Raw genomic sequence first — 57671 nt, forward strand, 5'->3', positions numbered from 1 at the left:
AATACAGAAGATCGAGACGGCTGTGTAAGTGTCATAGCTGGAGTCCAGGACCAGACAACGTCATTTTATGTGCATAGCGCTGACTGTCCAATCGATAACCCTACTTGTCATACTGATTAGTCCGCACGCTTACTCAACAGGCATTTCACCTCTTCCACTGAGTAAAGAAACCGTATTGGTAACGGCTAACCAACATAACAGCTGTTATTCCGGCTTGTGTTGGTTAATGCATGAGCGACGAAGACTATGCCCACCAAGCCTTGTTGATGCTGGAGCGGATCGATGTTGACTCTCTCGAATAGGAGGCGCACGAGGCTCATCAAAAGGCAGTCGCCGCCGTTGACGAGACGGCCGTGGCCCCGGGCAAGGACGAAACCGAGGACGCGGTCGCCGTCAACACGCCAGAGGAGTGGGCCGACGACAAGGACGAATGGGACGAGAAGGTAGAGGAAGCCTACGAGGCGGCGGTAATCTCGCATTCGAAGGGCACGCTGACGATGAAGACAATCAACGATCGGGAGTACTACTACTTGCAGTGGCGCGACGGCGGGCGGGTCACGAGTCAGTACGTCGCGCCAGTCAGCCCGTGACAAGGCGGTTTTCTCCGGAAACAGTGGTGTGTTGCTGGTTTCACATCGTTGCGAACTCTTCTCCGGCGTCGGGCAGATATTCGATTATACTTTGATGGGCTCCAAATTCACTGATAATCGTCTGGAGAGCATCAACGACAGTCGCAATATTACGGTTAAGTTCATGCTGACGGTACGTGCCACTGTCTTGCCCGCGATGCTCCATCTCAGACAGAGTGAGACTGAGATTTTCGAAATCTGAGAGGAAACTACGCATTCGGCGCGCAGTTCGCGGCTCTTGACCTTGGAACTCGCAGAGCTCTTTGTATCGCTGATAGACGATTCGAGAGCGAGCAGGTGTTTCCCCCTTGCAACAAGCGTCGTCAGCGCATAGAGTGTGAGCTGCTCATGTTCTGTGAGGTCGCGCATAATGTCCATGCTCTGCTGGGCTTCGAGCTGCTCCTAGGCGCGTTCGACATGATCAGTCGTAACCGAATTCGCATTTTCAGTGCGAGCGAGATCGCCGACGACGCCGGTGCGGACGACTTTGAAGCGGTTTGTGCGTGGATCGACCGCAATTCGTAGCCAGCCCGCATCATCGACGCGGGCCGCGAGTACATGGGGACTGACGGCCGATACCACGTCGCCTTTGAGAGACTGATGCCTGTCTAAGCATGGGTTGCGGTTGCTCTTGGTTCTATCCGCCGACGGACCGCGACCCCGCGCCGGGGCTTGTTAGAGGCAGGCCCCACAACGGCGCAAGGGGAGCCGCTCCGACTGACCACTTTGTCGGTGAACTCTAGCTTGGTCGGTTAGCCAGCAAACCGTCGTGGTGTCAGCCGGTGTGTCTGTGCTGGCATACACGGATGGGTACTGGCGGTGATAACTTGAACCCCCCTTGCATCACCGCGAGAATATGCGTGGCAGTCGAGACCTGATTTCTTTATATACCAGAGCGTGGGAATAACTGATCGGTGGGCGTGCGAATTGAACGACCCGTTCAGTCAGTTTAGACCCGGGCCACGACAGATGCCCTTGATGTATTTCAGCAAAATTCGAGGTTATGACTTCTCAGCATCCTGTTTTCCGACCCACCAGCCAAATCCAACCCCGGGCAGCCCAAGCATAATTAGTGGCGCTATGAGGTAAAGCGCCGAAAGTGCGTTTCCTGAGAAAAGTACTGCCACAGAGAGGAGAAAGGTGGCCAACGCTATTACACCGATGTAGTAGTCTCGCTGTTGAAGTGCTATCCCCGTTAGAACTGGAACTCCAGCCGCGAGACCAAATGAGATCGTTCCAGCCCAACTGATGACTGACAGAGTTGGGGCTTCAAGAGCGTTTACACTCAACAGCGTGGCAATTGCTCCAGCCGGAAGTGAAATCACCGTGAGGAGATTTCCTCTCTGATCCCGTCTAAAGATTCCAGTCCCTATCAGTATGCCTCCGATGGCCAATAAGGAATCCCGGGCAAGACCCTCAAAAAGCCCTCCGCTGTCGTCGGCAGACGTTGTTCTGATATAGAACACGCTGTCGTCTTTGAGGATATATCGATCTCCTTGAAGCGTCTCGACAGCTCTGTAGTTATCGTAAGTCGACAGAGTCGTACCGCCTTGTTGAGTCACTTCGTCTACTGCTAACTGAGCAGGCTGAGGAAGCTCTGAATAGTTCATTACTGTTGCACCAGGCGGTGGATCTCCTTCACTAACGACTTCAGAAACCATCGTCCGTTCGCTCACTGGTGAAAGTGTCGCCACAGCAATTCCAATGATGAGCAAGCTCGTCACGACGTAGATCGTAGCCGTGATATCGGAATTCACAACTAATCGTTATCACTAATTGATGAGTACTTTGTCTGTACTGACCGCAGAGTCATGACTGGGGCTGCTATTCCAACATTCCGACGGGGTGGTGTCCAAACCGTACGACAAGCAATACCGTAATCCGCCGTACTGTGCCTCCAGCATTGTTGAAGAGTCGGCTGTCTCCGAACTCAGACAGCTCTACTTCTGTTCTGTCCTAACCGTTGTCGCCCTCCAAGTATACATCCGATAATCTGGATTTGCGGCCACGGTTTCTAGGGCTCTATGATTGATCGACCCCAGCCACCAGCCATTCGGGGGTGAATCTGTCCGACTTTCAGTGTAGAAGCGGACACGGATGCAATAGGACGTATAATTCTCGATCACACCAAACTATGCGAGAACTGTGAAAACACTGTAACGTGCCATAACATATGCGCCACGATATACGCCGAGTAATCAATGCAGCAGATTTGCGAAATACTAAAGACGTTTGATGTCATCGAAGTGATGTGTCCCTCTCAAGAGATACCCTCCTATTCAGTATCTTGATCATGCTGTGGGTAATTAAACTTGAAATCAGTGGAGCCAGTGAAAATCATGTAATCGTCCTTATCTCATTCGTAATCGGGCTGATCGGACTTGCTCGAAGTTTGTTGTCGTCGCTGAGTTCTGACAGTCAGAGTTCTGAGTCCAGCCTGGGCAAGTAATGCTCGATTACTGGTCAGATAATTCAACCAGTTACCGATAAATCGAAATTCGCGAGATAGGTTTATTACACGCTCATATTATCCTACTCTCACCCGAGAGGCGGACAGGAGTGCACAAGAATGCTGGGTTCTCGGGCACAGATATGTAGAATTTCTATTATTATAGAGGGTGGTTCTCACGGATACTTATCAAGCAGTAACCAGCATGCTAATATACCCACGAAAAAACTTTCATACAATGGATATAGGTCGTCGTAATTTCCTTGCAGTGACAGGTGGGATAACTACAACTTTCGTTGCAGGATGTTCTGGATTAGGTTCATCAGCAGAAGATCCGTCGTTTGAAGTTCGTGAATTATTGCAGTCGGACGCAGCGCTTGTCTCAATCGATAACAATGGGAATTCGTTCTCTGCTACGATACAAAATACCGGGAATAGTGGTCAGATTGCTGTAGCATTGTTTTGGCAGATGGAAGAATCAGCAATAGAACCAGAGGGTGTCACATCCGGTACAGATGGATTTCTCAGGGAGCGCATAAATAAGGTGTATTTTGATGCTGATGAAAGGCGAACTGTCGAGCTCACCGCACAACCCCCAGATGATGCGATTGGTTACCAGTTCTTGGCGCAAGCAGCAACATATGGTGCAAATATTCAAAATACCGGAGGGAAGGGTCGAGCCGCAGTAGAATTCACGTATAATGAACCAATGATTGGAATAGAGACTACAGAAGAAGATACATTGTATATTGAATCTGAAGCAACAAAGAACATTGAATTCGATCAAGTAATTGAGACAAACAGCCAGTGGAATATTGAGGTTCAGCCAGTTAACTCAGAATGACGAGTTAACTAGCCTTCTATCCGACTCTCACCCGAGGACCGGACACATTCTGTCGCCCGGCCAGATGTACTACCCATCGCGATAGCCAATAGAACCTGCGATCACAACCAACACTCAAACCGCCTCGGTCGGCAGCCACAGCCCCAGTTTCGATTCCACGTCAGCATCCGTCGTGACATACTCACCATGGAGGTTCTCACCAGTGTAGGAGCAATGACTGGATCATTGACGCGGTCGCGAAGCGTGAGAGCCAGATCCTCTTTGGGCATCGTCCGATTCGGATTTTCGCTAGGCAGTTGGCACAGCACCGTCCGGAGTATGCCAGCGGTCGTGAGTCCGAGACAGTCGACGTGGGCGCTGTCGATGTCCGCCTCCTGCGTGATCCGTTGGAGGGCGTGCCGTGCAAGGACTGTTTTGCCAACACCTTGTGGTCCTTCCCCGTCTCGGTGTTTCAGCGACGGCGAAACGTGATCATCATCGAAAACCGATGGGTCCGTGATCCTGCTTTTGAGGTAAACGTAGCTGTAGCTGACGAGCGACTGGTTCGTAAACTCCCTCTGGACTTCCGGAGTGAGTGCTCGCTAACCAACACGCGGTGGCAGCACCCTCCCGTGTATATCGGTCAGTACTGTAGTATTGGGCATGAAAAGAGTGTGGTTCGCGCTCTGGAGGGCGATTCACAGTGAATAAAAACTATGATGCCACGCAGACAATTTTGAATATGGCTATCTTCCCGCTCACACAGCAAGAGCTCTGGATATTCCGAACCCTCTTTGTGATTCCTGTTTTCGTTGGCATCGGTGGACGTGTGCTTGCCGGAGGCTCGATACTCGAAGTTGTAGTTGGTGGCGGAGTAATGGGAGGGCTCTCTTTCTTCCCGCTGGCATTCATTTACTTTATATACTTGTTTGGAAAATACCGCTCGACCCAACATGCATAACAGCTGTGCTTAGTATGCAGACATACTGACCAGGCGTTTCATCGCTACGACTGCCCAAAGAACCCAGATTGGCAACGACTGGTCAAAGCGTATTTTCCGGATAACCGATTTCGAACAGCCACCTCAAACGGCCCGATCGACGAGTTCGTGCACCCAGTCAGGAGCGTCGAGGTCAACTGCAACACCGTGCTCCCACGCCTCGACGACCTCGTAGCCGCCTGTGCGTTGGATTTCTAGCCGCCAGCGACGTGTATCGTCCTCAGCCTTGGGTTCGACTTCGAACTCCGCAGTGTCGTCGCCGGTTGCACCAAGGTACTGGACGGCGAGTTCAGTCCCATCATGCAGTTCGACCGTCTGGGCCTCTGTTGCGGCCATATACAACCGGATACGGGAGACTGGCTATTAAAACGGGCTTGTACTTCCGGAGTGGAGATTCGCTAACCAACACGCGGTGGTGAGCACGGCATATGTAGGTTAGTCAGAAACCGTTATGATTAGCAACTCCAGCGCGGGTCTTGGTCAGTACAGGGGAGAAAATTAACACGAGTACGCGAACCAGATGTCTTCTGGTTCAACCAGGATTTGAACGTCTTCCCCATCGCGTGAACAGTTGTCCACGTCTGGTTCGTATTCGTGTCTAATCTCATCCCCACCATCTCGCGAGACAATGAGGTGGTCAACGCGATTTTCGACACCCTGTGATTCGTCACCGTGCCCTCCTGGCAACGAATACGTGTGGTCAAGTAACAGGGAGCCATCTGTCGCGTAGACGGCTACAGAAAGGGAGACCTGTTGATTGGTGTGGTTCCGTGGGATGATTTCGACGGTCGTTCCTTCTCCACTCTGCTCTCTGTCAAAGCCGAGGCAACCAGTTAGTATGGGACTACACCCAAGAGCTGTGGAGAGGAGGGCACGACGTTTCACGCATAAAAATTCCAGTTGTGATCTAAAAAAGCCATCTCACTGGCTGGTCGGTTTGCACGCTACTCACAACCGGCCACCGGCGGCCCGAAAGGGGAGACGAGGACTGGATGAACGTAGGGAGTCAGGCCACCTAATAGCGTTCCATCCTGCGTCTGCCTCGGGATCGTATACGCCCGCCGTCGGGAGCCCTCTACCCCTCCGCACCGCCACGAGCGGACCCAGTAACACAGCACACGGACAGAGATACTTTCTTACTCCCCGCTACAAACATAATGCATATGACTAGAGGGTGGGACCGACGGCAGATCCTTACTGGGATGGGCGCATTCGTCGGCAGTGGCGCTCTCGCTGGGTGTGCCGGACTATCGAGTAGTACATCGTCCGAGCAGACACCCGCCGAAACAACGGACTCGATAACTGAGACACCAGCTCCGGAGACAGTCAACCCGGCAAACACAGCATACCAGCAGACACCAACGCCAACGCCAGAACCGACACCAACACCGACGCCGACTGAAACACCGGCTCCAGACCTTTCCGGTAGAGAACACTACTTCAACTGGATACACGGCGACGACGAGCAAATACTCGACGCTGTCCAGGGCGACGGACAGGATGCAGCCAGCATCAGCTTCACCGCCATTGACGACGCACTAGAAGCCGGATTCGAAGATGCCGATAGAGTCCAAGCCATTGCAAACGGACTCCAAGCAGCCAGCCAAGAATACAAAGTAGATGACGAAGGCTACGAGAACAGACACCGACACATCCTCTCCGCGCTCCATCAGACACTTGAACAGAAAGACGGCGACCAATGGAACTTCGAAGTCATCGGCATGCAAGACTTTTCAAAAAGTCCAGCATTTGGGGATAACATAGACTACAGCAAGGTATGGGTGGAAGAAGAGGACGGAGAATACACAAACATCAACGCCGGACTAGGCGAAGTATACAGACACCAAACACACATCAAAGGGAAAAGGGTCGAAGGAGAGGACATCGAGGACAGAATACAACGAGAACTCCAATTCATAAGAGACCCAGACGATGTAACAACAAGATCAGGACACGACTATGAAGCGATGGAAAATGCGATAGAGTATCTCAGAAACAAGGGAGAGGAGGTTACTGATGATGATATCGAGGAGGCTGATGGAGTCTGGTTTAAAAAGCTGAGTAGGAATATCATGGGCGATGGAATCCCGGTACCAAGCTCCGTCGCAGATTGGAAACAGTACCACGAAGGATTAGAAACCGGACCAGACGTATTCCTTGGACTCAACGAAGCCTATCATAACGAGGGGTATGATGGCGACATGGCCCAGTTTACCGTAAACAGTGCAGTAACTGGCAGTGTGTCGGTGGACGACCTCCCAGATGACTATACACTCGACGACGGAGTCCCCGGAAACCCGGAACGATAATGACTGCTGAAGAACCTCTCACGTCCAAAATTAGCGCAGGTGAATATAAAAAAAGTTGGCCTATCACTCATTAGCTGCCGCTGAGCTCTCTCTTAGAATCTCTAACGCCACAATCTGGGTATGGTTTGTCCCACTCTGGATCATCATGACAGGTATATTGATACGTCGCTTCCCATCGTCGGTGAGCGTCTAGGTGGCCCGTGGCCGCGTCGAGTCCCTTGGCCACACTAGCCCACCATCACAGGCATACCAGATGCGTGCACTCGATTTCGTTAGCGTCCAGTCCGACGGCGGGCTGTCCATCCATGTCCAGTACCGCCCGAGAACGGGATGTGAGAGTGTCCGGAGTCGGTAGGCCCCAGTGTCGTCGCGAGTAATTCCGCGGACAAGCCAGCCGAGCTGGTCACGAATCCATTCGAGGTGAGGCCGCCGCATCGAGGACAGCCGCAGCGAAACCCTCCATGTATATCATGTTTGTAGACATATATTTCTATATTCAAAACTCATCCGCTGTAATTTATATTCTTGTGTCTCACACTCAAGTGGTCGATAACACAGTTNTTTCTATATTCAAAACTCATCCGCTGTAATTTATATTCTTGTGTCTCACACTCAAGTGGTCGATAACACAGTTTCCAGCATCGTTTCTATCGATTCAGCTGGTGGGGACACGTTGGAATGGCCTTTCCAGAGCCTGCTCTTGATGCCGATGGCACTGAGTATCGTCGCAATGTGTACGAGCGCCGCTAAAACGCAGTATCGTCGACAGCAATCCCGTCGAAGCGGTCGATCTGTTTCTGGAACGACTGTCGGCAGTCCTCGATATATTCCGGGTCTGGGTCGGGTTCGCTCCGTGTCTGGTGGAGATATTCGAGTTCGATGGTCAGATACTCGTATTCGGAGGCGTCGTGGCCGTCCCACCACGAGGAAAAATGGAGGTCCTTGACGAGGAGCAGTCCATTATCGTCCCGGCCTCGAACTTTGATATGCTTGTCCCGATCAAGTATTTCAACAGGGAGGTCGGCGGTGGAAACGGTATCGCCGATTTCATTTGGTGTGTCAGTCGGCTCTGCACTCAACCGAAGGTCGATCGAATACAGAGCGCTGTGATGGCGCCCCTCCATCGGTAACAGTGTGTAATGAACGTCGCAAAATTCGTATGGGGCAACATCCTCGCTCTTTTTCTCACGCATCTCTGGGTGATAGAAGTTTGCTCGGTACCCATCCGGTATCTCTTCAAACGTCTCCAAGCATGATTTTTCGTTCAAAAGTTCGCGCATAATCGTGGTCAGTGATAGCGTTCCGTTTTCGCTAGCGAGAGACCGAGTTGGTCGGCGACTTCGTCACACTGCTGGCATTCATGTCCGCACTGTTTTGGGGNTTACGGCCATGAAAACGCCACCCCAATCGAGTTCTTCGACGTAGTAGGCCGGTGCCGACAGGACTTGCTCGCGGCCAATCGCCTCCACTGTCTCGGTGCGGAAGAGGTTGTACTCGTACAGCGGTGGCTTGGTCCTCGTAGCAAGGTCTTCGATGGTTTCGTCCTCGCCGATAGCGAGGCCACCGCGACGGCCAAAACCCCACAGGGGCCCAAATATTTGTGCTATCTCTGCTAAGCCGCGTACATACCTCATTCGTCTATTTTTGACGGTATCTAAAGTCTCCTTTTTTGGATCTTCCAGCGAATATATCCATGTGGTTAGAGATAAGTGGTGATATGGTGACGTAGCCAGCAATCCCATCCCAGAATTATCGAATCCTACTTCGATCGTATGATCAATATTTGAATGGCCAGTTGATAAAGAAACGTGACACATTGAAGCAGTAGTCATAATTTCAGCCGCCTCCTCGTTGTCGGCATCAATTGTACTTCTATGATCACCATCACGGTAATGAATCACATGATGTTTTTCGCCATTTGATCCATCGCCTTGGTTATAAAACATACTAAATAGCGTCTCATATGCCTGCTGAGAGGGGGGCTCCTCAAATACAAATCCGAGTTCAATACTGTCGTAATCTTTCATTTTTGATGACCTATCCAGTGATTATTTTGTCGCTTGATTCATCAACGACTTTAATATCAACATTCGAATGATTCGATTCATCCATCTCAGATATATCTTTTTTCATCTGTATAATTTGGGACGCCACTATGTCGTCGTCGCCTATTTTGTTAGCTCGTACTTCCAAGGTATTCCCGTCAAAGGCTACGCTATCGTGCTCTTCCATCACACTGAGCTTCTTATTGAATTGGGATCTGACTTGTTGTTCATCATATCCGAACGAGCCTTTCGATTCGACTATCTTGCCGGACTCCTTGACTTGGATGTCTAACTCTCCAACTCTTTCTTTTCCATCATAGACTTCAATATTCATCCGCTCGATATTCGCGGAACCAATTTCGTCAGCCCGGCGCACTTCGTCAAGCGCACCGCGAACGTTCCCAGAGTCACCTGCTTGGATGAAATCATCCACGGGACCGCTATTCAGACCATCGACACCTTCCAGATTGTCAGCGAGTGTGGCGAATTTCTCGATCTCCTCCAGATCAGCATTCCCACGGTCGTATTGCCGTGCGAAGGCACTCCGTAGTTCTTCAGCACGATTGACATCCAGATCAAGCACCCGCTGGAGTCCATCACCGCCTAACTTGTCAACTAGCTGTCACCAGCGCCGTCAGTCTCAGCGATGAATTGCTTGGCCCGGCGTTGCTGAGTACCGTCGAGGAAGTCGACTTTCCGGACAGCCCGGTCAAGTTGTTTGTAGGAGTCGAAGTGCAGTATCAGAGAGAATACCGCGTTTCTATGCCCGAGGCGACGTTCGTACGGTCGTAGTCGCCTCAGAGAGTTGCAGCAGTGCGGCCCTGCCGTTGACGTTGATTCCGAGCGATTCGAGCGCTTCGCGGCCCGTTTCGCCGGTCGTCCGGATGGCACGAGTGGTCTTCGACATGGATTTGGCACCGTTGTCGTTGATTCACTTCCAGGTATCCGAGTCCATCTCGCGCAACTGCTAAGTCGTCTGCTGGCGGACGGGCAATCAGTCGCGAAATTCGTCAAAAGAGAGGACCTATCAGCTACTTCTCGGTGCCGCCGAGTCTCTCACGCCACTCATCTAACAGCGGTTCGACGTACTCAGAACCAGCATCGGGATCGTACTCACGGATGGTATCAAGATATGTCTGGGCCGCGCCAGCAATGGCCTCGGCGAGCGCTTGCGTCGGCGCGACGGCTTCCGGCTCGGGGAGTTTCGGTGATTGTTCCCCGCGGTAGTCGGGGTTTTCGACGGCCTCTTCGCTGTAGCAGAACGCGAGATTCGTCCGCCCATCGCCGGCTGGTTCGAACACGAGATACATCGCGTCGATGTAATAGTCATAGACATATCTTTCCTGAGTGAGAGCGGCTAATGCACCTTCGAGGAGGCCGATTACATAGGGTTCAATGAAATCTCTAGTATAGGCATCAGAGCTTCCCAGAATATGTGTCTGATCGACTTGCAGCCGTGCGCCCACCGAAATATCTACATTACCCTGTTGAAAGGCATCATGCGCTCGATCGTCGAAGTCAAAGACTAACGAAACCTTAGTCATACCCAATCACCAGCAGGGAAAGACCATTTTTCTACTGACCCACCCGATTTCGGGTAAGCGGTATGAATCGACCCATCATCTTTCACGATCACTTTCGTGCACTCAATACCACAATTATGTCCATTATTAGATGGTTTTAGTGTATATTGTAATCCTATTGCGGATCTATTACCTACGCTCGTCGATAAATGGTGACTCGAACTCATCGGCCGGGTCATTGGGTACAGTCCCTATTCCCGAACCTGGATCCAGTGACAGGTCATACCAGAAGTCGCCACCGTCTTCTTCACACTTCACAATTACTGGTGAAAGGGTCTCATCCAGTTCCGAGAGAAACTCCCCGAGGTACGCTCTGTTTGCCCGGTCAGTATCGGTCAGTTCGGTATCGGACTTCTTTATCCAGATGTCACTCCGGAGTCCGACACTGAAGGTGTACATGTACTCTGACTCTATTGGGCTGTCTTCGCTGGTAGGCCAAAACGAGACGCTGAGTGAGAGTGGATCTGGCGGTGTGAAATTCGATGGATCGGGTTCCCCTTTGTGATACCTTACGCAGTCCTCCTGCTCGATGTACACGTCTTCGTCACCCAATCGAACGCGCAACCGGTTGTGATCGAAGTTGAGACCACTGATAAACCGTGTTCCAGAACCGTCGATCGTCATGGATTCGGCGAAATCCGTCCACGAAATCCCGTCTTCATCTGCCAGTTCGCGCCTCACGGATTTCTCGTTGCCGCCACCAGGGCTGAGAGACTCGATGGGCTGGTTATCAGGATACACATCGAGAGAGTAGGAGAATTCAGTGGGCGTGATGAAATTGCCAAACAACGCAAACAGCTGTTCGCAATGATTTTCCATTTCCACCGCTTGTTCGGCGAAGGTCGACGCCGATGACGGGACATCGAAATGCCAAACAACACCGATCTCCCCTGACACTCGAATCTCCTGATCAGTCATTACCATGATTTGACCGAGACGACGTCGCCGTTTTCGAACACGACTCTGATTTCATTTGCGTTTACCTCATCTGCTTCCGATGCAGCATCCCGCACTGCTTCTTTTGCTGAACTCTTACTGGTCGCCTCGCCTCTCGCTCGCAGTTCCAAGACACTGTTGTCTTCCGTGATTCCGATAACATCTGCCTCTTGCGCGCTACTGTACTTGTCGTTAATATCTTCAATCTTCTCGCCGACCCATTTCTCTGTGAATCCGCTAGCAGTTCTCGTTTTCACTTCCACGAACTCTTTGTTTCCACCGTTAGTGACTTTGAGGTCGTAGGCTCCATTCCCTGGTTCTGGTTCGACACGATTCACGTCGTCGGCGTAGCGAATGGCACTCGCTGCTTCACCACTCTAGCCCCGGACCTGCCGTGGATTATCTGCGACCTCATCCAGCAGTTCACCTGGACGGCCACAAGTTCGTCGCTGTCGATGGCGCTGTCCTCGTAGGCTCTGCGCAGGTGCCACTGAGTTGTCCTGACATTGTCGGGCACCACCACGCGGATGGTGCCGTCGCCACCCCGGATGATGAAGTCGGAGTCACACCTCGCCGATGCCGGGCCAGCGATTCGCCCAGTTTACGTTAGTCAGTCTCAAAAATCTCTATTCGAGATAGGCCATCGACCAGCTCAGTTCCGGGGACAGCGGCATGAGAAGGTTGTTATCGGATAGATACTCGCTGCAACTAACAGATAGACACATAGATATCCGAGCCATCAGTAGATTGCCTCCGGCTCTAACTCGATGTAATCGTCGTCACTACTGTACACCGACAGGTCGTTCCAGAAATCACTGGTCCTGTACTTGTCCCGCTGTACCGACGTAGCCGAGATGGCGTCAGCGATGTCTGCAAAGAAATCAAGGAGATACGCTCTATTCTTTCTGCCACTCTCAGAGTTTCGCAACCAGAGATCACTGTGCATCGCGACTGAGACGGTCAACACGTGGTTTGTAGTCACTGACTGAATATTCTGTGCTGGTCGGTGGGTAACAGTCAGCTCCAGTGGATCTGGGATGGCCATGTCTTGACGACATTTACCATTCCGGTATGGTGTGCAGTCACTCCGCTCAATAGTATAATCTGTACCATCGAAGTGAATTTTGTAACGGTTCCGGCCGAACGGAACACGTGGAATCCAACGTACGTTTGGCCCAGCAACATCGGTGGACTCGATGAACTCTGATACACGGATTCCATCTTCGTTACGCAATTCTTGAATCACGCCCTCACCAGTATCGCCGTCTGGTCTAATTTCTGTATCTTTACCAAGTTTATGTATGCAATAACTTATCTCAATCGGAACAAGAAAATCGCCGAGCGCTTTGTACAATTGGTCACAAAACTGGATCATCTCCTTAGCCTGTTCGGCACAGGTCGTCGCCGATGATGGCACGACAAACTCCCATGTAAGCCCCGCTGCCATCGATACACGAACTTCCGGTCTATTGGTTTCAGTCATGGTTCGACCGTGATAGTGTCACCGTTATCAGCGACCCAACGAATTTCATCTACCTGTGCTGTCACCCTATCACCGAGTACAGTCTCCACGGTAGACTGGGCCGATGATAACTCATCAGCTGGTGACCTCGTCCTAATTTCTAGCACCTGTGGATTCTCGGAGACATCTACATCCGTGTCGCCAAGCGCATTGTTATGCTTCTTGTTCATATCAGATATTTGGGTGTCAATGTACTTATAATTCACATCGTCCTCCGCCCGGTTTTCACTTCGACATATTCGGTCTCTTCACCTTCCGTAACAGCCATATCGTAATCATCATTCTGACCAGGTTCCATCTCAACTTCGGCACCAAGTCTCACAGCGGAGTCACGACCGCCACCGTGCAATGACGCTCCCGATAAGGTACCAGCCAATAAGTGCGTATGCGTCGAGCAAGCCGGTGATATTTCCAGAGGGGGTGTACCCCAGCAGGACCCAGTTAATTCCGATAACCGGAAGTACGGTCGGGACTGTGCCGAGCAATCCGAGATAGAAAACAGGTGTGGCCAGCCCTGCTACCCCGACAAGCAGCACGTACCTGGTTGCAAACACCCGCCGCGTTTCGGCCACTGGTACCACGTCAGGAAGCGTGACCGGAATATCTTTGTGGGCCGCCAGTACACGAACAGCAGCATCGGTGTACCGAGCTGGAGTGTAGAGAATCAGCATCCCGACCACGAAATTCGGTAAGTGAACGAGCGGAACAACGGACCACAATCCGCCGATATCGGACATCCCGTAGGTTGTGAGCGGCCAGATATACTGTCCGAATTGACCCGCAGTCGACGTTACCATCACCGACTGAAGAGTGCCCACAGTCACGATAGTGAGTAGCCCGGTCAACCACGTCGGCCGGGCGACAGCACCGAGGAGTTCCTTAAGCGACACGTGTTCATCGAAGGTCCAAGTGGGATCAGCCGGTGGGTCGGTAGCTAGTAGTGATTCGTGACCTTCTCGCATCCCAACTGCCCAGGTTCGGATCTTCATGACGCCGAGGACAAATCCAGAGATGCCCAGCAACACCATGCTAATCACGCCGAGAGCCAGACTGAAATCGGCAAATGATGGGAGACTGAGACCGACCATATTTTCACTAGTCGCCATGTTGAAAATAACCGCATATAAAATCTGTGGGGCAGTGGAAGCTTGAGTGACCCTGTCTCGTCACGGCGGGCGTAACTGTGGGCGCACTGTTTAGTTCTACATACTCGCCATCATAAATATATGGCCACTCTGTGAACCGCTCTAACTATGATTCAGCATCTATTCAACAAAGCAGTTATTTGTACTCGTGAGTTTCTCTGACCGCTCGGTGGAACTCTACTGTGAGGAGTTCTTCAATGCTGAACTTCAGATGAATTGTGTAACCTCCATAGGGATTGTATCTAACTGGTTCACTGAAGCCAGAGCTCATAATACTCCACTGGACCTCGGAATATGAATAATCAGTCTCGGGGTTCTCGATGATTGTATTTTCCAAGGTCGAATCACTACCACGGTTTCCACTATAGACCTCTGATAAGCCATCGTCATTCCGTCCAGCTCCAATGATATGTCCTGTCTCGTGCATGATCGTTTTTCTGAGTGGCAGTCGATTCGCATCTTCCGCGTCGTCCTGAAAAATAACAATTCCAAAGTCTCGTCCCCACTGGCCATCGCCGTCGCTTGACGCAACTCCACCGACTGCTGTCCAATCTGGAATCGGGCCTAGGCCGTCCCCACCACTGGGTGTCAGATAGAGGTATACTTTATTTTCCGTGTCGTCATGGTAGTTCTCTTGAATCTCGTCTGCATCATCACGAGTCGTTGGTGGATACTCATTGTCGAAATCCGTCCACCAAGACCCAGACGCATGGGTCAGATCGTCATGTGTCAGTTTATCATCTATATGGTATTTTACGTTTACATCGTACATCTTATAATTGTTTCCGGCTCCCTTAACCGCATTAATCATTACAGGGTCAACATCATCGTCGTAGTCAACCTCAACTGAGAGGGTTGGTGATGGGGTAATAGAGGATGAAGTTGGATTGCCAGATTGGCTCTTGTCAACGGTTAGCCAGTGAAGTTCACCGATATGGAGATTTGAATGTTCATCTAATGCATCACCATCGATATCAGTGCCACTTGGTGACGCTGCTTCCCAAGTGTCGTGATACCCGGCCTGCTCAGAGACGATCTCGTCGCCTTCAATCCCATTTCCAGTGTTGAGGTGCTCGCGGTATAGTACCACGTTGTCAGTGTGGCCAACGCCATAGACGCCAATCCAGCCGTCCCAGTATCCGTCGCCGTCCGTATCAGGGTGTCTCGGATCTGTCCCAAAGGACAAATCAGAATCTTCAACGATAGCTGTTGTGCGCCATGTACTCGTCTGTTGGGTCAGCCCCTTGACCTCTTGACCATCTGTTAGGCCGTCATCATCAGAGTCTGGGTCAAGTGGATCAGTCCCTTCGGTGACCTCTCGCTCGTTTCCAAGCCATGTGTCTGTCCGGTCCGAGCCATCAAGAGCTGTGAAGACGAGTTTGTCCTGCGGACTCGAAGCAGAGTCGTCGATCACGAAGTCAAAATCTGCGCTGCCATCGTCAATATCAACCCGGCCATATGTCGACGTGAATCCAATAACCCGCCGTTGACGGGGTGTGAAAGACTCAATGAGTGCTTCGCTTTGTCTAACCCGCGGATCTCCAGACGATGCCTTAGACGGATTTAGACCCAAGTTCTGCTCTCTTCCATCCCATAGTCCGTCATTATCAGTATCCGCGTCAAGTGGACTCGATTTGATGCGTTTAGACTGCGCCTGATTATCCATTGAGGCACCCCGGGGACTGTTCGTACCAGCCACAGCGCCAGGCCCGACCTGAATTGTCCGAGTTTCAAATTCGGTCCCGTCTGACAAGCCATCGTGGTCTGTATCTCGGTCCGAGAGATCACTGTGGAAAGACGTAATCGTCATCCGATCCGCGACACCCAGTGGCCCGTACGAGACTTCTTGAGCATCGTTGACTCCATCCCCATCTGTGTCGGCATCGTAGGGGTCAAGATCTACGAGATGGAATCCGTGAAACATCGCGATTATCTCTTGTCGTTCTATGTAGTCATACAGAGAATCATCATCTGAATCCGCGTACACCCTCGTTCGGAAGCTCGCTTCAACATTATGTGCTTCAACCGAAATTCGAAACTGGTCTCCGGGCAACGACTCTAAGTCGATGCTTCGAGTATTCTTCCCGTTCGTGTCTAATTGTAGTTTTCGAGTCCAGTCACTGTTGACAGCTGATATCTCGGCAGTAAGCGATGGGTTTGTTCCCATTGGTTCTGATTTGTGGTAAAGCTCAAGCTTTTCAGAATCAGATTGACGGAATTCCAATATTGCATTTGTCGTATTCCGTTCACTCACAGTGTTAGATTGTATCAGATTTCCTGAAGCAGAACCTTTTCGAGCACCTCCAGTGTTCGCTTTCAATTGAGACTGTGGCCGGAACCTGACCCGATACTGTCGGCCCGTATTTGGACTCTGTTGTGGTCCCGGGAGACTCATTGGCCGAATGCAAAAAGTCTGATTTCCGTTGGTAGAGCCATTTTCTATGGAGATGTTCTGCAGTATTTCCCCGGATGTTGGGGGCCCTTCCTCATAGCATGGATTTTTATCTGAATTTTGATCTTCCGTCCCAGCGACAAGTCGCAGCTCCGTCTCATCATAGGACACCGGTGCATCATTATCGAATATAACAGGGGAGGCCGGTGTCGAATCCCAGTGGCATTCTCCCGAACAGTCAAATGAGGTGAGGTTTGAACGCGATAGTGGAGTCTTCGGGGCAATGCTATCTGCCGCAACAAACTCCCCTTGAATACTGGCAGATAGTGCAGGCACAAAGAAAGAAAAATTCTGCACGGTAGCCGAAATGGTTCTATTTTCAGCATCCACTGTGGAATTGATTGGCTGATACGGTTGCGATGTAGACCCATTCCATTTTAACATTGTCACTCGTTGGAGATCCGATTCTGGAATTGAGGAGTTGATCGGCATCGTCACCGTCGCTGACTCGAATGAGGTCTGATTTCTCACGTGAAGAATAGGTCCTGCAGTCCTGTTAGTTTCGTTAACATCAGAAGAAAGTGTCTCCACAGAAACGTCCTGGGAAACCCCCATTGTCCCGCGAATTTCTACCGTCGCGTTTGAACTCTCTGGAGAGAGGGTTGTGGTGACGATTTCATTTCGGTCTGGGGTTCCGTCTCCATCTGCGTCTCTTGACAGGGGATCAGTCCCTCGCTTGATTTCAAGCCCATCGGAGACGGTGTCATTATCAGTGTCAATTACCAATGGATCGGTCTCATAATGTTTGATCTCTTCTGTATCTGTGAGACCATCACCGTCTGTATCATTGAACGACAGTAACGTCCCATTATCCAATTCAGCGCGGTTAGTGAATCCGTCGCCATCAATGTCTTCTGTTCCGTCCAGCGTTCCATCACCATCCGTATCATTGTGCGTAGCATTGAGTGCACCTATTGGCTCTTCAAATCCATCTGGTAACCCATCACCATCCGTATCTGCCTCAAACGGATTCAGCCCGGCATCAAGTTCCGTACGAGTGATGAGTTCATCATCATCAAAGTCTTCTTGGCCATCACGGATACCGTTGTCATCACTGTCGGCTTGGTTCGGGTCTGTTCCTATTTGAATTTCTTCGCCGTCGGTCAGCGTATCGTTGTCGGAGGTTTGAGTTCGTGGATCTGTCCCAAATTTGTTTACTTCATTCCCATCGGAGACAGAGTCGTTGTCCGTGTCTGGTTGCCGAACAGAGGTATTGCATCTTGATTCGTTTTCGGTCGTTAGCCCGTCTCCGTCCAGATCTTCTTTGTCGTCTGTGACTCCATCTTTATCGGTGTCAAGATTAGCTGGGTCTAAGCCTTCTATAGGGTTCTCAAACCCGTCTGAAAGCCCATCGCCGTCAGTATCATTGTCTCGGGGGTTGGTCCCTTCCCGAAATTCTGCGTACGCTACCAGACCGTCTGAGTCCCAGTCCTCAAGACCATCAATAACACTGTCACCGTTGCTATCCGCTTGCGTCGGATCAGTCTGGGTTACACTCCGTTCGTATGAATTTGGCAACCCATCACCGTCGGTATCATTCACTAGCGTTGATTGACCTTTCCTGAATAGCCATTGGATATCCCCGACATCGGTGCGGTTGTCGCCCGTGTAATCATACGCGCTCCAGTTAGCACCGGCTGCTGTGGTTCCCAGATGACGCGACAGTGCGTCAACGTCGACGATATTGACAGCGCCATCGCCGTTGACATCTTCGTAGATTCCGTCACCATCTGGGTCAGTAGGTTGGTGGTCACCGACGAGTGGGTACGGATGAGAATCGTTTTCCCGGGGCGCTAACTGCTCAATCGCACTCGCATTCGGTTCTGTTGAGTCATTCCAACTGGTCGAAAGTGGCCCGGTCGCCTGGTTCCCAGCCGTTGCGGTGGGTGTCTGTGCTGGTTCGTTTCCGGCGGTGGTGACAGCCTGGTTACCGGCACCGTGTCCGGATGAGCGTTCCAGAGCCGCCGGGCAGGGCCGTTCTTCGGCGGCGTTTCATACTCGATATCGTGGCGGTCCAGCGCTCGGTAAATCGACCGCTTCGAGACATCATGTGCGGTGGCGAGGTCGACGACATCGAAGCCAGCCTCGAGGGCCGCTTCGAGATACGATGCAGACGTGTAGGCGTCCACTGAGAAGTCATCCAAGTCCAGCGCAGCGACGAGTTCGGCCCGGCAGTCCTGCATCGTGCCTGTGAATTGGGGTCAGTCATAGCCGTATATCTCAAGTTAACTAGCCGGGTTTCCTAGAGTGTTTCGGCGACACAGCCTAGAAGAGCAACATCAAAATAGCGGCAACAAATATTCGTACTATCCCCTCCCCTCTCGATTCCACTTAATCACCGCGCGCGTATGCAGCAGGATTGGGAGTCAGCAGTTCGAAGCCGCTACCGGCGGGTTCTAAGACCAGCCATATATTCGAATGCTGAAAATAAGGTGCTACGGTACAAGAGCTGGTCTTACGGCGCAATTGGCGTATCATTGCCGGTGTCGAGCCCCCTCAGCGGGACATCACCAGAGAACTCGAATTCGTCGTACCAGACAGTGGGCCGTTTCGCTCGTCCCTCGTCCGTGAGCTCGATCAGCCCGTAGTCGGCAAGTTCGTGGACGTTCTCAGTCACTTCAGGTGGATGTCGGTCCACGATACGTGCGAGTTCACGGATGCTGTCCGGTTCGTGTTCGACTATCGCCTCTAAGAGTTTCAGATTCGTCGGCCGGAAGATGCGGCCGAACGTCGCGAGGCTCTCGATACTCAGTCGAGACGGCTTCGATTCGACATCCTCGCCCTCATCGATAGCCGCAAGGGTGTCCTCAAGGCCGCTCCGGTCGGGACGCGTGCCAATCGTGATGTGGAGTGTTCGGGTCATGGGTTCGTGTGTGAGTGTGAGGTTGCTACCATTCGATACGTTTCTCGGGTGGGAGTGCAGCACGCCACGCGTGATACAGTGGCTGGAGTCCGTCGAATTCGAGTTCGAAGACTTGTCCCGCGATGTGCAGTTCGTGTGGTCCGTGATGATTGTCGAAACGGATGATGGGGTCCGCAGCACCAGCCACGCCATAGTGGAACGCGTATTTGACGCCGTCTGGGTACTGGTCAGACTCGGGAACCTCGAGGATGCGTACTCGAGCGACAGTCCCGTCATCGTAGGCCTGAATCTCATCTTCCAGCACCACGACATCATCGCCCATCGATAATTGTTAGTTTGTACCCTAACAGTAAAAGCGTTAGTCTAAGCTAACAGTGGGGTAGTAACGACTTGTTGTGTAAGTCGTAACAAAGTTCCCTGATAACAGCGGAAACCGTGGTGTATTCGACCTACCAGAACCCTCTTGGATAACGGAAAATAAAGTAATCGTAATGCGTATTGAATCGACCGCTGGAAACGAGCACAAAGTCTGGCTCACCGATGGTGAGATAGAGGATCTCCGTCGAGCAAGCAACAGCCAACGCGACGATATCATCATTCAACTCGGAGCGTTCGTCGGTCTTCGGGCGTTCGAGATCCCACAGGTCCGACCTGTCGATGTCAAGGAAACCGACAGCGGACAGTACAGGCTACGTGTCAAAGCCGGGAAGGACACATCAGGGAACGGCGGGAAGCCCCGCGATGCCTATCTCCCTGACAGTGTGGAGTGTGATCTCCAGCGCTTCCAGAACGAACACAACATCGCACCGAAAAACCCCTACATCGACCTGTCACAACCGGGCGTCCGAGCCGTTGTTCGACGGACAGCCGAGCGAGCTGTCGACGCGAACGGCGATGACGACTTCAAGAAGGTGTCAACACATGACCTTCGCCGTCGGTTCGCCCAGCGGCTGCTCGTCGACGAGCAGATGAACCCCCGCGTCGTGATGGCTGTCGGTGGGTGGGACAGCTTCGCCGCCATTGAACCGTACCTGAACGCCCCCAGCGAGGACGTGATCGACGACGCCTTCGCGGAAGCCGACCTCTGACTGCGGACGCTGTTGACCCACTGTGCCTGCAGTCAACGGGCCGGATTGACTACCGGAATGAAGATGTCCGTCCCTTGCTGCTGGCGTTCCCGTTGACAACAGCCAGAGCTTCTTGGACATGCTTGCGCATTGCTTTCATAGCCTGTCTACCCTTCTGTGTCACCTCATACTGGTTGGCTGCTCCCTCGGGATTTACCTCTCTCAGAATACCCTTGTCTGTGAGCGTGTTCAGCGCCCGGTAGCCCTGTCGTTCCGAGATATCAGCCCCACTCTCGAGCGCCGAGGAGATGATTGCGCCGCCCCACGGCGACCCATCCATTGCTGCTGTCTCGTGAAGCATCACTCGTTGCGATGGTGGTAGTGCGAGATATGGTTTGACTTGCGACGCCTCATCGACGCCCATCAACTCATCTGCTGACTCTTTCACTGGCATGAGCCCTACTGGATTTCGTGTCTGCAGTCTCTAGATTCTTCCGCCGATCGTATCATCCAGACGTGAGTTAGTCACCGCTGTCGGGAGCGCGCCCACCAGACTGGAGCCACTCAATTGGGGTGACGGGGGGTCCCCCCCTTCCGACTCTGTTCCAGATACGCGCGCGTACCGAACGGACTTTTTCGTCACTGCCAGAGTGAAAGTGGTCCATCAGCGGCACTCACCCCCAGTTGCCATCCACATTTTCACCAGGGCTATCTGGTGTCAATCACGGGGCCGCCAGCGGTCAGACGAAAAAAACTCAGCTGGTGTCGTTACTCGGCGACCAGCGCAGCAAACGCATCGTCGTGAGGGTCGGTCATTGAGTCCTGCATGGTCGCCGGCTGTTCACGCATCTCCTCGAGCGTGAGGCAATCTTCAACGGCGTCAGTGTCGGAATCTGTCTCGTCGAAAACATCCTCAACGGGTTCGTCGGCATCAGGACGGTGAACCAGCGGCGTTCCATCTCGATCGGCGTCGACGGCGGCACCGTTCGCGATAGCGCCTTGGGTCGAACAGTTCCGACAGGCATGGACCTCGTTGTCGTCGTTCCCGAACACACGGGCGTACTGTGCGTCGACGCGCGCTCCGCAGTTCTGACAGGTCACGGCCGATACCATGGGTCAGCGTGGGCTGGCATCGCTAGTAAAATGCGAGCCCATTGTGACACGTGTTAGAAGAATGATGTCAAAATGGGACGGGTTTTTACGCTGGATTCCACCGAACAGCAAGAGTGTAGCCATCGACTGGCGATGGCGGTGATAGACTCATGCCAAATATCAACAAGCTCTCCGTTCGCGTCGGTTCAGGAGTTTAAGCGATGTTTCAAGCCGCTACGACCGTTGGCGAGTGAGCACCCCTACAATCAATGCGCTCAGAACAGTAATCCCAAATCCAAATCCGGGACCTGATCCACCAGTAGTTGTTATAACATCACTTTTCCGTTGGACATCCGGATCGCGTGGTGCGTAGTCTTCCGAGTCAATCACACCATCGCCGTCAGTGTCCTGAAGAGCATCTTCAGTATCCGTAGGTTGTTGTTGGGTTGGTTCTAGTGTAGGCGTGGGTGTTGGGGTCGGTGTAGCTGTTGGCGTCGGTGTATCTTCGTTAAAGCTCGTTACAGTCGCAGAATCGGTAACAGGGTCCCCAGCGCTGGTATATGGCTCATCAGCGGAGGGGAAATTATATTCCATATTATCGTCGGTATCGAGGTGTGGCATAGCCACAATAGTATGTTCACCACGAGACAGAGGTTGGTCCACTGGAATCATGATCTCTCTATGGGAACCTGCCTCAAGGTATCCAGAGTGACCAACAACAGGTCCTGCTGCGCTGCCCTTGTGGAGAGCGATATAGCCGCCTTCAGAAACGACTGCTGAATTGACAATCACCTGTGTACCAGTAGAATCTTGGCTTGGTAGGCTGACTTCCGCAACCCCCCCGGAATCCTCTGGAGTTGGAGTAGACTCTGGGGTTGGTGTAGGCGTTGCCAGTTCACCATCAAGGTCCAAGCTCCAGTCGATTGGGAAGGTTGCGTCGCTAGGAATACTCATTCTAACACATACGACGGTATCTTCTTCTGGATATATTCGCCAAGAAGCGGTTGCACCGTCCCCATTGTAGGTTACGCGCCACCCCCCACGCACCGCTCTAGGATCAGCATTTTCATCAGCATTGTCTATTGTTATAGCCTCTGAACCGTAGGTGATTTCAGGATAACTAGATTCGGTAGAAAAATCTACGTTAACAGGCTCTCCACTGGACAGATCTAGCTTGTATGTATCCGTCTCGCCACGTGCATCAAATGTGCCGGAATATGAACCTTCCCCGATAATTTCTGTCTCTGAAGTGCATTGAGCAGCCTCAGCATCAGGCCAGTCATCACCTGATACAGTCATCGGGACAGTCCCAATCAGTATAGCCGTAATAATCACTACGATTACAGTTTGTGCTTTCATATCACAGTTAGTCTATTCAAATGACAAAAATATTTGGGAATGAGAATAAATCTCCACTTCGAAAAATCAGCCATCGTATCGCACAATTCTTTGGATCTCAGTAGCCTACTGCCAGCCCTAAGTGGCGATAGTTTGACACCATCAGAAAAAATTAAGCATGACAAACATATCAATGAAATAATGTCAAGATGGGATAGGTATTTACCCTGGCTTCCACCGAACGGCAAGAGTGTAGCCATCAACTGACGATGGCGGTGACAGACGCATGCCAAATATCAACAAGCTTTCCGTCCGTGGCGGTTCTGGAATGGTGACGATTCCGAAAGACGAACTCGAGATGTGTGGCCTGCTGGCTGAGGATGGGGCCCCAGATACCGACGTTCAGTTGCTCGTAAAAATGGAACGCCCTGGTGAGTGGCGGATTTCTGTACTCGACGAGTCGTGTGTCGACGATTCGTGGTACACTGGCGAAACGCCCAAGACCGGTCTGCCGGTCGGTGCTGGTAGCGGTGAGCGAAAGTAGCGATATTGGAGAATCCCGACTCCGACCGAACGTCGCACAGACGGACAAAGACAGCTGCCTCAGGTTCACTCAGCATCGGTCTAAAGAACGTCAGTGTGTCAAAACGCCGCGTTAGCCTAGGTCGTCTTGAATCCGCGTTCTGTAATCTGACATAGTACGTTGAGAGCATCAAGCATTGAGCCGCCGACAAGCTCCAGCGTTGGGATAGCTGGTGTGCTAGCCTCCATCGTTATTGGATTGAACTACGGTCACTTCGCACCCAGACTGAATACATTGTTCGCCGACGCAGTGTGACGGACGGTGTAATACTACACTGGCTTGATTTCCATTGACAAAAGGCGATAGTGAGCATCTATTGCTCCGAACATATTCCAGTCAATATCTGTTTTAGCGGAGAATCCGCTCGACGTCGTAAGTTGTAGATTGTAAATTTCACCCTTACTTGCGGAGAATGTTGTACTTATCGTGTACTCTTCCAAAATGTCTCCGGGGAACCCGCCCTGAGTCTCAGTTGGGAGTCTGAGGTCTATTGCCCAACTAATAATGAGATCAGCAATTATACTCCCAACAAGCCCCAAAAATGGCTTAACCAGCCGAGAGGCAAGTTCTTCTAAGAGTGTCTCGGCAACCTCAGTAGCCAAGCCAGCTCGCCCCACACGGAGGTGAGGTCGTGTATCTGAGGAAACGACTGTCTCGCAATTTCGGATTGCCGCGATGTTCGTTTCAGAGCACGCTGTGTACTTGTGATTCTGGGTTTCTGGCGGACCGAAGGTGTACGATCCCCATCCGTGGTATGTTGCTGAAACTTCGTAGTGACCAGTTTCTGGCGCTTCCCAGAGACACCCCTGATTAGTACCGGCGTTCATCGCTATACCCCCGTCACCGCCAAGATGGCCCTCAAGATAAGTCCTCGAATGGATACCTGGATCGACATTGCTCTCCTCATACTCTGTATATTCGTCATCCTCAACCCTTTGTGACTCCCAGCGGGGTGGGACAGCCTTTGACCACTGTACCGGGAGCTCCCCTGCTTGGATATCTACTGGGTCCCGACTGTCGCACGATACCAATTTTGATGAGGATGACTCAGTCGGTGCTGGTGTTGGCGTGGGTGTCGGTGTTGGTTCTGTAGTTACAACCGTCGGAACTTCGACTGACTTCCCTTCTGTGGTCGTCTGGACGGCTGTGGATTCATCTGTTCTAACTATGGCTTCAGTGGTTGTTTGTTCCTTATTCTCAGAGCTGTCTGACAGCCAAATTTCAGACCCCGCGCATCCGGCAAGGCCTACAGTTCCAGCACTGGCGAGTGACGCTAGAAACCTTCGTCGGTTCCTCGTGCTCAAACTGGGTTCTCGATCCATAATCTGTTACACTTGCTACCATAACATGTCTCATGTTAACACAAATCTCTTGCCATACTTAGAGGTCGTAGCACACGCTTTCGCAGATTAAATGAAAAATATCAGTGGCTAAGCTGTCCACCTGTCGAATCCGCTTTTCTGAGACTAGCTGAACACGTTCCGAGAGGCGTTTCGTCCGTGAACTGGGCTAAATCACCTTGCTCTGTCACGGCTTCTTTTACAATGTCGTTCCCATAGAATTCCTCAATGAACCCCTCTTTGGAAGCGGAGACAGAACACAGTTTAGCAGATACAGCATAGCCTGTGCGAATTGTCCCCTGATCATGGAATCAGTTGATTTCCTCCACTTGCATTACGGGCGAGCTGAGCGATTGGAAACCACCAAGAAGTGGTTGAACTGGCTGTAAAAGTCCTCGTATTCGGTATATGTCTCCTTGTACAGCGGCTGAAGCATCATATACGACTGAGTCTGACACTCCGGCACATAGTCGATACTACTGCGGCCCAGCTGAGTTAGTCAGGCGGTTGTCGATCGTTAGTTTGTCTGCGAGCGAGTCATAGCCCATATCAGCCATAGCAAGAGGCCTCTGGATTATAACGATGTCGTTGATGAAAAACCGCACTGTGTCGGACCACAACCACTTTTTATGTCTGATAAGACCCAGATATGTGGAAAGTAAATGGATACCGTCGCCTGATCGGTATGGAAAAATTACCATTGTTGGGATACTATTCGTCTGGTTGAGCTTCCAATTCAGGTGGGGTGTCGGCGACACAGTTGGCGTCGCAACTCCATATTACAGTATACAGAACGTTGGACCTGGGTACATAATAATTGGAATGGGGATTGTTGCAGTAACATCTATTCCCCGTCTCAGCCAGCGATGGAAGCAATCGTTGCGCTTCATCGGGGCCCTGTTGATCGGGCTGCCAGTGCTGTTCTTCCTGAGAACCACGATCACGCCCCTGCTCGGACTGTACTGTGCTCTTATCGGGACAGTACTGCTCTTTGCTGGGCCGATCGTCTACTACCTGTCTGGGGAGACCAACACGACGTCGTCGCCCCCGATCACGAATAAGGAATAAACAAACTCTGAGAGTCAACCTCGAACCAGCACAGCTCCCGCCTCCGCAATGGATTGGTCGCTTGTCGGTCCCCCAGTTGGTCTGTGCTCTGGGCCGATTTTTGCTTATCGTGACAGCACGCTCGACGCCGTCTATGCCGATACGTCCCTGAGCCCACCAGCTGTGAAACGCTCTGAGAGCCCACTCAGCGCAACTCAGTCGATATTCGACTGGTGCATACAGTTGTCTGAGAATATTCTTGATCAACGACATTGTAGAGTGGGTGAAATTTAGCCGCCAGCTCTCTCCAGCGCCTGCTCAACACTCGCTCGCATCCCAGCCAAGACCTCGAACCCGTTCTCAGTGATCAAGTACGTCTCACGTCGCTGGGTCGTTGCTGAGCACTCGATCGAGTCCTTCACTTCCTCACCAGCTGTCGATCACGCCTCGAACAGGGGTCCCTCCTTCCGTTCCTTCCTGAAACGCGCGCGCGTAACGAGTGGACATTTTTGTCCGCTCAGCCCGATCAAGGCCACTCGGCCCACCGGCCAGGCTGGCAGGACCGGCCGTCGTAAAAATAAAAGGGTGTTCGGTCTCGACCAGTAGTTTCGGGTCAGTCATCGGCCTCGACCTCCGTTGCCGCGCCGGGGCCAGCCGCTGTGTCATTCGTGCCGCGATGATCTAACGCTGCTGTGCGTCGTCCCCTGTCACAGAATCTGGGACCGGATCCAACACAGTAGGTATCGGTATGCGACACACTACGGCTACTCGCCGACGGCCGGCGATCTCGTTCGAGGTGCTGAGGCATGAGCTGCACCGTGGAAGAACGGCAGCGGGTGCGGCGTGCGGCGCGGGCTATTCGAGACGAAGTGGCTACTGAGTCCGTCGACGTGCTTTCGCCAAGCGCGAGTCAGTACGGTGAATGGACGCTTGACGCCGTGCTTCGGGACGCTGACGGGGTTCCTCCTGAGGTACTTCGGGAGTTAGCGTTGGCCGGGCTGACGTTGCAGCCGACGCCGTCGCAGGCGAGGTATGAGCACGTGGCAGCGACGGTGTAGGTGAGTGAAACGCTAACCAACGAGCGATGAGTAAAGCTCACGCCGGTTGGTTAGCCGCCTCTCCCACGCCGTTTTTTGACCGTCGTTTACTGCTCGATAGGTGTGCGAACTTACCGGTGAAATGGAAGCAGAAAGAGGAGGTGTTTTACCGCATCGTACAACTGCATTATTGTACACACTACCGAGATTCATCCTGTGACAGTTTGAGGTGCATTGTGTCTTACTCCAAACACGTATTGAATGAACACCCACGCAGCATTTCAAGAATAGAGACTCTATGCACGGTTTGAGCCGATTCATCCCGCCTGCCGGGTACTCGGTATTACTGTCCCCACAATAGTGCTTGTTAAATATTCGGTCTGGCTTCTTCCCCAGAAGTGCTGCGGCTCTTTTTTGTCAGTTGTGTGGATAGTAATCGATGAAATGAGTACCACACAGTCCACTCGAAAAAATCGTGGCACTGTCAGCTCTCGTCTTGGCGTGGCCGTAATTATAACCGTTACCGTGTGGATATATCTGGAGTTCGTTGCCATCTTACTCGGTCACTCCCCGAGGGCAGGACCGGTCCTGCTTGGCGAGTTCCCAGTTGTCCGTGACGTGAGCGCCCAACTCCTCCGTGGATTCCTCGCTGTCGGGCTCACACTGCTAGCCGTACGAATATTCGATATTTCATCCCCACTCGAATGGATGGGTGTACGCCGTCCGAAGAATTGGGAGTGGGCGTATATCCTTCTGGGCGTCGTGGTGTCGTTCATCTGGCTGCTCGGTTCACTCGTTCTGATTCAGAATGTCCTTGGACTGGAGCGCACGATGCTACTAACACTCCCAGAGCGTGTCCGAATCGTCCGGGTAGTGACGTTGTTAGTGCTTGTCGGCCCAGCCGAGGAGGTGATTTTCCATGGTATCATCCAGCGGTCACTCGAAGACGTTATCGGTCTCTGGCCAGCTATCGCTGCTGGTGGTATACTCTTTGGAATGTCTCATGCTGACCCCGCCGCCCTTGCTCTCGGTGACCTACTCTTCTATATGGCCCAAGGTGGCTTCGGCATGATTGCTGGTTGGATCTATGCCAAAACAGATAATATCGTCGTTCCAGCGCTTGTTCACGGGATTTTCGTTTCTCTCACTACCGCCTTGCCACTACTGGCTGGCTGAGGTGAATAGGATGATTATCGTACTAGCGCTTCAAACACTTGTGCTTCGCTTGTCCGGAGATGAGACCAAGCAGTTGCAGGAGCGACACCAACCTCCTCGGCAATAGACTTGTGGATAGCCTCTCTGGAGTTGCTGTAATACCAGTAATTGAAAACACGCCGATTCTATTCAGCAACGCTCAGCGATATAGAGCCGCGACTGGGGGTCGACAGCAATCAAGGGACCCCAGTATCGTCGCCAACGCATGGTTCATCTCCTTATTTGTCCTGTTATCCAACGGGGCGGCATGGCGCAGGTGCCGTCTGAGTTCGAGGAGGAATTCGAAGCGAAGAAGGAGACCTTCTTCGGCATCGCTGAGTTGCTCTACGCCAACCCCGACCGGCAATACACCCAACAGGAACTTGCTGACCGCTTCGACTGCTCGACGACGACAATCAGCAACCATACGCAGGAGATGAGCGAGTGGCTTGACCGTCGCGACGGCCAGACCACCTATGCCTGGAACGTCGATGTTTACGATCCAGGCCACACGGAGACAACTATGGCGGTGCAACGATTCTACACCGACCTCTGGTGGCTGTTGGAGCTTCATCAGTCAGCCGTGCGCTTCACAGGCGACGTGGTCGATGAACCCGTTGGTCCGCTTGATCTTCGCCCCCAATCCCTCGCCTCCATACAGCTCACCAATCCAACGTGAACGTCGTCAACAGCGTCAGACTCGGAGATATCCAATCAATAGCGTCGTTTCACACGAATCTACAGATGTCGGCGATCCTTACAACTCTCTCAATGCCACCCAATGAGCCAGCCCCCTACGTTAATTACCCACAACGGTGAATCCGTAGCTATGGCCGAGTGTGCTCGCTGTGGTGCCTTCACCGACAACGAAGCTGATGGTGAATACCACTACTGTGACGACTGTCTTGCGGACTTCGCGACTATCGAACAGTCGGGTGTGGTTGTCGAACAGGCTACCGAGGGCGGTGCGTACCATCTCATCGTGACTGACGGGGATGCATCACTTGATGGCGGACAAGAGACCTCGCAAGTTGATGCGTTGGCCCGTGGCAAGTACATCTGCGACGAGTGTGGCCTCAACGGTGTCTTCAAATACGCACCTTCCGGCTCAACGTGGGTACTCAGTGAATATCTGCAGGCACACCCGGGTATCCGGCAGGATGTTCATGAGCGTCTCCGGCGTGTGCCAGACGAGCCACCCGGACTGCTGGACCGCATTCGAAACTTCCTGTGAGGGCATGTAGAATGAGTGAGCGTACTTGCGCCCTTCCAGTGATTCAAGATTAGCAGAGTTGACGTTGCAGCCGACGCCGTCACACGCAGGGTATCAGCACGTGCCAGCGGCGGTATAGATGAGCAAAACGCTAACCAACAAAGGAGGTTAGTTTTACTCTGTCGTGCAGACGGGGTTGAAATTCACTCCCACTCACTCACAACGACTGCGTTAACATCCTCGGCTAAACGCTCAAACTCACGAGAGCATTCGGCAGAAGGGAGAGTTTCCGAATAGGATTCTTCAAGCGATTCCCTAAGTATAGTTGCCCTTTCTTCGATATCTTCCTCAGACTCTCCCTGTGCCTGAGCCATCATCCGAAAATTGTCCACTGAGTTTTGTATAGCCGTCTCAATTTGTTCATCTGTGAGGTCCATTGGTTGAGATATGCTCTCTCGAATATGATCAAAACGAGGATCAGTAAAGAATTGTAATTCGGAAGGGTCAAATTCAGATCCGTATTCCTCTACAAAGTCGTCAATCTCACCCTTAGTTTGATTCCAGAATTGGATGCTTTCCTCCGGATCTCGGTTCTCTATGATAGAGCCAAATCCTCGTTCCCTCTTCTGCTACTGTTTCACCAGCCATACAAATAAAATAGTATGCGTAATTAGAGTCAATCTCGCGAGATGGTGTCTTAAGCGACTTTGAATGTAAGTCTAAATCAGTATACACACAATGACCCCTAATCCTCATCCATTCATTCCCTGCTCTTGCCAATAATAGCAGCCCATCCTTCAGCTCAAGATCTGAATTTGGATGGGTCCCATAGATGCGTCTTGCTCTGTTATTGACGCACAATGCAGATGCCGCAGAGCGGAGGGCCTTCCCCTGGTGATCTGAAAGGATTGATCTAAGCTCGTCGGTGTTGATCCGAGAGGGAGTACCCCAAAATTGATTACCACGAATGAACTGAAGCAGGCCAACCTTTCCAGCCTCTTCGATGGCAGTCATAGCCAAGAAGCAAGCTGGCTCATAAGCCCCAGACGAAAATAGCGTTATCGCTGTTCTTACTTGCTCTCTCGCATGGTGAAGTGTCTCCTCCCGTGCCTCGTCGATCAATTCTATAACGTCGGCAGTGATCTCGACCTCACTCATTAATGAATGTTCGAAATCCTATACATTTGAATGTGCCAGCAGTAGATCCGATAGGGGAGTTTGATGTACGAGTTCCGCATTATAGAAAATACAAGCGATGGGCCAGTATTTGGGAACCGTCTGGAGCAGACTCAGAGACATTCTGATCGATCACTCAGTATGGGAGCGGCGATGCATCGCTTCCGGAGCCGTTGTAGCCGCTATCCTGTGGTTCCTCCCAATCAGTTACGACGTGTCTCAGGTTGATCGGGTCCTCGCCACGTTAGTAACCGCCCAAGCCAGTATCGTAGCAATTGTATTCTCGGTTAGTATCCTGGCGTCCAGCTCGTCGCAAATCGGTACTCCGCCCGGATGATGACTCTCATCACCTCATCAATTTCGTTTCAGCGGACGCTTCTCTTTCTTGGCATTTCCATTGGACTCGACTTACCGTTATTACTGCAACTGCCTGTTCTTTCGCCGAAGACGACAATGGTCGGGCTAGCCGTTACCGGGGGGTTAGCTGTAGCATCTGGTATCGCGCTTGTACAATATGTCGAAACCACATTGGAACGGAGTACCCCCGAAGGACTCCTGCAAGCATACACAAACCAGCTAACAGCAGATAGTCACCGAGACCAGGTCATCAACAGTCGGGAACAAGATGGGGCCCTCCATCCGATGCATGAACTCCATTCGTTTGTAATGTCGGGGCTGTCAAATGGGGAGTGGGCGACTGCCGAAAATGGACTCATCGAATTTGAGAGGGTTTCACAAGGAGTCATAGAAGAACTCGCAGGAAGGGGGGACCTGCAGAGGACCGATGCGCTGGCAGGACACTATTTCAAAACCCCAATCCAAGAGTACCTGCCTCGAATTACTGCTCAAGCAATTGAAGATGGTGAGAGCGATTTAGCACGGCAAGCTGTGCAGTCCATTGAACGAATAACGGAGACTGGACTGAAGTGTTATTATCCATTAATCATCAGCTCGGCAACAAGCGGTCTTAGCCGAATCATACGCGAGGCACCCGATGGAGAGGATGGTGACAGTATCAGACGGCGGTGTTTGAGGGTCTATTCAAATCTATTGACCACAGTTGTGGAATACCCGTACTCAAAAGATGTATTTACGCTTCTTAGCCTCTATTCATCACAATTTCGGAAGTTGTTGATACGTGATCGTGAGCCGTGGGTTTATAGGCACGAATTAGAGGAGTTCTTCAGACGGAGTATCGGTCCTGCGCACAAACAGACCGTTGGGCAGTATGGGCAGTACATCAGTGAGTTAGATGTCGATTGGCACAATCGAACACAGTCCATGGATGCAGAGGGCATAGCGCCCTACAATATGCTATTTACCTACCGGAGATATTCCCTCGAAGTCATTGGGTATATCCTGAACTACTATAGCCGAAACGAAGAATGGCCACTCAGTCCGGGCGTTCTCCGGGAGACGTGGTCTAATATGCTATCAGATGCGATTAGTGCTAACACAGGCAGGTATAGTCAGGCAGTCTGTCGGTGGTATATCGATCTCGCCTACCTAATATGCCAAGCTGGGGATGGTAATATAGGCGATTGGGCAGTCCGGTTGGAGAAGATAGAAGATTACCATGATTCCGCCGAGATGGTAGATGATGCATTCGATGAGGCGCTTGAAAAGGGGATGACAGCGGCATTTGAGGGGAAAGGCGGAATATATCGTCTGCTTCAGACTCAAGATCATTTTTCAATAAGATAATGAATCTGAGTCCGTCAGGTATGGAAGCATACGAAGACTGGGTTGAACAATTCCATGAACACGTTATCGACCATCGGCAGTTGGATATCAACTGAGGCTTGTCATCCGGTGGAGAATTGGATTAAATTTTAATAGTCACCCAGTTGGCCAGGTCCTGTGCATGGTTGACGCTGCACCCAACCCCGTCGCAGTCCGAGTCTGAGCATGTGGCAGTGACGATGTCAGTGAGCAGACAGCTAACCAACAGAGAATGGATAATGGCCGCGATTGTTGGTTAGCTATCCCAAATCCGATCCCTGACAGTCATTTACTGCTCGGTAGGCATGCGAACTTACCGCTGAAGTTCTTACTAACTCATTCGCATTTTCTGAATGCCACGTAACACCTTTGATTCAAGGGCATCTTGTGGAAGTGACCGGCGTCACTAGTTCTGATAGACATGTAAAATTTTAATAAACAAGCTAATCGCACCCAGCATATGGACAGTCGGCTGATTGCTGTTAGTAATCAAATATTACGTGGAACAGTCGATAACCGTTTGCGTGCTTCTTGGCGGATTGTCATCGCTGTTGGCCTCACACTTGCTGGTGCTCTTGGCGGCGCACTCCTAGTACAGCAGGTCACGATACCGGACCTGTTCGTCCCGCTTGTGGCCCACCTGGGTGCCGTTCTTGCTGTTCTCGCAACAGCCGGACTGCTTGCTCGCTACATCGACCACAGACGCTTCTCTGCCTATGGATTTTCTCTCTCCCTCAGTTGGGGAATTGAAGCAGTCGTTGGTGCCACTATTGGCATCGGGCTGGTTGGCCTCGCGTTCGGCCTCGCTCACCAACGTGGCACGGTGACTACGGTGGGAACATTCTCGACAGGCACGGCAGATACACTCCTGACGGGGCTCGGAGTCGTCCTGATTGGCTGGATATTCGTTGGGTTGTGGGAAGAAACATTGTTCCGTGGCCTTTTTTTTAAAAACGCCGCGGAAGGATTAGCTGTTCGAGAGCTATCTCCGACGACGGCAGCATTCGGCGCGTGGCTAAGCAGTTCACTTGTCTATGGGTTCCTTCACGGTCCACTGGGATCGAATCCAGAGGGAACCTCGTTACTGTACGCTCTGGTCATGACTTCTGTGATGGGCGGCCTGTTCGGATTGGCATATCTTCTCTCGAACGAACTCGCACTCCCAATCGGCATGCATGTAGGAATCAACTTCGGGGAGCAAAACCTCTTTTTCGGCCCTCCAGAAGGAGTTGCACCGGCCATCGTGCGGACGGAACACGCTGTGTCTGGAGCACGGCTTGAGTTCCAGTCGCTTGACCCGCTTGTTATCGTTCCAGTTTTGATCTGTGGCTATCTCCTTGTCGCAGCCTGGGCATATCTACGGGACGGGAGACTATCGATCATACGAGATACAGTAGTGAATGAATCCTATCTCGGCAAATAGAAACACACTGTCGAACGATTTCGTTGGCCGCTACGTACGCTGTTGTCTTCACCCCCCACTCTACACTAGATATCTTCGGATGGGCCCGGCATGGACGACTTTTCATTCCAACGCCGAATATTCGACACTACACTCTCCAGCCCTCGACAGCGAGTACTTCCAGCTTCCATAGCAGTCGCTGGCTTCGCTAGCGTGGCTCTTGGCGGGGTACTCAAATTCGGGTTAGCCAAGCCGCCGAAAACAGTGCTGCGGAGAATAAGACTGTAGATTAGCTGTTAGCTCGTGGCCGCACGGGCATCATCAAGCCATCCTGGTTCGCGCACTTGAGTGGATCCGATATCTGTGATTTCTCCCGATCGTGTAACGGTGATTACCTCACCGCCATCCTCAAGCACAACTCGATACGAGAACTCCTTGAGAACGCCTTGGTCGGACACGACAGCCTCGAATTCGAACGATCGGAACGAGTCCACATCTGCGTCAAGGAACCCATCTGAGACGGCATCAACACCACTCGCCGTATACACGTGGCCTGTCTCGGTTTCTCGATGCTCTGTCTCCATTGTCTCCAACTCGCCCAGTAGCCCTGAATCGAGGTATGGGTCGGGTCCGATATCTCGGTCGGGAACTCGATACTGTGGTTCTTGCGAGGGAAGCTCAATCCGTTCGTAACTTTCAGTACCCGTTCCGTATGCGGCCCGCCGGAAGTCCGCAGTCAAGATTTCAATCAGTGACTGATCGCTTTCGAGATCGAATGTGGCAGTAAGCGTTTCATCACTTGATGGGGCGTCCGAGCTGGTACTTTCGGCGCTATATTCCTCAGTAAATGTGAACGAGCCAGCTTCGTTGAGTCTGTCAGCATGTGCCTGGCGCAACGCCGTCGAATTGACCTCAGGCCCGAATGCTTCATCGGGAACACCACCTTCCGCAGCCGGGTCACTTGTCCCAGCAAGTGGAGTACTATCCAGCCCGGGCAGGGCCCCAGACACGACCATGCCCCCGATGAACACGAAGAGGCCGATGATAATCACGACACCAATTGTGCGTCGGCTAATGCCGGCACCGGACGACGCATGACCCGACACAGTCTCTTGTCCTGCAGTTTGTGCGTGTGCAGACTCGCTATGGCGAGGCTCGCCCTCGCCCTCCGAGAAAGAAGGTAATGGCACCACCGACAAGCGAATTTGGAATCATCATCAGGATGATGAGCGTGATGAGTTTGGTGATCTCGATTGGCCCGGAGCTGCCACCACCACCGCTGGCTGCACCACCGTCACCACCACTACCCATAACCACAGCAAGACCGGTCCAGAGGATTGCGGCGACGATGATTCCAAAAATCGCGAAACCAATGCCGTTTGCAATGCCGCTGTTCACTGCCCGGGTCCGAATATCCCCAATTCCCGTCCCGGCAGTGGCATAGCCGATGAACGCTGCAATAACCGGACCGCTCAGGACAGCAAATGCCAAGACGACCATCGAAAGGATGCCCCCAATGATTCCGCCGCCTTCCTCACCAGCGCCAAGTTGGAGTAAGAGGACGACCCCAAGAACTCCGAGGCCAGCCCCAATGATCGCATAGTATTTGATTGCTTGAGTAATCACTCCAGTATCCAACACGATTCCGTCACGTGCCTGCGTCTCAGCTGCCATAGTAGCCTGTTGTAATATAATGGGTTAAGTATCAGGTTTCAGGCGCGAAATTACCCGTCTGCCACATGTGCATTCGGGTAATGAGCATCGATTCCAAGCACGGGTCCGGTCTGGAACCACGGATTACGCTCACTCACAACGAGGACAGAACGTGGACGTGCCGCGATTTCGAAGTCAAGGAATCAGCCCAAAGGGAAACCCGCGACGAGGCATTTTAAAATCTCGATGCTATGGTAGACGCCATGGTGAACGAGGGTGGGATATTGGGCCGTACGTTGGCAGGTCACTTGTTGGTGATCTCGTTCGAGGCGTGAGACATGAGCTATACCGTGGAGGAACGGAAGCGAGTTCGTCGAGCTGCGAGAGCGATTTGAGAGGAGTCGCCAACTGAGTCCGCGGACGTGCTTTCGCCGAGCGCCAGTCAGTACGGTGAATGGACGCTTGATGCCGTGCTTCTGGACGCTGATGGGGTTCCTCCTGAGGTACTTCGAGAGTTAGCACTAGCCGGGTTGACATTGCAGCCGAGGCCGTCGCAAGCAGAGTACCAGCACGTGGCAGCGACGGTGTCGGTGAGAAGAGCGCTTGCGTCTGTTGGTTAGCCAGCTACCAATACACTTTCTAACCACCATACTTTATTTCTCGATTGGTATCTGAAACAACTGCCCGGTAAGCGTGCGTGTTGAGCGGTTCATTCGCCGGCTTCGGTCTCAGCCGGGACCTCGAATTCGAGTTGTCCGTTGAGGACGTGTGTTCGGTCGGGTAGCCCTGGCTTGACAAGTTTGACAGTGCTTTCAACGACGAATCGAACGGCCGACTCCGGCCATCGGGTGACCGGGAGGTCGATGAATACGGTCTCGTTGGCGATCTCGCCGAACCGGTGGACTTCGACGACTGCAGCCGTCCCCTCTCGGAACAGTGATACGGATGGATGGGGTTTGTGGTCGCCCATAAACGGACCTTCGAGCGAGAGTTGTGGCGGGGTGCCGTCACCGCCCAGTGCCACAAATCGCTGTGTTAGCCACCGCAGTTCGGTATCTTCAGGGTGCGAAATCGATGTGTGGAAATGGTTCGGCAAGGGGGCAAATCTGGGATCAACGCCCACGGTAGCCAGATCACTACCGTCTTCTCGAAATTCGAGATATTTCCCATCATCCCGGGGATTGTCGTCGGTTTTTACTGTCGGGTCCGTGTGTTCGGTCTGCGAGGGGATAGCACTACACCCCGCAGCGGTGGTGGAGGCGGCGGTCAGGGCGGACGCGAGGAATGCGCGACGGCGCATAAGTGGCGATTTCACCGGCAGCATCAGGAATATTAACAAGCTGGCATCAATCCGAACTTGAGCACTCTCCTTTGAGAAGTCAACGCGTGATTGTGCGCTGAATACGCGCTTCGTATCTTTCACTGTAGTATCATGAACTCCTGATCGGCGAGAATCTCGATGATCACTACATTTCTTGAACCGACTAAATCGCTGCGAACTACTCACCCAGGGCCGACCGCTCTTCTTGGGCGTCGACGGCGAAGGCGGGGCCCACTACTGGGACAGCTACGAGTTTGCCGTGGCCGTTGTTTCGGCTGATGGCGATGCTGAGAAAATCGAGTTGTCGGAGACGCCCTTCGAGACGCTATCGCAGTGGTGTGAGTACACTCGTTCGGAGCGTGGCTGGGATGTTGGTCCGCACGTCGGCGGGTCGTTGGTTGGTGATCTCGTTCGAGGTGTTGAGGCGTGAGCTGTACCGTGGAAGAGCGCAAGCGTGTTCGGCGGGCTGCTCGGGCGATTCAAGCAGAGCTTCCGACCGAGTCAGTGGATGTGCTTGCGCCCAGCGCGAGTCAGTACGGTGAATGGACGCTCGATGCTGTGTTACGTGGTTCGGAGGGTGTGCCGCCAGAGGTTTTGCGGGAGTTGGCGTTGGCCGGATTGACATTGCAGCCGACGCCGTCGCAGGCGGGGTACGAGCACGTGGCAGCGACGGTGTAGGTGAGCAGAAGGCTAGCCAACGAAAGTGGATATAAGGTTTGACTGTTGGTTAGTCAGTTCCACCTTCGCTTTCTGACAACCATTTATTCTTCTGTCTCCCTCCTGAATAAAGCATTCAGTAAGCGTGAACAATGAAAACCAAGGAATGTACTATTTCCAAGAGATGTTTCGGTAGCCGTGCGAGATACAGGGCACGAATCCTGTAGACCGATCCGAACGGCAGGGTCATATCTCTTCGATTCTAGCTCCTGAAAACTCTTTAGTGAGCATCGATGATTTTCAGTGAGAATGGATTCCGGTATCTTATCGATAGATAGCAATCGGTGAGATCGAGATGGCAGGATAGCTCATCTTGAAGCCAAAATCGGAGGCTATGGCGTCTGAAAAGTGGTGAAACGTCCCGAACTGAATACCCTCCTGGTCTTCGTTATCGTCTTCTTCGTCGTCTGGATTCTCTGTAATTGTCTCTACTCTCGCTACCACCGTACAGTTCGGTATCTCACTTGTTTCATATTTTGACAATAATTCGACTGGGTCAGTATCCAGATTGTCGTCTTGAACTAACCCCCAGAACCAAAGCGAAGAGTCATTTTCGAACGGATGAATACGTGCTGCCAGCATCCGCATCCGTTTGTTGGTCGACTGTCGGTGCTGTCCAAACAACGGACCAGTAGATATGATACTCCAAGCACACGGTGAGTGTTCTTTTTGAATGAATTCCAGCCCCCTACGTTAATTACCCACAACGGTGAATCTGTAGCTATGGCCGAGTGTGCTCACTGTGGTGCTTCACCGACAACGAAGCTGCTGGTGAGTCCCACTACTGTGAGCAAAAAGCCCGTCACAATGCTGGCTGACCTTATCGGCTCGTGCTGTTTACCACTGTGACGTTCGACTCATCGACATCGATCCGAGACGCGTTCTGAACTTCGACCACTTCCATGTCTGATTCGTCGATCTGTATTACGGCCCACGAGTGGACGACAGTCTCCGCATCGAGATCGACGGTCAGCATGACCGTACTCCCGTTCCTGTCAGGTCGCCGGAGTTTGATATCGACGTGTCCATCGGCGGTCGCTTCCGTGACAGTCGCCTGTAGCGCGGTGGCATCTAAGTGGGTCCGAACGTTGTAGCTCGTCTGCCTGTCGGCCACGACAAGACGCTCAATCAGTTCGCGTTCGTTCTGATCTAACGCGCCAATTTCGTTGGTGTAGTTCAGGCTCACCGCCTCGATATCCGGGCGAGCAGTCCGCACATCAACTGTCTCATTGGTGAGGTCAACCGTTCCACGAACCGACGGAAGGCAGTCGTCGGCGGGCCGAACGTGAATGCCAGCGGTGTCCAGCGGCTCGTCACGTGCCGTTGACTCATAGTACTGATTCACCTGCACTTCGAGCTGGCTGTACTCACCAAGACCGGCACGGTCGTCCGTTGCTTCGACGACGAGTTCGGCTAACCTCTGTCGTCCGATCTCATCGATCTTCGCACTATCGTGGTGTGAGACCAGCGTGACGGTCACGTCTCTGACCTGATGAGTGGTGCTATTGCGGTCTGAACTGTTAAGCCGGAGGACCCCACTGCACGTGCGGTGGGCCTGTTGCAGGGTGTATGTGCCATTCTCAGTCTGGGTCAGCGTCTTGTTGACCTGCTGGGGATGGTCTGTGTCCAGTTTTGTGATGTTCGTCTTGTTGCCGGGATCGTCTGTCGGTCCAGAAGACAGGCTGGCCCCTGTGGTGACGACGGCCCCACTGGCCACGAGCAATACAGCTGAGATGCCGAGCGCGTACATCGCGAATCGATAGTCACGGTGCATTACGGTCACTCCATTCGTTTCGATCGTGCCGTATCATTGGTTGCTCTGGCAGCAGTCGGGCGAGGACCGGCAGGGCGACTACGGACAGCGTAGAACTGGTCCGTGTCGAGTAGGTCAGCCGTCGCCGACTGCTGTGGCCATGGCTTGTATGAAAACCCCTGTAAATCACCGTTGGAAAGGGCTGTGAAACACGACTGAAACGCGTTTCACAGGCGTTTCACGCCCTGGAAACCATCAGATTCATACTGTGGATGTTTTGAGAATGAACTATGCTCCCAGTCCCTCCCTCCAGGCTGGCATTGGTGTTCTCGCTGGTCCTCCTCGGTGGCAGTCTCGCTGTCTTTGGCAGTGTCACTGGTGTCGTTCCCGATGAACCCCACGAGCTCGATATCGAGGACGGTGCCATCGTCGCCACGACCGACGGCGGGCAACAGCACGTACTGGTCAACGACATCCGCACGGTCAACCGAATCGAGATTGCTCACGAAGACAGCTATCACGTTGTCCGCACTGTCGACCGTGCGCCCACAGCAGTAGACATACGGACGCGTCGTCGAGCGCAGCGAGTCGCCACCTCCGCTGAGACAGTCGGGAGCAACATTCCGGCAACGGACAGTGCAGTGTACGCTGTGCGTCGGATTCCAGCACGACTCTCCAGTGACCGTGCGGCAGCAATTGGGGCCACACCGAACACTTCGTTGCGGCAGACAGTTGCCCCCAATGCGTCAGCATTCACCGTTCGACAGAACGAAGATACAATCGTCTTCGAGCGGCGCGAGTCGGGGTGGAGCGACGACCGCGTGCTTGTCATCGTGACGCCCAACGAGTCCGGAGTCCAGTACAGTGCCGTGGTCAACCTCCGTACTGAGACAGTGGAATCGCTCGTCCGGCTCAACAGAGGTGGCCTATGAGAGACAACGGCTCGCCCCACCGCAGGACCGTCGTCCGTGATCCAATGTGGAACCCGCTGCCTGCTGCCGTCCATTACGCCGTTATCCCAGCGTGCGGGGAGTACTGCGCACTTACCACTCAATTCGGTGAAGATCAATGACACAGATACGCTCACGCCCCCGCTCCGAGTTATTCGCTGCAGGTGTCCTCGTCACTGCTACAGCAATCCTCGTCGCACAGTTTCTGACCGCGACACCGACCGCTGTCGTGGTTGGCGACGAGAGCACGCGACTTGGGACCGTCGGCTGGCAGTTCGGTCTCCATGACGTGGTCGTTATCGCTGTTGCGGCGTGTGCCGTCGGAGCGAGCACCACAGCGCTCCTCAATGGGATCGGTTCGTCGTCGGCAACGTCAGCGGATACTACATGCTCGGACACATCGACACAGGAGTCCACCGACAGCACCAGTAGCGAGCTCCTTCAGGCCCGTCGACAAGAGTGGGAGACTGTTTCGGAACGGCTTGCGAGCAACGAGGAGCAGGTGTATCAGGCGGTACTCGACGCTGATGGTGTCTTGCCACAGAGCGAAATCGTCAACCGGACAGAACTCTCGAAAGCGACTGTCAGTCGTACGCTCGACAGTCTGGAAGCCAAAAATCTCGTCGAGCGCAAGCGCCGCGGGATGGGGAACATCGTACTGCTTACGTAGGCTGTCTATCTCCGATTGTATTCCATCAAGGCACAGCAATGACAGTGTGGAGGCCCTGCTGTGACCCGGGATCTCGATCTCTTCCAGGCCGCCGGCGACAGGATTACTGTGGGCTCGTCGATTCCCTCCTTCGGTGCCACGCTCGTCAGGGCGATGGAACCGAACGCTCCACCACCGAGGACTCGCTGGCAGGCGCTGGAGACACTGCAACAGGCCGGTGTGTCGGTGTTCGTCTCGATGTCACCCACATACCCGACGATGGACGAAGACGACTTCCACGAGCTACTCAGCTACTTTAGAGCGTTCGGTGAGGTCGTCGTCTTCCACGAGCCGATTAATCCCCGCGGCGCGAACTTCCAGCAGTGTCTCACTGCGGCCAAGGAAGCCGGCTACGACGACGTTGTTATCGAACTGCAGCAGATGCAGGACAGCCACCAGTACTGGGTCGAGTACGCGCTTGAACAACTAAATACGGTTCAGCACGTCGCAACGCGCTTCGACGGACTCGAAGTCCACTCTTGGCCAGGTGATGAGCTGGTGCGTTCGACAAGCGGCCAACTTCGGTCGAAGCTCAAGGCGATGCAGCAGGCTGTGTCACCAGAGTCGTTTTCTGGACAGGATTATCGAGAATTATCTACTCAGGCAGGTTAGCAGAAGAATCTGAGCAGATTCGGAGACTCATGTAGCCGAGAAAATCCGTCACCCGCCTCAGTGGAACGACAAGCGACCGTAACTGAAGAGTACGCTAGGTGCTAAGCACCACTCCTCAACTGTTGCCTCAACAACCTCGATTTCTTCGCTGGTCAACCAGTGAGTTGCATTTAGCGCAAGCAGGAGCCGAGCTACGATACATAACCCATAAGTGAAATATCAACTCATTCGATATTACATGGGCAGCCCTCCATTAGACCGGTCTCACATAATTCTGTACATTGGTGTTATCTTCCTGATAGCAGGTGCTGGATTAGTTTATGTGGGCTATCCAGCATATACTACCTCGATAGTTGCACAGGAACCGAATAGAGAGGCAATGGCAACTGCGGTGGAGTCATATTCTGCGTCCGAAATTGAACCTATCGCATTCTCAAACCTCTCAGCACCAGAGCAGACGGCCATCACACGTGCCAGCCAGTCATCGCAGCTGACGTACACGGACCGTGGAGCATCCGATAGTGGGACCCACTTCAATTATCGAAACGATATCGTGAATTCGTACTTTGTCAGCTATAACGAGTCAATCCTTCAGGTTAAGGTTGTCATTGCGATGAACCCGGTATCTGTCGGAGCCGGCTCTCTCAGCGGAGTTGGGGGAGCTATACTCGTTATCGGTGGATTATGGGGACACCGCCATAGCGATTGACAAATAATCCTTAGCTAAACTCCACAATGTCGATAGTCACTGTCCCGGCGATCGACGTCGGGCTTCGAGACGCTGAGGGTGTCCGCCAGAGGTGTTGCGTGAGCTAGCGCTGGCCGGGTAGAGACTGCAACCGACGCCGTCGCAAGTCGGGTATGAGCACGTGGCGGCGACAATGTAGAGTAGAAAGACGCAAACCAACTGCAGCTTTCGATTGTAGGCTGGATAACCCTAATCTGCTTTCTGACCGTCGTTAGGGTTGTCGAGATTCCTGACACCCGCCAGACAGCCCGAATCCCCTCGTGCTGGCAATCAGTCCCTATCTGGGTGGGTAGCGAAGGCGTAGACGGTCCCACGACTCCGTCCGAGGTCCGTCGCATATACCACACCGTCGCGGACCGTCGGGCGGTACCGGGCCCAGAAGCCTACCTCTCGCTGCCACCGTTTCTCGCCGGTTTCTCTCTCGATGGCGTACAGATTTGAGTCCTTGCTGCCAACGTAGATGCCGCTATCAGTGATTGCGGGTTGCTCGACCCAGCCGTTGGTTTCGAACTTCCAGTGCGGGTCGCCACTCTCTGCTGATAGTCGGTATATCGAACCATCGTGTGACCCAACGTAGATACTTTCGCTGCCGGGATGAACACGGGCGGCAGCACTCGTGTCGAAAGTCCACTGTTCTGCCCCATCGACATCTTTTAACGCATACACCTTCCCGGATCTGTCGCCCACGTACACGGTTCCATCCCGGTGCGTGATAGAGACAGTTGTGGTGTCGGTCGAGTATTGCCATTCGATGGTCCCGTCGTCCGCGTCAAACCCGTAGACGCTTCCCTGGAAAGAACCTGCATAGAGTCGGTTCTGTGAGACCACGGACGGCGATATCCAGTTCCGGGTCGGAGCGTCGATATGCCAGCGTTCTGAACCGGTCGTCACATCGATTGCGGTTACGACACCATTGGTGTCTCCAATAAAGAGGGTTTCATCGTGAAACATCCGGTTGTAGGCGGACTGGTCCGGACTCCACGTCCACGCCGCTGATCCGTCATCAGTGAAAAAGGCGTATACTCTACCAAGCCCGGCGAAGACGACGATATCGTCGACTACCGTCGGGTGTGGGAGGCGCGTGTCGACCGTGTTTGACCACCGTTCGGAGCCGTCCTTGAGATTGAGGGCATACACGTCGTTTTCGTTCGTTCCCACGAAGACGGTCTCACCTCTGACGGTGTGTGACGAGGTGTTTGTCAACGTATCATCCTTCCAGTCGATGGAAAATCGCCATCGCGGAGAACCATTGTTGCGGCTGAGGGCAATAACCTCATCACTGGAGACGAGAACCGTCTCATCTTGGACGGTGGTGGAGGGATCCCCACCAACCTGGACCGACCACAGCGGTAGGTTCGCGTCTATCTCGTCCAGCCATGCCGGTTCTTCAACGGTGATTCCGGGGTCCGTTTCACCGTCGACGACGGCTCGAATCTGTTCAGATCCTTCGACTGAGAGAGTCGCCGAAACGCCGACGACAATTCCGTCAGAGTTTACCTGTAACTGACAGGTTTCGATTTCAACATCTGCCTCCAGTTCCTCTTTCAGTCCGATTCCCTCTACGACGTAGCTACCACGGTCTTCGTCCCACTCCGGATCCCCAAACTCGAATGACGTGCCGACTTCATGGAAGCTTCTGAGGTCTCTCTTGACTTGATCCACGAACGCTCCGTAATCGGTTTTGTCGCGCCCGAAATTGACGTCTCCCTCTCTTATCTGTCGTCTGTACACCTCGTTGTCGTTGTAGAACTGCTCACTGACAACGTCGCCGTTAGCCGGGTCTTCGAGTTCTGTCTCGCGGCTCGACCCCGCTATGTAGCGTGCTATCTCGCCCTCGGGATCGCCCCGGCCCGACCCCGCTTGACTTTCCTGCACGGTGCCGTCCTCAAAGTAGGATACGCTGCCCTCCACACTGAACGCCTCCTCCCCAAGTGCCCGGACCGTGCGGTCCCGGAGCGCATCGACATCGACACCATCCCGGAGCGGTTCGGGTGGTTCGTCAGGCTCCGGCTCTGGTCCGTCATCTATGACCGTGCCGGTCTCGGAGCAGCCAGCCAGCGCGCTTAGGCCACTAACTGTGACCGTCGTAAGCACCCAACGCCTCGAAAAAGTTCGTCCACCCTTCATGATAAAGGAAGTATATTAATCCATCATAATAACTTTTTGTTTTAGAGAGGTATGATAGTAATGTGATCGGCCTCAGTTTTGTCACGAAGTCCGATGAGGGTGGTTTCGGGATTGAAGACGAGGTTTCTGAGAGACAATCGACCAGTATGAGATCTGGCAAAGCCCCGTCCAATCGGTTCAGTTCAGGAACTGATGAACATATATACCGACTATCTATACACCGTAGCAAGGAATATTACAAGCTGGAGACTACAGGAGGAGTTTTGCTTGAGCAAAAGCAATTTATCATTGACGAATTGCTTAGTCACTTACACAATCATAATTATGAGTGATGAATCTCTTGGTCCACGAGACCGCAGGTCTTTGCCTTCGGCCAGAGAGATTGCTGAAGAAGTTTACCATATCGGTGAAGAAAATGACGTTCAACCGTCTATCGTCATTGTATTCAGGTCGTACAGCAACGATGAAGCTACACCAGAAAGCGACGTAGACATCGTCGTTGTTACGCCGCATGTGAAAGGTGAGGGCTTCTATGAACGGCGAAAACATTGGGGGTGGGATTGGGATTATCAAAACTACCCTACAGCGGACCTGATTATACTCACACCAACTGAGTTTGACGATTACAAAAGCCGTAGAGAACATATTGTGAGTACGGCTGTCTCTACGGGGGAGCGATTCGAGTTTTAGAAGTGCAAGCAGATTCTACAGAAACCTTCGTTTGAGTGGTTGTCTACCTTGCATTCCCCGCAAATCGTGCCACTGTCATGCTTCGGAGAGCGTTATGTGATCTGAGAACGGAGGTAACTAACGGCCTCCACAACTGCCTGGCCATCGCCACTCCGAGCTAACTCAAAGTCATAAATTCCACTGCCAGAAGAGATGCGAATATGGCCAGCGGACTCCAAGCCACTAGCTGCAATGTTCTCAATCTGTTCGTAAGGGAAGAGGAAGAATTCATTTGAGGTTGTGACGAGGTACAACCCCTTGTTGGTGAATACCAGCGACATCTCGGTGCGGCCGAACAAGGAATTATCTTCAACTAGCTCACCCTGGATTATTCGGGAGAACGCTCCAGAGTTTGTTAGCAAGACTATATGATGGGGGATCTCGTTCTCGCCTTGCATATCCTCTTCAAACAGAAAGCTAGCGTCAGGAAAGTACTTCTTGTCTCCAGTGAGCTTGTCTGCCGTCACGGAGTCGCCTTCAGCTTTTTCGACAAGCTGATTCATATCGCAAAATATATTCAAAAGGTACATATAGCTTGCTCATTCGTCCTAAGATCAGAGACGAACCGTGTGACTGCGACTACTTATTGAGAATATCTTTCGAGAGGAAGGAGTGAGATCGGTCCATTCACAAGTCTGATACTTATGTTGAATTATGCATGGGTCTAATATGCATTTGGCACCTGATTGCTCAAGAAACCCACTGAGATACTTAGCGTGGATAAGAGGACAACAAACTTTAGCGAACAAGGATACTGAACTTCCAGTCAGAGTACTATCAGATTTACGCATATTTATATTTATGTATATGTTTATAGTGTAGAAGATTTAATAGTAAACTCAAAATAGAACGTGGACTTTACAAACAGCATACTCGAATATTCAAGTGTAATGAATAGGCGGTCGCTCATGAAGCAGTTCGGTGGACTCCTCATTACGGGTACAGTTGCTGGATGTAGTTCAGACAGCAGTTCTGGAGGTACTCAAACGGAGGCTCGTTCCAGTACAACGCCTACGGCAACAGAAGCCACAACACCTGAAGCAACCCAAGCAACTACCGAAAGTCAGACTCCAGAAGCAACGCCGACAACCACAGAAAACGCAACGCCTAGTGGGGATTACACCGGTAAGGATTCATACCCTTGGAAGCAGTTAACGGAGAGGCAAAAGAACACGTTGGAGTACAGCCCGCATTTCGAGGGTGGGTTCCTTGATGCACGAGGCGAAGGGACTGTTGAGATTATAAACGGCGTTGGCTTCGGGTTCATGTCTGAACCCGCCGTTTGGGTCGATGTTGGACAGACAGTGAAGTGGGTCTGGCCAGATGGTGAAGAACACAGTCTAAAAGACGAGAATGGCGATCGGCTTAGCCACATCCACCGAGTAGAAGGAGATGATACCAGTTTCACCTATACACTCGAAGAAGAGGGCAAACTCTGGTATAGCTGTCGTACGCACGGTCGGGGCTGGAAGGGAAGTTACGGTGTCATCGTTGCCGGTAGCGAGTGAAAGTCGCCACAAGCGAGTTGTTTGATTTGGTCCAGATTTATCGTCATTGACGGAGCCGCACGCGCCGCCGTCGGTGACTCGCTGGCAGGCGCTGGATACGCTCCAGCAGGCCGGTGTGTCAGTGTTCGTCTCGATGTCACCCACATATCCAACGATGGACGAAGACGACTTTCACGAACTACTCAGCTACTTCAGAGCACTCGGAGAGGTCGTCGTCTTCCATGAGCCAATCAATCCCCGTGGCGCGAATTTCCAGCAATGTCTCAACGCTGCCAAGGAAGCCGGGTACGATGATGTTGTTACCGAACTCCAGCAGATGCAAGACAGTCACCAGTATTGGGTCGAGTACGCGCTTGCACAATTGAAACGGTTCAACAGGTCGCGACGCGCTTCGATGGGCTCGAAGTGCATTCCTGCCCTGATGATGAGCTGGTGCGCTCGACGAACGGCCAACTCCGGTCAAAGCTCGAGGCAATGCAACAGGCTGTGTCACCAGAGTCGTTCTCCGAGCATGATACAGACGCCTCGCCTGAGCAATCGGAGTTAGCCCGGGACAGTGAGTCTATACAGCATCTCATTTAGTGGCCAGCCGCGTCCTCTTCTTTCCATGTAATAAATGTGAACTCAGCAAATGCCATGTATATTAGCTGGCGACAGTCTCGCGTTTGAACAGCGTCAGCAGTTCTTTTGTACTCATTTTCCGCCCTAATCCGGGTACATGGGAGTGGTCTGGATGATCGACCCGGTTTCGGGGTCCAGTTCTACGTACGATTGGGCGGCCGTTCTCGTCATAAGCCGGTCGTCGTACCGCCAGAGGTAGCGGTAGTAAGTGTGGTCGCCATCATCGGCTGTGCTCGGTTGCGCTCTCCATAACACATCACCGTTCGAGTCAAAACAGACGATGTTTCGGGCGGAATCACACGCTATATCCGGATTACTAACGCCCTCAGTGTCCTCTTGGAGCAAGACAAGTAGCCGGTCGTCGATCGGGTACGCGTATTCAATATCCATAGGGAATCGGTGATTCCAGCCTTCTCCCTCAATCTGGCCTCTGTAATCGGCGGTGATTTCAGTCTCCGAAAGCGCTGTTCGATAGCCGATATCTGGATCCGCTTCTTTTACCGCTTCTCTTATCGTTTCATGTCCTGACATCCGATGCAGTGTCTTGCCGGGATCGTACTCGATCGCAAGTGTAATCTGGCACTCGTCTGGTACGCGTTCCATGTCGTCGTCCCCAGTCCACGAGAGCATAAACGGTTCAAGACTGACATATCCACGAACAGTTTCACTATCAGCATCAGAGTAGAGGTATATTTTATTATTCTTTCTCCAAGTGTCTCCCCAGAGTCGTAGGAGGACTGTTCGCGGGCCAATGTCCAATTCGGTGTTCTTGTTGGCTGAATTGGTCTCGATCGAGAGCGAGAGCCGGTACGATGCTCGGATGTATCGGCCTCTGCTTGGTAAGAACTCTTTTGACATTTGAACCGGCGACATAGCCGTTGTCGGGATATAAAACCTTCCTCCGGCTTCTTCTTCTCCTACCGTGGCGAAATCTTCCATGTATATCATGTTTGTAGACATATATTTCTATATTCAAAACTCATCCGCTGTAATTTATATTCTTGTGTCTCACACTCAAGTGGTCGATAACACAGTTNTCTATATTCAAAACTCATCCGCTGTAATTTATATTCTTGTGTCTCACACTCAAGTGGTCGATAACACAGTTTCCAGCATCGTTTCTATCGATTCAGTTGGTGGGGACACGTTGGAATGGCCTTTCCAGAGCCTGCTCTTGGTGTTGATGGCACTGAGTATCGTCGCAATGTGTACGAGCGCCGCTAAAACGCAGTATCGTCGACAGCAATCCCGTCGAAGCGGTCGATCTGTTTCTGGAACGACTGTCGGCAGTCCTCGATATATTCAGGGTCTGGGTCGGGTTTGCTCCGTGTCTGGTGGAGATATTCGAGTTCGATGGTCAGATACTCGTATTCGGAGGCGTTGTGGCCATCCCACCATGAGGAAAAATGGAGGTCCCTGACGAGGAGGTTCTCTTCGTCGTCCCAGCCGCGAACAAGAATATGCTTGTCCTCGTCAAGGGTTTCAAGATCAAGCACAGCGCTGGAGACGGTATCGCCGATTTCGTCTGGTGTGTCAGTCGGCTCTGCACTCAGCCTGAGCCGGATCGAGTATAGCGCGTTCTTGTGGCGCCCCTCCATCGGTAACAGTGTGTAGTCAACGTCGCAAAACTCGTATGGGGCAACATCCTCGCTCTTTTTCTCTAACATTTCTGGATGTTTGAATTCTGCCCGGTACCCGTCAGATATCCCTTCGAACCGCACAATATATGTTTCTTCATTCAGGAGTTCGCGCATATGTACTACTCCGCTGAGGCGGACTCAGCCGGCACCCGAAGATGGTCTTTCAGATAGTCTGGCTGGGGAAGCGAAATCCGCTCATCGAGACTGTACTCTCGGATAGCGTCGGACAGATACTCGCTCTCGATATCGATTTCGAGCCCGTAATCTCGTGCCACAAGGACGTACACAGATGCCGAGAGTGGAAGCAGTTCCCGCCAGCGTGGCAGATTTTCGACATGCTCCCTGTGGTAGTTGAGTATCCGTTCGATACCGTTGGTAACTCGGTCTGAGTCATGCTCGATAAGCCCGGTCTGGACATCCCGTGTTCCGCGCCAGTGGTCTCCTGGGTTATCCAGCACCTGTTCGAATGTATCACGAGCGCGCTTGGCGCCCGCTGGTTCGTCGGCCAGCAGCGCTGCCAGAAAGCTCCCACACCAGTAGAATTCCTCTGGATCGGTGTAGCGATCGATAAACTCAAACGAGTGCATTTGAGCAGCCAGCGTCGCAATCAGCCGCTCGTCACCAGCTAACACGGCCCCGAAAATTCCCCACATTGCTCGTGAACCTCCGGTTCCCAGTGTTGATTTGGGAATTTCGTCAGTCCGCGTTTCTATCAGGTGGATGAACGAGCGGTTCGCCAGTGCAAGGCGGGCTGCCCACTGGCGCGCTTCGGTCACGTTCCCCAGCAGCAACTCGCAGGACACGATCTCTTCCGTATCGTGGGAGAGGGCCCTCAATGCTGTGTGGTAGGGCTCTCCGCGTTCCCGGTTGTTCTCTATCGCCCAGTATGAGTTGTTAACGTCGCTCTTTTTTTCCTCGCTTCGGTCCCGGAGTTCGCTCTGTGTAACCATCGGTTAGCTCCCACCACCATCACCAGGCTTCAGGTATCGGACCTGCGTGAGCAGTTCATCCATGTATTTATTGGAATCTTGCGGGAACTTAGCGCTATCCGTCGATATCGTCTTCCGCGAGTCGGCCGATCGCGGCGTGCTTATAGTCCCGGTTTTTGATTCGACACCAATCGTTCTGCGCACGCATCTGCTCGGTTGGTACGTCGGCATCGGGTGCAGGTCTGTCCATCTCACTTGTCGTGTTTAGCCACCCTCGACGATTTTGACAATCCGTCAGGCAGGGGAATCACTCAAACGAAAAGAATCGAACACGAGAGCAGTCAGTGATAGCGTTCCGTTTTCGCTAGCGAGAGACCGAGTTGGTCGGCGACTTCGTCACACTGCTGGCATTCATGTCCGCACTGTTTTGGGGNCATGAAAACGCCACCCCAATCGAGTTCTTCGACGTAGTAGGCCGGTGCCGACAGGACTTGCTCGCGGCCAATCGCCTCCACTGTCTCGGCGCGAAAAACGTTGTACTCGTACAGCGGTGGCCTAGTTTTCGTTGCGAGTTCTTCGATGGCTTCGTCCTCGCCGATAGCGAGGCCACCGCGTCGACCGAAGCCCCACTTCGGTTCGAGGGTGTTTGCGGCCTGCGCGTGGATTTCAGCAAAATTGCGCCGGTATTGTTTGACTGTTTCGAGAAGTTCCTCGTCGTCGGTATCTTTAAGTCCGTAAATCCAAGTAGAAAAATATATACTTTCACATGAAGGTTTTGAAGTAAGATTATGACTATCTATGGTACGTGTGACGGTTAATTCATCATAACTGAGCGGAATTTCAACCGACCAATTTGGATAGGAAGATAGAGTTTGGATTACGTCATCATATTTGCCAGTCGTATCCACATTATTGTTATACCCATTAATTTGGCGAGCTCGAATTGAATAGACGTCCTCTTCATAATCTAGTCCAAGATACTCAGTAAACACCTCGAATAACGACTTATATATCGCTATAGATGGTTCCCCGTCTAGGACATATGCGATCTCAATTGTGTCGTAATCTTCCATATTCAGCCTCCAGTCTATCCTGTGATGATCATTCAAGAGCTTTCATCAACCACTTCGATAGTGACATCTGCGTTAGTTGATTGTATACGTTTCAATCAAGCGAGTATGTGCACTACACTCTGGGCCACCAAATCCTTCGTCTGATGATTCGGGCTGATGCGTATACCCTTCACGGTCTGGTTAGGAGCGAGTTGGTCAACACTGATGGTATCGTTCGCAGTAAATAGTCCGTCAAGGCCAAGCTCGTTGCCCGTCAGATTACTCCCAGCTACAGAGACTGTCAGATTGTCCGGATCGACTGTATCACCACCAAGGTGTCTAACAACAACAGATGTCCCATTTTCACGGGCAACTTGGTCTAAATCTGCGGCAAATTGAGGTGTCTGTGGACACGGAGGGTCCTCATAGCCCATTCTTAAGGCAACGTCTGCGGTACCGAAGGCCAGAATAGTCATACCCACCAGTCCGAGGATTACGATTCTCTGTTTAGGCATTTGATCAGCTTGTGAGTGTCAGTACTTCTTCAATGCTATACGGTACGTGCCGGCCACTAACTGGACCAATAATGTATCACGGCATGGGACTCCATGTCTTTGACATCGCACTCCACTGCTGGAGTGTCTGTGTTCCTTGGATTGCCTCACAGGTCTGCCCTCGTCAAGTAGGCGTCAACAGTTCCGTAGTCCCATTCGCAGTCTGATTCCCACGGTGGGTTGCAGTCGCAGTCTTCCGCTCGTTCGATATTGGCGGACACGGACTAGTTTCGTTGATCCGCCTACTCTGGATATAGCGTGCCGTTGAGTTAGTCTGCTCCGCTAACCGTAATCCAGAGACGTCCATATTCAGCCACGGGTGAATTTCTTCTGGAGTCTGTAGGAAGATGTACGCTGGCGGCTCCTCAAACGTCAGATTAGTGTGGCGTGGGCTGTCAGCTTCGATCTCGAACGACCCGAGTTCTTTCTCCAGACGTAGGTCACACTGGTCGGAGTAGCCCTGTACCGACGCATTCGGTACTTCAACCGGGTCAAAGGCCTGTGGAGAACTCGTAAATACATCAAACTCTAGAACGTACTCACCGTTGTGAACGGTCGCAGTGACGTTCCAGAAGACGATACCCCCTCCTGGTGGGTCCTCACCTAAATACACATCTCCTTTTGGAGGAGTGTACGTGTCCTCTTCCTGATGAAACCCAGGTTCTGGGTAGACAACTACGGCGGCGACTACGGCAACGATAACGAGCGCGAGCACGGCAAACAACGCGTAGTAGCTCTTTTTCATGCGAGATCAGTCTGTAGCTGTGAAGAGTTCTTCAATACTGTAGGCGACGTACTCACCATTAGTTGGACGCGAAAAGCGGTATCTGAGGGATATGCGGGCTTTGCTCATAACTGACCACCTTCGCTTTTCCTCCCACACATTATTTTTAGGGTCATAGACTTCGACGAATTCTGGTGTTTTGTCCGGTGGATTACTGCTGTCAAGCTTCGCCCCCGTATTGCCGCTGTACAGTAAATTCACTAATAAATCCCACATCTGTCCAACCTAAACGAACTCTACTCCGGGCGGTTGCTCTGGCACTCGTAATCCGTGCCGGCGGAGTGTCGTTATTTGGGATAGTGAAACCACAGAGCAAACGCATTTAGGGCAGACTGACTGGTAATTCATCCCGCTCAGAAATGGTATTTCCAACGTAAGCCAGATACTCCCTGTCAGTAACTGGCTTCCGCTCATAATACGACGTTGCGATATCACTGTTTTCCTCCCCCCAGATATCTGGTGAATCTACAACGACGAACACTGGAATCCGTTCATCGCGTATGGATACATCTTCCGAACCATTGATATCACCGATGGATATCGTGCGAAATACCTCACCATCTTTGTCATAGAGGTGTATCGCAACATCTTCGTATCGCCCGGGTCCGGAGAAGTATTCCTCCCCAACCGAACCATTCAGGACGAACATTTCATTCTGGACTTCGATTGTTCCGCTATAGGATACTTTCCCACCTGCATCTCCACATCCCCCGAGAGGAACCGTGGATACGACTACAAAGAGGGCGATAATTCTTGCAATTTCTGTCATGGTTCTCCAACTGTAATCATCTCTTCAATAGAGAATGCATAGTACAACTTTCTATCATGATAAAACACTGGGTCATCTCTTTCCCAGCCGCGTCTCATGATACTCCAGTCATTGTCGCGCCTTGGCAGCTCCTCTGTAGTAGGATCATCTATGTCCCTCTCACCGCTATAGCCACTATACACTTCACCGAAAGGTAAGGGCTTCCACGAGTCATCATTCTCCCCCGCACCGAACGAATGCCCTACCTCATGCATCGCCACGTGTGCAGCTACCACCTGCGTCTCATTATTGTAGGGGGATTGAGCCAGATGACGTTGGTCTACCTTGCTAGGGGCACCTATATCCACGAGTGACTCTGCATAGACGTACATTCCAGTATCCGGTTGAGCAGATATATATGATTCTGTCGTGGCGTAGGCGTTAAACCCGGTTCCAGAGAAGATGCTTTCTGTGGTCACTGCCATGTACTGATCGGCATCGGTAGATTTCGAAAGCGGTGCACTGTTTGCGAGGGGATCAGATAGTCGTTCGTCGCGAACGATATCAATGTCTATCCCATAGAGAGCGTAGTTGTCTTCGATACCACGTTCCCAACCTGAGTCGTTCAGGCGCTGGTTCGGCAATCCTGCCACGGAGTCGGTCTCAATGGATAGGTCAACTGTCTTACTTTGTGTTGTTGGGTCTGTGTCCCATTGTAATTCCCCGACCTGAAGATTGGAACGCTCCACACGCCCATCGTTGTCATAATCGACAGTTGCCGCTGTAACGCTATCTGGAACATTCTTCACTTGCCATCGTTCGTGAACACCAACCTGTTCGTCGACAATCTCTCCTCCTTTGATCCCTCCATCATCATCACCATCATCGATAGTGAGGCTGTCACCGTCATCATCGTCACGGAGGTTCTCACGATACAGCACCACGTTGTCAGAGTGGCCGACACCATAGACGCCGATCCAGCCGTCCCAGTAGCCGTCGCCGTCGGTATCATTGTTGGTCGGATCAGTCGTGAGCGGTTCGATTGTCATCGGCAGTGACGACCGCGTGAAGCCGCCCCTTTCGGTCGCGTCAGGCAGGCCGTCGTCAGCTAGGTTTTTTGGGATTCACTCTGGTTCTACAGGTAGTTCTCCGCGGGCCGTCGCAGTTTCCTCTGCATACGTTCCGTCGCCTTGCCGTACGAAGTAGACCACATCTATCTGATTTATTTCCCAGAAATCCGGTGAGTCGATGATGATGTACTTGGGTGATGGCGAGACTGTCAGTGAGACATCTCGCTGTCCGGTCAGCGTAGCGACTGCCGTTTCGTTTAGCAGGTTGGCCTCCTCGGTGTAGAAGTAAAGGGTCACATTGTGGAATGGCCCACTACCGGTGGTATCGTGAATTGTCCCGTTCATCTGGAGTTGTTCGCCCGTCGGGTTCAGGTCACCACTGTAGGTGATTGCCGTTCCCGGGCCGGGTGTCAGACACCCGCTGAGACTGATAAGAATCAGCAACACCAAACAGAGAGAATAACGTCTAAATATCATGGTTGGTCGATTGTTGACAGCTCCTCGATACTAAAGACATAGTATGAATGCCCATTGTGACTGGCTAATGAATTTGAGTCCCACCCTCGACGCATGATGCTCCATCGGGTGGCACCGGATGTCTCATGTCTCTCAGAGTTCTGGTCACTTGAGGACCCACTGTAGACTTCGCCCAATGGTAACGCACCGGTGTCATCAAGCCGACCTACGTCGAAGGAGTGGCCAAGTTCGTGCATCTCCACAGAGCCAGCAAGCACCTCTGTTTTGCTGTTGTAGGGCGAATTGGTTACATCGCTTGCAGGCACAGCGTTTTCTTCCGTTGCCGACTCTGAAATAGATTCGGCATAGATGATATGGCCGTTTGCGGGTAGTTCCAAACTGGTTCCGATGGATTCGTCGGCGTTGAATCCCCACGGATTGCCTCCGATACCACTGGCGCGTTCCGAGGAGACGAGGAGATACAAGTGTTGATTCTCGTCATTACTCGACGCAAGCGCGTCCGTGAGGGTGACTACCGTATCATCGCGCTCAATATTGAGTGTGATGCCGTACAGCGCATAGTTTTCTTCGATGGCTGTAACCCAGTTTTCGTTATCGAGTCTGTTCTCTGGGAGCTCATCGACGTAGTCCGCCTCAACTCCAAAGGTCAGACTGGGTGGATTCCCGTCCGTCGGTGCGCTACCCCACTGACGTTCTCCAATATGAACGTTCGAGTGCTCTTTCACGCCATCAGTATCAATGTCAGCACCCCCTGCAGAGGGGACGACCGATGCTTTGTGCACGCCGACCTGTTCTTCGACGATCTCGACACCTTCGATCCCGTCGCCACTCTGTAGATGCTCCCTATACAGCACAACGTTATCGGTGTGTCCAACGTCGTAGACGCCGATCCAGCCGTCCCAGTAGCCGTCACCGTCCGTATCTGGCGTCGTCGGATCGGTCGTGTACGTGGGTTTGATAACCCCTGTATCAACGCCATGCGTCTCCTGGCCGTCAGTGAGACCGTCGTCGTCCGTGTCCGGATCCCACGGGTCTGTTCTAGCATCCCATTCCTCGGCGTTAGCCAACCACGTATCGGTCCGGTCTTCCCCATCCAGCGCGGTGAACACAGCCCGGTCCTGCGGCGTCGAGCCGTCCGTCAACACGAAATCGAAATCGTCTGACCAGTCGTCCAGACGAACGCTCGACAGCTGCTGGCCGTCGAGAACGATGTGCAAATCGCGGGCCAGTCGAATATTTCCGTTCTATCCGATCTCGTCAATGAACTGCAGGTGCTGTTGTCAGACATAGCCGTGACACCGGACAATCACGCTTTGTCCGGCGATTCACCACGGCCAGGATGAGCTCTCACACTCAACTTTCTCTGGCTGCCACAAGTCCTGTTCTGGATTATATACATACTTAGACACACTGGTGCCTTGGCTACAGGGATCACGATCGATCTCGTAGGTAATGGTGTGTGGAAATTCGTTGCAGGTGAACGTCACAGGTTCATAATCGCCAGATTTGGTGAGATCACCAATGTGTTTGCGGCAACTAACCTCTCCATTCTTGTTTTTTGCCAGTACTGAGACGTGGTGGAACGGTTCCCAGTCTCCCACAACTCCGACTGACGGTGCTATCTCAATCGAATATGTCCTATTCGATTCTGTCACATTATAGAGTTCCATACCGAGGCTTGAGTGGGTATTATTCACCAAACACCCGCTGAGTGATCCCATTGCTACTGGAAGAAGCCCAAGTAGCCGCCGCCGGGAAATTTATCACTCATCTATTGATGGGATATCGTTGCAGTCCATCGGTGATAACTCCTCAATGCTGAGCGCGAATCGATTTCCTTCCGTCGACGTTGGGACGAATACTCACTCGGGGAACCGTTCGTCCTTGCTAGTTACGAAGTAGTACGTGTAAGACCCTCCATTCCATCGATACGCTCCTACAGAAACATCGCTGTTCCAGAAGTCAGGTGATTCGAGTATGATATACGTAGGCTGCTGATCGAGCGAGATGTTAAATGACCGTCGGATGGGGGCCACACTACTATCTGTAGACATGCGCCCGAGATTGATCTGCGTTATTTCCGACATATCATTGTCGTAGAATTTGAGGCTTACATCAGTGAAATTCCTCACTGGTGCGGTCGTATCCGCTACCTCTACTTCACCATGCATTTCAAACCCTCCGTCGTTTCGCTCGGGTATTCCATCAAGATCTACTTCATATCCTGACGCCGTTGGGTAGGTACATCCGGCCAAACCAATTGCTACTGTCAATATAAGGACTGGAACCCAGGAGTGTATAGCAGTCATGGTTCTTCGGTAGACAGTAATTCTTCAATACTGTAGGCGAAGTATTGCCCACCCATAGGGAGATTAGTCATGTCCGTATCATATCCTGATGCCATGACACTCCATCTCCGATCTCGACCAAGCGGCTCCCGCGTGTTATCACTCCCACTCCCACTATACACTTCGCCATTACGTTTAAATTTCCGGACTGGGTCCTCTGTCAGACTTCGATCGTCAAGTTCTCCCGCTCCGAAGGAGTGCCCAATCTCGTGAATCTCCGTTTTGGCTGTGACCACACCTAATCCGCTGCTGTATGGTGAACGCTGTATTACGGATGCAGGCACGTTATTTGTTGCTTTCTGGTTCCCTTGCACGAAGATTGCTTGGTAGGGAACACCAACAAGGTTCACTCCCGATTGACTGTCGCCTCCCGGGACAAGACCTGCTCCTTTATTCGCCACTAATACATACTCATCTGCTCCAGTTGATTTGTGCTCAATGCCTGTGGTGACAATTTCCCTGTATCCGAAGCCATCAGTCGGATCGACACAAGCTAGTGATACTGGCAGATCCAGGCAAGATGAAAAGTCACTATTTTGAATCTTCTCATCCCGAATAATATCGACATTAATGCCATAGAGTGCATAGTTGTTTTCTAGGCCGTTTTCCCAAGACTTCGTATTCATCGACCCATAGTTCGCACCGGCGTAGTAA

Annotated in this window: 61 protein-coding genes and 4 pseudogenes (1 of these 65 running past the window's edge); 25 read left to right on the forward strand and 40 right to left on the reverse strand. The window is 52.3% G+C overall.

The window, feature by feature from the left end; genetic code table 11:
* The first annotated feature begins 353 nt into the window (after positions 1-353).
* Positions 354-590: a hypothetical protein gene (locus C443_RS00005; protein ID WP_005532601.1), complete on the forward strand. Its 237-nt coding sequence runs from the start codon at positions 354-356 to the stop codon at positions 588-590.
* 40 nt (positions 591-630) lie between these two features.
* Here the strand turns inward: C443_RS00005 and C443_RS22315 are convergent.
* Both C443_RS22315 and C443_RS00015 read right to left on the reverse strand, forming a co-directional pair.
* Positions 631-1094 (reverse strand): annotated as a pseudogene (locus C443_RS22315) (cell division control protein Cdc6); the annotation flags it as partial.
* 536 nt (positions 1095-1630) lie between these two features.
* Positions 1631-2386: a hypothetical protein gene (locus C443_RS00015; protein ID WP_229727378.1), complete on the reverse strand. Its 756-nt coding sequence runs from the start codon at positions 2384-2386 to the stop codon at positions 1631-1633.
* Positions 2387-3247: 861 nt separating this feature from the next.
* Here C443_RS00015 and C443_RS20965 point away from each other — a divergent pair.
* Together C443_RS20965 and C443_RS00025 are read left to right on the forward strand one after the other, a co-directional pair.
* Positions 3248-3922: a hypothetical protein gene (locus C443_RS20965; protein WP_160163328.1), complete on the forward strand. Its 675-nt coding sequence runs from the start codon at positions 3248-3250 to the stop codon at positions 3920-3922.
* A gap of 682 nt (positions 3923-4604) precedes the next feature.
* Positions 4605-4862, forward strand: a complete 258-nt coding sequence (locus C443_RS00025; protein WP_049943760.1) for a hypothetical protein — start codon at positions 4605-4607, stop codon at positions 4860-4862.
* A 123-nt stretch (positions 4863-4985) separates the two neighbouring features.
* Here C443_RS00025 and C443_RS00030 read toward each other — a convergent pair whose 3' ends face one another.
* Positions 4986-5237, reverse strand: a complete 252-nt coding sequence (locus C443_RS00030; protein WP_005532610.1) for a hypothetical protein — start codon at positions 5235-5237, stop codon at positions 4986-4988.
* Positions 5238-6064: 827 nt separating this feature from the next.
* Here C443_RS00030 and C443_RS00040 point away from each other — a divergent pair.
* Positions 6065-7210 carry a hypothetical protein gene (locus tag C443_RS00040; protein WP_152422969.1) on the forward strand — a complete coding sequence of 382 codons (1146 nt, stop codon included), beginning with the start codon at positions 6065-6067 and terminating at the stop codon, positions 7208-7210.
* Between the two features lie 746 nt (positions 7211-7956).
* On the opposite strand, the gene C443_RS00045 is transcribed toward C443_RS00040, so the two are convergent.
* The 10 genes from C443_RS00045 to C443_RS21895 all read right to left on the reverse strand — a co-directional run bounded on the left by C443_RS00045 (position 7957) and on the right by C443_RS21895 (position 18435).
* Positions 7957-8334, reverse strand: coding sequence for a hypothetical protein (locus C443_RS00045; protein ID WP_005532616.1), 378 nt, complete (start codon positions 8332-8334; stop codon positions 7957-7959).
* Positions 8335-9247: 913 nt separating this feature from the next.
* Positions 9248-9838 (reverse strand): hypothetical protein, encoded by a 591-nt coding sequence (locus C443_RS00055; protein WP_005532620.1) that lies wholly within the window; start codon positions 9836-9838, stop codon positions 9248-9250.
* A gap of 177 nt (positions 9839-10015) precedes the next feature.
* Positions 10016-10162, reverse strand: coding sequence for a hypothetical protein (locus tag C443_RS21355; RefSeq protein ID WP_160163329.1), 147 nt, complete (start codon positions 10160-10162; stop codon positions 10016-10018).
* A 124-nt stretch (positions 10163-10286) separates the two neighbouring features.
* Entirely contained in the window at positions 10287-10565 is a 279-nt protein-coding gene (locus C443_RS00060; RefSeq protein WP_005532621.1) for a hypothetical protein, read from the reverse strand.
* Between the two features lie 402 nt (positions 10566-10967).
* The gene (locus C443_RS00065) at positions 10968-11756 is read right to left on the reverse strand and encodes a hypothetical protein (RefSeq protein ID WP_005532623.1); all 789 of its coding nucleotides are present in this window, start codon (positions 11754-11756) and stop codon (positions 10968-10970) included.
* A complete protein-coding gene (locus C443_RS00070; RefSeq protein ID WP_005532625.1) occupies positions 11756-12112 on the reverse strand; it encodes a hypothetical protein in 357 nt (118 codons plus the stop codon). The genes C443_RS00065 and C443_RS00070 overlap by 1 nt, the downstream gene beginning before the upstream one ends.
* A 401-nt stretch (positions 12113-12513) precedes the next feature.
* Entirely contained in the window at positions 12514-13257 is a 744-nt protein-coding gene (locus tag C443_RS00080; protein WP_152422970.1) for a hypothetical protein, read from the reverse strand.
* Entirely contained in the window at positions 13254-13466 is a 213-nt protein-coding gene (locus tag C443_RS00085) for a hypothetical protein (protein WP_049943762.1), read from the reverse strand. Before C443_RS00085 ends, C443_RS00080 begins: the two co-directional genes overlap by 4 nt.
* Positions 13467-13625: 159 nt before the next feature.
* Positions 13626-14384, reverse strand: coding sequence for a hypothetical protein (locus C443_RS00090; protein WP_049943763.1), 759 nt, complete (start codon positions 14382-14384; stop codon positions 13626-13628).
* A gap of 193 nt (positions 14385-14577) precedes the next feature.
* Positions 14578-18435: a hypothetical protein gene (locus C443_RS21895; RefSeq protein WP_193363470.1), complete on the reverse strand. Its 3858-nt coding sequence runs from the start codon at positions 18433-18435 to the stop codon at positions 14578-14580.
* A 111-nt stretch (positions 18436-18546) separates the two neighbouring features.
* Here C443_RS21895 and C443_RS21985 point away from each other — a divergent pair, with 111 nt between their 5' ends.
* The gene (locus tag C443_RS21985) at positions 18547-18690 is read left to right on the forward strand and encodes a hypothetical protein (RefSeq protein WP_311241357.1); all 144 of its coding nucleotides are present in this window, start codon (positions 18547-18549) and stop codon (positions 18688-18690) included.
* Here the strand turns inward: C443_RS21985 and C443_RS21990 are convergent.
* From C443_RS21990 to C443_RS00110, 3 genes are all read right to left on the reverse strand, one after another.
* Positions 18687-19076 (reverse strand): hypothetical protein, encoded by a 390-nt coding sequence (locus C443_RS21990; RefSeq protein ID WP_005532633.1) that lies wholly within the window; start codon positions 19074-19076, stop codon positions 18687-18689. The genes C443_RS21985 and C443_RS21990 overlap by 4 nt on opposite strands.
* A 272-nt stretch (positions 19077-19348) precedes the next feature.
* Entirely contained in the window at positions 19349-19756 is a 408-nt protein-coding gene (locus C443_RS00105) for an HVO_A0114 family putative DNA-binding protein (protein ID WP_005532635.1), read from the reverse strand.
* 25 nt (positions 19757-19781) lie between these two features.
* Positions 19782-20078, reverse strand: a complete 297-nt coding sequence (locus tag C443_RS00110; protein WP_005532637.1) for a toxin-antitoxin system TumE family protein — start codon at positions 20076-20078, stop codon at positions 19782-19784.
* 169 nt (positions 20079-20247) lie between these two features.
* Between C443_RS00110 and C443_RS00115 the strand changes: the two genes are divergently transcribed.
* Positions 20248-20844, forward strand: coding sequence for a site-specific integrase (locus C443_RS00115; RefSeq protein WP_005532639.1), 597 nt, complete (start codon positions 20248-20250; stop codon positions 20842-20844).
* A gap of 49 nt (positions 20845-20893) precedes the next feature.
* On the opposite strand, the gene C443_RS00120 is transcribed toward C443_RS00115, so the two are convergent.
* From C443_RS00120 to C443_RS20970, 3 genes are all read right to left on the reverse strand, one after another.
* Positions 20894-21271 carry a hypothetical protein gene (locus tag C443_RS00120; protein WP_152422971.1) on the reverse strand — a complete coding sequence of 126 codons (378 nt, stop codon included), beginning with the start codon at positions 21269-21271 and terminating at the stop codon, positions 20894-20896.
* 320 nt (positions 21272-21591) lie between these two features.
* Positions 21592-21936, reverse strand: a complete 345-nt coding sequence (locus C443_RS00125) for a DUF7563 family protein (RefSeq protein WP_005532644.1) — start codon at positions 21934-21936, stop codon at positions 21592-21594.
* Between the two features lie 213 nt (positions 21937-22149).
* On the reverse strand, positions 22150-23274 hold the full coding sequence (locus C443_RS20970) for a DUF7282 domain-containing protein (RefSeq protein WP_152422972.1): 1125 nt from the start codon (positions 23272-23274) through the stop codon (positions 22150-22152).
* A gap of 265 nt (positions 23275-23539) precedes the next feature.
* Here C443_RS20970 and C443_RS00130 point away from each other — a divergent pair, with 265 nt between their 5' ends.
* Entirely contained in the window at positions 23540-23797 is a 258-nt protein-coding gene (locus C443_RS00130; protein ID WP_005532645.1) for a hypothetical protein, read from the forward strand.
* 308 nt (positions 23798-24105) lie between these two features.
* On the opposite strand, the gene C443_RS20975 is transcribed toward C443_RS00130, so the two are convergent.
* On the reverse strand, positions 24106-25140 hold the full coding sequence (locus tag C443_RS20975; protein ID WP_152422973.1) for a hypothetical protein: 1035 nt from the start codon (positions 25138-25140) through the stop codon (positions 24106-24108).
* Positions 25141-25827: 687 nt separating this feature from the next.
* Between C443_RS20975 and C443_RS00140 the strand changes: the two genes are divergently transcribed.
* The 3 genes from C443_RS00140 to C443_RS00150 all read left to right on the forward strand — a co-directional run bounded on the left by C443_RS00140 (position 25828) and on the right by C443_RS00150 (position 28436).
* Positions 25828-26244, forward strand: coding sequence for a hypothetical protein (locus C443_RS00140; protein ID WP_049943765.1), 417 nt, complete (start codon positions 25828-25830; stop codon positions 26242-26244).
* Between the two features lie 785 nt (positions 26245-27029).
* Entirely contained in the window at positions 27030-27281 is a 252-nt protein-coding gene (locus C443_RS00145) for a hypothetical protein (RefSeq protein WP_005532655.1), read from the forward strand.
* Between the two features lie 423 nt (positions 27282-27704).
* Complete coding sequence (locus C443_RS00150; protein WP_049943766.1) at positions 27705-28436, forward strand: CPBP family intramembrane glutamic endopeptidase; 732 nt, start codon at positions 27705-27707, stop codon at positions 28434-28436.
* Between the two features lie 14 nt (positions 28437-28450).
* Here C443_RS00150 and C443_RS22320 read toward each other — a convergent pair.
* A pseudogene (locus C443_RS22320) lies at positions 28451-28564 on the reverse strand (helix-turn-helix domain-containing protein); the annotation flags it as partial.
* Between the two features lie 158 nt (positions 28565-28722).
* Here C443_RS22320 and C443_RS00155 point away from each other — a divergent pair.
* A complete protein-coding gene (locus C443_RS00155; protein ID WP_005532659.1) occupies positions 28723-29133 on the forward strand; it encodes an HTH domain-containing protein in 411 nt (136 codons plus the stop codon).
* A gap of 150 nt (positions 29134-29283) precedes the next feature.
* A complete protein-coding gene (locus tag C443_RS00160) occupies positions 29284-29688 on the forward strand; it encodes a hypothetical protein (protein WP_049943767.1) in 405 nt (134 codons plus the stop codon).
* A 182-nt stretch (positions 29689-29870) separates the two neighbouring features.
* Here C443_RS00160 and C443_RS00165 read toward each other — a convergent pair whose 3' ends face one another.
* Together C443_RS00165 and C443_RS20520 are read right to left on the reverse strand one after the other, a co-directional pair.
* Positions 29871-30104, reverse strand: coding sequence for a hypothetical protein (locus tag C443_RS00165; protein ID WP_005532661.1), 234 nt, complete (start codon positions 30102-30104; stop codon positions 29871-29873).
* 112 nt (positions 30105-30216) lie between these two features.
* Positions 30217-30825, reverse strand: a complete 609-nt coding sequence (locus C443_RS20520; protein WP_080505411.1) for an AbiV family abortive infection protein — start codon at positions 30823-30825, stop codon at positions 30217-30219.
* Positions 30826-31296: 471 nt separating this feature from the next.
* On the opposite strand from C443_RS20520, the gene C443_RS00170 reads away from it, so the two are divergent.
* Together C443_RS00170 and C443_RS00175 are read left to right on the forward strand one after the other, a co-directional pair.
* Positions 31297-32547, forward strand: a complete 1251-nt coding sequence (locus C443_RS00170; protein WP_152422974.1) for a hypothetical protein — start codon at positions 31297-31299, stop codon at positions 32545-32547.
* A 478-nt stretch (positions 32548-33025) separates the two neighbouring features.
* The gene (locus tag C443_RS00175; RefSeq protein WP_005532665.1) at positions 33026-33988 is read left to right on the forward strand and encodes a CPBP family intramembrane glutamic endopeptidase; all 963 of its coding nucleotides are present in this window, start codon (positions 33026-33028) and stop codon (positions 33986-33988) included.
* A 275-nt stretch (positions 33989-34263) separates the two neighbouring features.
* Here C443_RS00175 and C443_RS00180 read toward each other — a convergent pair whose 3' ends face one another.
* A complete protein-coding gene (locus C443_RS00180) occupies positions 34264-35019 on the reverse strand; it encodes a DUF7537 family lipoprotein (protein WP_005532667.1) in 756 nt (251 codons plus the stop codon).
* A 91-nt stretch (positions 35020-35110) separates the two neighbouring features.
* A complete protein-coding gene (locus tag C443_RS00185) occupies positions 35111-35641 on the reverse strand; it encodes a hypothetical protein (protein WP_005532669.1) in 531 nt (176 codons plus the stop codon).
* An 80-nt stretch (positions 35642-35721) separates the two neighbouring features.
* Between C443_RS00185 and C443_RS21365 the strand changes: the two genes are divergently transcribed.
* Complete coding sequence (locus tag C443_RS21365; RefSeq protein ID WP_160163330.1) at positions 35722-35859, forward strand: hypothetical protein; 138 nt, start codon at positions 35722-35724, stop codon at positions 35857-35859.
* Between the two features lie 99 nt (positions 35860-35958).
* Positions 35959-36240: pseudogene (locus C443_RS21995) on the forward strand (hypothetical protein).
* Positions 36241-36329: 89 nt separating this feature from the next.
* Here C443_RS21995 and C443_RS00190 read toward each other — a convergent pair.
* On the reverse strand, positions 36330-36920 hold the full coding sequence (locus tag C443_RS00190) for a hypothetical protein (protein ID WP_005532671.1): 591 nt from the start codon (positions 36918-36920) through the stop codon (positions 36330-36332).
* 175 nt (positions 36921-37095) lie between these two features.
* On the opposite strand from C443_RS00190, the gene C443_RS00195 reads away from it, so the two are divergent.
* Both C443_RS00195 and C443_RS20530 read left to right on the forward strand, forming a co-directional pair.
* On the forward strand, positions 37096-37371 hold the full coding sequence (locus C443_RS00195; RefSeq protein ID WP_049943768.1) for a hypothetical protein: 276 nt from the start codon (positions 37096-37098) through the stop codon (positions 37369-37371).
* Complete coding sequence (locus C443_RS20530) at positions 37368-37619, forward strand: hypothetical protein (protein ID WP_080505413.1); 252 nt, start codon at positions 37368-37370, stop codon at positions 37617-37619. Before C443_RS00195 ends, C443_RS20530 begins: the two co-directional genes overlap by 4 nt.
* Before the next feature lie 859 nt (positions 37620-38478).
* On the opposite strand, the gene C443_RS00205 is transcribed toward C443_RS20530, so the two are convergent.
* Complete coding sequence (locus tag C443_RS00205) at positions 38479-39432, reverse strand: hypothetical protein (protein WP_005532674.1); 954 nt, start codon at positions 39430-39432, stop codon at positions 38479-38481.
* A 269-nt stretch (positions 39433-39701) separates the two neighbouring features.
* Here C443_RS00205 and C443_RS00210 point away from each other — a divergent pair, with 269 nt between their 5' ends.
* From C443_RS00210 to C443_RS20535, 4 genes are all read left to right on the forward strand, one after another.
* Positions 39702-40343 carry a hypothetical protein gene (locus C443_RS00210; protein ID WP_049943769.1) on the forward strand — a complete coding sequence of 214 codons (642 nt, stop codon included), beginning with the start codon at positions 39702-39704 and terminating at the stop codon, positions 40341-40343.
* Positions 40344-40479: 136 nt separating this feature from the next.
* Positions 40480-41031, forward strand: a complete 552-nt coding sequence (locus C443_RS00215; protein ID WP_005532676.1) for a helix-turn-helix transcriptional regulator — start codon at positions 40480-40482, stop codon at positions 41029-41031.
* Positions 41032-41184: 153 nt separating this feature from the next.
* Positions 41185-41682 carry a hypothetical protein gene (locus tag C443_RS00220; protein WP_049943797.1) on the forward strand — a complete coding sequence of 166 codons (498 nt, stop codon included), beginning with the start codon at positions 41185-41187 and terminating at the stop codon, positions 41680-41682.
* 238 nt (positions 41683-41920) lie between these two features.
* Entirely contained in the window at positions 41921-42391 is a 471-nt protein-coding gene (locus C443_RS20535) for a hypothetical protein (protein ID WP_005532678.1), read from the forward strand.
* A gap of 309 nt (positions 42392-42700) precedes the next feature.
* On the opposite strand, the gene C443_RS00225 is transcribed toward C443_RS20535, so the two are convergent.
* Complete coding sequence (locus C443_RS00225; RefSeq protein ID WP_005532679.1) at positions 42701-44524, reverse strand: outer membrane protein assembly factor BamB family protein; 1824 nt, start codon at positions 44522-44524, stop codon at positions 42701-42703.
* Between the two features lie 357 nt (positions 44525-44881).
* On the opposite strand from C443_RS00225, the gene C443_RS20540 reads away from it, so the two are divergent.
* Positions 44882-45247 (forward strand): nucleotidyltransferase domain-containing protein, encoded by a 366-nt coding sequence (locus C443_RS20540; protein ID WP_160163331.1) that lies wholly within the window; start codon positions 44882-44884, stop codon positions 45245-45247.
* Between the two features lie 92 nt (positions 45248-45339).
* On the opposite strand, the gene C443_RS00235 is transcribed toward C443_RS20540, so the two are convergent.
* On the reverse strand, positions 45340-45789 hold the full coding sequence (locus tag C443_RS00235) for a hypothetical protein (protein ID WP_049943771.1): 450 nt from the start codon (positions 45787-45789) through the stop codon (positions 45340-45342).
* 348 nt (positions 45790-46137) lie between these two features.
* On the opposite strand from C443_RS00235, the gene C443_RS20980 reads away from it, so the two are divergent.
* Positions 46138-46794 (forward strand): cupredoxin domain-containing protein, encoded by a 657-nt coding sequence (locus C443_RS20980; RefSeq protein WP_152422975.1) that lies wholly within the window; start codon positions 46138-46140, stop codon positions 46792-46794.
* 73 nt (positions 46795-46867) lie between these two features.
* Positions 46868-47376, forward strand: a pseudogene (locus C443_RS22000) (radical SAM domain-containing protein).
* A 123-nt stretch (positions 47377-47499) separates the two neighbouring features.
* Here the strand turns inward: C443_RS22000 and C443_RS00245 are convergent.
* The 11 genes from C443_RS00245 to C443_RS00305 all read right to left on the reverse strand — a co-directional run.
* Positions 47500-48354, reverse strand: coding sequence for a hypothetical protein (locus C443_RS00245; protein ID WP_152422976.1), 855 nt, complete (start codon positions 48352-48354; stop codon positions 47500-47502).
* 281 nt (positions 48355-48635) lie between these two features.
* Positions 48636-49013: a hypothetical protein gene (locus tag C443_RS00250; protein ID WP_317175914.1), complete on the reverse strand. Its 378-nt coding sequence runs from the start codon at positions 49011-49013 to the stop codon at positions 48636-48638.
* 161 nt (positions 49014-49174) lie between these two features.
* Positions 49175-50005 (reverse strand): Imm49 family immunity protein, encoded by an 831-nt coding sequence (locus C443_RS00255; RefSeq protein WP_005532685.1) that lies wholly within the window; start codon positions 50003-50005, stop codon positions 49175-49177.
* A gap of 1147 nt (positions 50006-51152) precedes the next feature.
* A complete protein-coding gene (locus C443_RS00265; RefSeq protein ID WP_152422977.1) occupies positions 51153-51512 on the reverse strand; it encodes a type IV pilin N-terminal domain-containing protein in 360 nt (119 codons plus the stop codon).
* Positions 51513-51714: 202 nt separating this feature from the next.
* Positions 51715-52335, reverse strand: a complete 621-nt coding sequence (locus tag C443_RS00270) for a hypothetical protein (protein ID WP_005532690.1) — start codon at positions 52333-52335, stop codon at positions 51715-51717.
* A 361-nt stretch (positions 52336-52696) separates the two neighbouring features.
* A complete protein-coding gene (locus C443_RS00275) occupies positions 52697-53143 on the reverse strand; it encodes a hypothetical protein (RefSeq protein ID WP_005532692.1) in 447 nt (148 codons plus the stop codon).
* Positions 53140-54171: a hypothetical protein gene (locus C443_RS22005; RefSeq protein WP_005532694.1), complete on the reverse strand. Its 1032-nt coding sequence runs from the start codon at positions 54169-54171 to the stop codon at positions 53140-53142. Before C443_RS22005 ends, C443_RS00275 begins: the two co-directional genes overlap by 4 nt.
* 75 nt (positions 54172-54246) lie before the next feature.
* The gene (locus C443_RS00290) at positions 54247-54639 is read right to left on the reverse strand and encodes a hypothetical protein (protein WP_005532695.1); all 393 of its coding nucleotides are present in this window, start codon (positions 54637-54639) and stop codon (positions 54247-54249) included.
* A 26-nt stretch (positions 54640-54665) separates the two neighbouring features.
* Positions 54666-55886 carry a hypothetical protein gene (locus C443_RS22010; RefSeq protein ID WP_005532697.1) on the reverse strand — a complete coding sequence of 407 codons (1221 nt, stop codon included), beginning with the start codon at positions 55884-55886 and terminating at the stop codon, positions 54666-54668.
* 645 nt (positions 55887-56531) lie between these two features.
* Positions 56532-56978, reverse strand: a complete 447-nt coding sequence (locus C443_RS00300; RefSeq protein ID WP_152422978.1) for a hypothetical protein — start codon at positions 56976-56978, stop codon at positions 56532-56534.
* Positions 56975-57671, reverse strand: the final stretch of a protein-coding gene (locus tag C443_RS00305; RefSeq protein WP_152422979.1) for a dockerin type I domain-containing protein. The gene runs 3320 nt beyond the window's last position; only the last 697 of its 4017 coding nucleotides appear in the window; the start codon falls outside the window, past its right edge — the gene reads right to left on this strand; its stop codon occupies positions 56975-56977. The genes C443_RS00300 and C443_RS00305 overlap by 4 nt, the downstream gene beginning before the upstream one ends.

Source organism: Haloarcula argentinensis DSM 12282, from assembly GCA_000336895.1.
GTDB lineage: Archaea > Halobacteriota > Halobacteria > Halobacteriales > Haloarculaceae > Haloarcula > Haloarcula argentinensis.

Bases quoted from the DNA above. Each gene is read 5' to 3' on its own strand.
- C443_RS00060 (WP_005532621.1), bottom strand. From the start codon at position 10,565: ATGTATCTCGTGTTCGAACCAGCCGGCGATGGGCGGACGAATCTCGCG.
- C443_RS00235 (WP_049943771.1), bottom strand. From the start codon at position 45,789: ATGAATCAGCTTGTCGAAAAAGCTGAAGGCGACTCCGTGACGGCAGAC.
- C443_RS00150 (WP_049943766.1), top strand. From the start codon at position 27,705: ATGAGTACCACACAGTCCACTCGAAAAAATCGTGGCACTGTCAGCTCT.
- C443_RS00040 (WP_152422969.1), top strand. From the start codon at position 6,065: ATGACTAGAGGGTGGGACCGACGGCAGATCCTTACTGGGATGGGCGCA.
- C443_RS00205 (WP_005532674.1), bottom strand. From the start codon at position 39,432: ATGCACCGTGACTATCGATTCGCGATGTACGCGCTCGGCATCTCAGCT.
- C443_RS00065 (WP_005532623.1), bottom strand. From the start codon at position 11,756: ATGACTGATCAGGAGATTCGAGTGTCAGGGGAGATCGGTGTTGTTTGG.
- C443_RS21365 (WP_160163330.1), top strand. From the start codon at position 35,722: ATGAGCATCGATTCCAAGCACGGGTCCGGTCTGGAACCACGGATTACG.
- C443_RS00085 (WP_049943762.1), bottom strand. From the start codon at position 13,466: ATGAACAAGAAGCATAACAATGCGCTTGGCGACACGGATGTAGATGTC.
- C443_RS00090 (WP_049943763.1), bottom strand. From the start codon at position 14,384: ATGGTCGGTCTCAGTCTCCCATCATTTGCCGATTTCAGTCTGGCTCTC.
- C443_RS20535 (WP_005532678.1), top strand. From the start codon at position 41,921: ATGGGCAGCCCTCCATTAGACCGGTCTCACATAATTCTGTACATTGGT.
- C443_RS00245 (WP_152422976.1), bottom strand. From the start codon at position 48,354: ATGGAAGATTTCGCCACGGTAGGAGAAGAAGAAGCCGGAGGAAGGTTT.
- C443_RS00265 (WP_152422977.1), bottom strand. From the start codon at position 51,512: ATGACTATTCTGGCCTTCGGTACCGCAGACGTTGCCTTAAGAATGGGC.
- C443_RS00275 (WP_005532692.1), bottom strand. From the start codon at position 53,143: ATGACAGAAATTGCAAGAATTATCGCCCTCTTTGTAGTCGTATCCACG.
- C443_RS00185 (WP_005532669.1), bottom strand. From the start codon at position 35,641: ATGGCAGCTGAGACGCAGGCACGTGACGGAATCGTGTTGGATACTGGA.
- C443_RS22005 (WP_005532694.1), bottom strand. From the start codon at position 54,171: ATGACAATCGAACCGCTCACGACTGATCCGACCAACAATGATACCGAC.
- C443_RS00190 (WP_005532671.1), bottom strand. From the start codon at position 36,920: ATGCGCCGTCGCGCATTCCTCGCGTCCGCCCTGACCGCCGCCTCCACC.
- C443_RS21355 (WP_160163329.1), bottom strand. From the start codon at position 10,162: ATGTCGAAGACCACTCGTGCCATCCGGACGACCGGCGAAACGGGCCGC.
- C443_RS00160 (WP_049943767.1), top strand. From the start codon at position 29,284: ATGGCCGAGTGTGCTCGCTGTGGTGCCTTCACCGACAACGAAGCTGAT.
- C443_RS00125 (WP_005532644.1), bottom strand. From the start codon at position 21,936: ATGGTATCGGCCGTGACCTGTCAGAACTGCGGAGCGCGCGTCGACGCA.
- C443_RS00250 (WP_317175914.1), bottom strand. From the start codon at position 49,013: ATGGAGGGGCGCCACAAGAACGCGCTATACTCGATCCGGCTCAGGCTG.
- C443_RS00155 (WP_005532659.1), top strand. From the start codon at position 28,723: ATGGCGCAGGTGCCGTCTGAGTTCGAGGAGGAATTCGAAGCGAAGAAG.
- C443_RS00115 (WP_005532639.1), top strand. From the start codon at position 20,248: ATGCGTATTGAATCGACCGCTGGAAACGAGCACAAAGTCTGGCTCACC.
- C443_RS00030 (WP_005532610.1), bottom strand. From the start codon at position 5,237: ATGGCCGCAACAGAGGCCCAGACGGTCGAACTGCATGATGGGACTGAA.
- C443_RS00105 (WP_005532635.1), bottom strand. From the start codon at position 19,756: ATGACCCGAACACTCCACATCACGATTGGCACGCGTCCCGACCGGAGC.
- C443_RS20520 (WP_080505411.1), bottom strand. From the start codon at position 30,825: ATGAGTGAGGTCGAGATCACTGCCGACGTTATAGAATTGATCGACGAG.
- C443_RS00255 (WP_005532685.1), bottom strand. From the start codon at position 50,005: ATGGTTACACAGAGCGAACTCCGGGACCGAAGCGAGGAAAAAAAGAGC.
- C443_RS00270 (WP_005532690.1), bottom strand. From the start codon at position 52,335: ATGAAAAAGAGCTACTACGCGTTGTTTGCCGTGCTCGCGCTCGTTATC.
- C443_RS00170 (WP_152422974.1), top strand. From the start codon at position 31,297: ATGGTCGGGCTAGCCGTTACCGGGGGGTTAGCTGTAGCATCTGGTATC.
- C443_RS00080 (WP_152422970.1), bottom strand. From the start codon at position 13,257: ATGACTGAAACCAATAGACCGGAAGTTCGTGTATCGATGGCAGCGGGG.
- C443_RS00220 (WP_049943797.1), top strand. From the start codon at position 41,185: ATGGAACCGAACGCTCCACCACCGAGGACTCGCTGGCAGGCGCTGGAG.
- C443_RS00165 (WP_005532661.1), bottom strand. From the start codon at position 30,104: ATGGACCTCACAGATGAACAAATTGAGACGGCTATACAAAACTCAGTG.
- C443_RS21990 (WP_005532633.1), bottom strand. From the start codon at position 19,076: ATGCAGGACTGCCGGGCCGAACTCGTCGCTGCGCTGGACTTGGATGAC.
- C443_RS00175 (WP_005532665.1), top strand. From the start codon at position 33,026: ATGGACAGTCGGCTGATTGCTGTTAGTAATCAAATATTACGTGGAACA.
- C443_RS00215 (WP_005532676.1), top strand. From the start codon at position 40,480: ATGACACAGATACGCTCACGCCCCCGCTCCGAGTTATTCGCTGCAGGT.
- C443_RS00300 (WP_152422978.1), bottom strand. From the start codon at position 56,978: ATGACTGCTATACACTCCTGGGTTCCAGTCCTTATATTGACAGTAGCA.
- C443_RS00210 (WP_049943769.1), top strand. From the start codon at position 39,702: ATGCTCCCAGTCCCTCCCTCCAGGCTGGCATTGGTGTTCTCGCTGGTC.
- C443_RS20970 (WP_152422972.1), bottom strand. From the start codon at position 23,274: ATGAAAGCACAAACTGTAATCGTAGTGATTATTACGGCTATACTGATT.
- C443_RS20540 (WP_160163331.1), top strand. From the start codon at position 44,882: ATGAGTGATGAATCTCTTGGTCCACGAGACCGCAGGTCTTTGCCTTCG.
- C443_RS00045 (WP_005532616.1), bottom strand. From the start codon at position 8,334: ATGGAGGGGCGCCATCACAGCGCTCTGTATTCGATCGACCTTCGGTTG.
- C443_RS21985 (WP_311241357.1), top strand. From the start codon at position 18,547: ATGACGCGACAGTGCGTCAACGTCGACGATATTGACAGCGCCATCGCC.
- C443_RS00130 (WP_005532645.1), top strand. From the start codon at position 23,540: ATGCCAAATATCAACAAGCTTTCCGTCCGTGGCGGTTCTGGAATGGTG.
- C443_RS00145 (WP_005532655.1), top strand. From the start codon at position 27,030: ATGAGCTGCACCGTGGAAGAACGGCAGCGGGTGCGGCGTGCGGCGCGG.
- C443_RS00110 (WP_005532637.1), bottom strand. From the start codon at position 20,078: ATGGGCGATGATGTCGTGGTGCTGGAAGATGAGATTCAGGCCTACGAT.